Origin of the sequence: Fictibacillus sp. 5RED26 (genome assembly GCF_015903895.1) — a bacterium.
Taxonomy (GTDB): Bacteria; Bacillota; Bacilli; order Bacillales; family Fictibacillaceae; genus Fictibacillus; species Fictibacillus phosphorivorans.
Genome location: NZ_JACZDU010000001.1, coordinates 574113 through 631027 on the forward strand (window position 1 = coordinate 574113; position 56915 = coordinate 631027).

Consider the following 56915-nt stretch of genomic DNA (forward strand, 5'->3'; position numbering starts at 1 on the left):
ACCTATCTGAACGGCTATTCGCTGTTGACTGGCGTCATAGCGTAAAAATTCTAATATGTCTGCGATGCAGTCACTTTTTGATGAGAAATAGTTATAGAACGTACCTTTAGATATATTTGCTTTATCAATGATTTCCTGTATAGAAGTCTGCTGAATACCTTTTTCTATAAAAAGCTTTAAAGCGGTGTCAGCAACTTTTCTTTTCCTGTTATTCATTTGTTCCTCCTAAGTCCAACCCTTATAGCTAGTATAAATTTCTTGAGATGGAAACACAACGCTTTTAGACTAACGGTATAAAAGTGTTGATATTTTTATACTGAGGGTATAAACTTAATAAAGTTAAGTAATTATTTTAATACAGAGGAGAAATGACATGGGGAATACAGATTCCACTTTACAACATAAAAAACCGCCCTATTTGATGCTTGCGATCTTGTTCGTTGGAGCGTTCGTAGCTTTCTTAAACAATTCATTGCTGAACGTAGCATTGCCTACCATCATGGTGGATTTAAATGTTAAAGACTATTCGACCGTTCAATGGTTGGTAACCGGATTCATGCTAGTGAGCGGTGTTTTGATACCGGCTTCGGCATTTTTAATAACTCGATTCTCAAATAGAATGTTATTTATTACAGCGATGTCCATCTTTACAATCGGTACAGCGCTATCGGCTTTTGCTCCTAACTTTGGTTTGTTATTAACTGGACGAATGGTGCAAGCTGTAGGTTCATCTGTGATGGGACCAATCCTAATGAACGTTATGCTCGTTAGTTTTCCACGCGAAAAACGAGGCATTGCGATGGGGATCTTTGGTTTGGTTATGATCACAGCTCCTGCAATCGGTCCAACTTTGTCGGGGTATATTGTAGAATACTACGACTGGCGTCTGCTTTTTGAAATGATTCTGCCTTTAGCTATCCTGAGTTTACTATTTGCAGTGTGGAAGCTTGAAAACGTGATGAAGCAAAACAAAAATGTTTCACTAGATTATCTTTCACTCGTGTTGTCTAGCATCGGTTTTGGTGGCATTCTTTACGGATGTAGCACAGCGAGTTCGGACGGATGGACAGATACGGTTGTTCTATCAACACTAATCATTGGTGGTATAGCGTTAATTATTTTCATCCTACGACAACTTAAGTTAGATGAACCATTGTTGAACATTCGAGTGTATAAGTATCCAATGTTTGCTCTTGCATCCGTTATTGCGATTGTTAATGCAGTTGCCATGTTTTCAGGCATGATTTTAACACCAGCTTACGTCCAAAGCGTGCGAGGCATATCGCCGTTAGATTCAGGGTTGATGATGCTTCCTGGAGCAATCATTATGGGTATCATGTCTCCGATTACTGGTAAACTTTTTGATAAATTTGGACCGCGTGCTTTAGCGGTTGTCGGACTTTCAATCACTGCGGTTTCAACTTATATGCTCGCTCACTTACAAGCTGATTCGGCTTATTCTTACATCATACTGATCTATTCCATGCGCATGTTTGGATTATCAATGGTCATGATGCCGATTATGACGAATGGTCTTAATCAGCTTCCAACGAGCTTAAATCCGCACGGTACAGCCGTTAATAATACAGCACAGCAAGTTTCAGGTTCAATCGGTACAGCAATCCTTGTTACGATTATGAACACTGTTACGAAAACTGAAGCAGAAAGCTTAATGAGCGGAGTAGATCCAGCGACGATTACCGAAGCCTCAACCGCTGCTTTAACACAACAGGCTCTTCTGTCAGGTATTCAATACTCATTCTTTGTAGCATTCGGAATTAACATTGTTGCTTTAATGCTAGCCTTTTTCGTCAAACGGGTCGATACAAGTGCTGAAGCAGTAAATAAGATTGAAAAAGGTAACAAAACATCAACAAAGTCAGTTACAGCTTAAAATATTTTTATAAAACCGACACTTTGGGTATGATTAATACCCCATTTAGTGTCGGTTTTTTCTTTTTCTTTAAGGATTAGGTTCAGAATGTAGTAGCTGAGTACGCCTGCAACATTAAACAGTATATGTTCAGGTGAAGGTGCCTTGATCTCAGGTGAATAGGTTAACATTATGAGTGAAAGTTAAGTGTTTACCGGTGCTCAAAATAATTCTTAGGTGATTACACTCCTTTTATCGGTGAACATGTAACAAATATAAAAGCACGTACCGTTAAACACTTTAGATCAACTAATTATGTGTAGTATCTATATGTATTTGGGTAAAGTAATAAGCAGATTGATTTACATCGTCTGAAAATAGGAGTAAGGTCTTAACTAATCTTTTGTAAGTAAAAGGAGTGGAAATGAAGATGAATAAAATGAACACCGATTTTTCAAATATATATATTAACGGCGAATGGAGAAAAGGAAGCAGTGATAGCTTCATGAAAAACACGAATCCGTTCACAGAAGAAGAGCTTGTTACGATTCAAGCTGCCACGAAAGAAGACTTGGACGAAGCTTATGAAGCGGCGAGAATTGCTCAAGCTGAATGGGCAAACGAACTTCCACAAAACAAGCGTGCTGTTTTAGAAAAAGTAGCTGACGTTATGCAAGAGAATGAGGAGCTTATTATTGATTGGATCATCAAAGAATCAGGCTCAACGTATATGAAAGCTATCTCAGAATTTCGGGCATCTATCAATATTTTAAAAGAATCAACAACATATCCTTATCGTATGGAAGGAAAGATTCTTCCATCACAAACAGCAGGGAAGGAAAATAGAGTGTACCGTAATCCATTAGGTGTAATTGGAATTATCAGTCCTTGGAATTTTCCGTTCCATCTGGCTATTCGATCCATCGCACCTGCCATCGCGACTGGAAATGCTGTCGTAATTAAACCAGCTACAGACACGCCAGTTACAGGTGGATTAATCTTTGCGAGTATTTTTGAAGCGGCTGGCCTTCCAAAAGGTCTGATAAACGTTATTGTAGGACGCGGTTCAGAAATTGGGGATGAAATTGTTACACATCCAACTCCACGTCTGATCTCGTTTACAGGTTCAACGGAAGTCGGAAGACACATCGGTGAACTTGCTGGTAAGAACTTAAAGAAATCTGCTCTTGAGTTAGGCGGAAATAACGTATTTATTGCCTTAAAAGAAGCAGATATTGATCAAGCGGTAGATTCAGCGCTGTTTGGAAAGTTCTATCATCAAGGGCAAATCTGTATGGCGATCAATCGTATCTTTGTGCATCAAGACATTTATGAAGAATTTGCAGAAACCTTTGTTCAACGAGCAAACAATCTGAAATTTGGTGATCCGTCCAAAAAAGATACGAACGTAGGTCCATTAATCAATAGAGACCAAGTTGATCGAATCTTAAAAGATATTGAAGACAGTGTTTTACAGGGTGCGAAGATTCGCATTGGTGGAGATGCAAACGGAAATGTTTTAGAACCTACTGTAATAACAGATGTGAATAACGAAATGCCGTTAGCCAAGAATGAAATCTTTGGACCAGTAGCTATACTAATTCCATTTGAAAAAGATGAAGACGTTGTTCAAATGGCAAATGCTTATCCGTACGGTCTAAGCGGTGCCGTTCATTCTAAAAACATTGAACATGCAACAAACATAGCTCATGACATTCATACAGGTATGATTCACATCAACGATCAATCAGTTAACGATGAACCTCACATGCCATTTGGTGGAGAAAAAGATTCAGGACTTGGCCGATTTAATGGTGAGTGGGTGTTAGAAGAATTTACTACTCTAAAATGGGTATCTGTGCAACGTACTCCAAGAAATTATGGTCCATTCATTAGCCAATTAAAGTAAATAAGTACAAAAAGCATCCGGATGACTTCATTCGGATGCTCTCTTCATTAGAATCAAGCTTATGATGTTTTTCGAAATGGGTAAAAACTCAACTTATTCTTGCCTGTGTTCTTTGAAACGTATAATGCCTCATCTGCATATTCAAGTATGGTTTGTGGTGAAACGTCCTGAGCTACCCATTCTGCTGATCCCATGCTGCATCCAATTTTTATAGAATGTTCCTGAATAAGAAATGGTCGGTTAAGAGTGTCTATGAGGAATTGTGAGATCTCGGTTATTTCATTCAGATAATTCTCCTGGATCGGAAGTACAACTACAAATTCATCTCCACCCAAACGTGCTGCAAAATGTTCCTTCTTTATTAATGAATCAATGATACGCTTACCAACTTCTATTAAAAGTAGATCTCCTGCATGATGTCCATGTGAATCATTGATTGATTTAAAACCGTCCAGGTCCAAATAAAGCACCCCATAGCTACCATTAGAACAATCAAAGCGAACTGAATTCATGTACTCTAAAAGAGCTAACCGATTCGGCATACTTGTCAGAAAGTCGGTATGTGCCATGTTCTCCATCTTGTCTAACTGTTTTTCTGTTTGTTTTAATGATGAGATTAAGCTTCTAAAAGAAGAACTTAGAACTTCTATATCTTTGATTCCGCGCAACAAAGGAATCTCTACGATCTCACCATCTTTCAACTTGTCAGCAGAAATAGCCAAGTCAAAAAGAGGACGAGAAACTCTCTTAGTGATAAACCATCCTATTACAGCCATAAGTAGAGAAATCACAATACCACAGACTAAAATGAATGTTTGCAGATATTGGACGGATGCATAAGCCGCTTGTTCTGATTGGCGAATGACAACCGTCCAGCCTAATCCTGGATAATTTTGATATCCGTAGCCAAAAGCATAGCCTGTCACATACTCTTTTCCATCTGGCCAACGTACAAAATTCCACTCGTTTCTCTTTCCTTTATTATCGAGATCACTTATCTTTATTTTTTTACCTAGATCATTTTTATGGCCTAATAATACTGTATCTTCTTTACTGATTATGTACACTTCCACATCTTTTTTCTGCTCTTTAATGGGCTTTAGAATCGCAGCTTCCACTTCTTTAGACCACTCCCAGCTGAGATGGGCGGCTAACACACCTTGGAAAACACCATTTTTATCTGTTAATGGTGTACTGATATCAACTAATTGTAAAGGTGAACCATCCTTGGTTGGAATCAGTTTGGATAACAAAAGGGCATCATGAACATCACCGATAAAAGGCTGTTCAGTTGCTTTTTGAAAAACGGGACGAGCAGATATATCTTGGTTGATGAGAAGTTTCTTTGTTGAAGCTTGAATGACTCCTTGTTGATTCGTTATTCCAACCCAAGAGAAGGAGGGAATTTTATTTTGAAGCTGATCGATCAGAAATTGTGCTTCATTTATTCTTCTTGGGTCTTTCAGAACTTCCTGTTCACTCAAAACTTGTAGTTCCTGGTATCTGGACCACATAAAAGAATCAAGGTTGTGGGATAGTTGAAAAGCTGAAGAAGCTAAAGAATTACCTATTTCTTTTTCTAATAATTCGCTAGATTTATCACTGATAAAGATACTAAGAAATAATGATGTGGCTAATATGATCAATGAGATGCTCACGGACAGATACGTTTGAATTTTGATAGACATAAAACGTGACTCCTATAATAATTAAATTTATTTCATCAAGAACCCTTTGTTATATCGGAACAAGTATTGAAATGATTAGGAATCTATTAGATAAACGATGAGATAAAGTTCTCAAACGAGAATTATGGCAGTTGATTATGCTACACTACGAGGACAAGTCATATACATTAAAGGTGATGAAGAGATGCTAATTAATGATAAGATACGCCAAGATTTGTTTGCAGAAGTGGAAGGAATAAATGACGAAAATCTAAATCAAAAACCTTCGGAAAATGAATGGTCCATTAAGCAAATTTTAGAACATCTATATTTAATGGAAGGTGGAATCGCAAAAAATATTAACCATCAACTCCAAAATGGTAAAGTGGTAAACGCAGAAAAGAAGCCGATCGAAGCAACAATTAATAGAGATATTAAAGTAGATGCTCCAGAATTTGCAGTGCCAACTTCAGAATATGCATCTATTGAAGAGCTAAAAATGAAATTGGCTGCGACACATAAAAATTTACTAGATATCGAGAAGACTGCTGATGCAAAAGATTTAGAAGCAAAAGGCTATCCTCATCCTATCTTCGGTGACATAAGTTTAAAACAATGGATTCCATTTGTGGCCTATCATGAACAACGACATATCCTACAAATTAAAGAAGTGAAAGAAAAGTTAAGTCTTTAAAATAGATAACGGTCAGTACATTCTCCAAGAAGGAGGATGTACTTTTTTTATTGAATGAGATGAGGATAAGAAGAATGAAAGTTTCGGTTTAGGTGCAATACTGATTGAAAGAATGAAAAAAGGAGGACTGAAGATGTTGTTGAAAAACAAAATCGCAGTCGTTTATGGTGCTGGTGGTGCAATTGGCGGTGCTGTTGCGCGCGCTTTTGCAAAAGAAGGAGCTTCTGTATTTCTGGCTGGAAGATCTATGGATTCTCTTCAAATTGTAGCAGATGAGATAACAAATGCTGGAGGCAAAGCAAAAGTTACAAAAGTAGATGCACTGAATCAAAATGAAATAGTAGGACATCTGGATCGAATCGTACAACATGTGGGACAAATAGATATTTCCTTTAATGCAATAGGAATACGTGGGGACCTTCAAGGAACTCCACTAATTGAAATGTCAAAGGAAGACTTTATGACTCCTATTCTGACAGGTGTCCAGACTCATTTTCTAACAAGTACTGCAGCGGCAAAGCATATGATCAACCAAAAATCAGGGGTTATCCTAACTCTTTCTGCTTCAACTGCAGCATTGTCAGGTAGAGACCGAACCTATCATTTAACAGGAGGTTTTGCGACCGCATGTTCAGCCATTGAAGGATTTACAAGGAGCTTAGCCGGTGAGCTCGGTTCAAAAGGCATTCGTGTCGTAGCTATAAGATCAGACGCTATTCCAGAAACATGGAAACCAGATAATAATGAGATTCAGGCGTATATGGAGGAAGGAACAGCACTAGGACGTCTTCCAAAATTAAAGGAAGTTGCAGATGCAGCAGTATTTATTGCTTCTGACCGAGCAAGCGCAATAACGGGTGCCGTTATGAATGTAACGTGCGGTTCAATAATGGACTGAGTCATTTATTGGATTTTTATGTTAACATTAACTCTATTGGAATATGAAAGCTAAAGGAGCATATAAGAATGTCACATACAAATTGTGTAACATGGTCTCATGAGTAGACAAAGATGTTTATTCATGAAGGGTTAATGTTTATTTTCACCGATTCTCTATGAATGATGTCTCTGTTTACTCCCTTCTAATGATAAAAAAATAGAATGGAGAGATAGCATGATTCATTTAAACCTACTAACTGAGCAAGAATTTAAGGAATATCAAACATTCATGATTTCAGATTATGCCCTTGAAATCACTAAGAACTTTAACCTATCGTTACAGTCAGCATTAGAAGAATCAGAAATGATGATGAAGGACCTATGGAAAGATGGGTTGTTTACTGAAGGTCAGTATTTATACAAAATTAAAGACTCCAAAACCAATGAAAAAGTAGGAATCCTCTGGTATGGATTGATACCAGAAATCAATCAAGCCTACGTGTATCATATTTTCATAGACGAGCTCTATAGAAGAAAAGGATACGGAAAAGGTACATTAGAAAAGCTTCAAAGTATGTTAAAACAGTCAGGTATAGACTCTATGGGGTTAAGTGTTTTTGGGGAAAATGAAGCCGCTTATCAGTTATATAAGAAATTAGGGTATAAAAATACAAGAATATCAATGGAATTCATCTTATAGAACATTATTAAATATAGGTTTGTGGTAAAGCTTAGGGTCATGGTGACTCTGAGCTTTTTTTCATTCTAATAAATGTGATTTACAGTAACAGGAATTAAATTCCAAAAGGAGAATATAGAAAATTAGAGGTGATTGTATGAAAAAAATACTTGGCTTTTTACTTTTAATCATGTTGGCAGCTTGCAGTGAAAAAGGAGCCGTAGAAAAGCTGAAAATGAATTATCCGAGTGTAAAGAAAGAGATAGAGCAAATGTCGACAGAGGTGCAGAATAAAATGGCAGCACCAGATTTTCTTCCTTTTCAGCCAAAAGATGTCCAATTAACATATGCTGCAGAACCGGCGGGAGATCCAAAAGGGGATATCTTACATACTGAATTTATTTATGGTAATGAAAAAGGTTCTGTCCTTCATGTAACCACGTTTCTAAATAAAAAGGCAACTTTTAATGATGAAGGTGAGAAGAAGACAACAAAATTGAAAGATGGAACTGAGGTTGTTATTGAAGCTGAATCATCTGAAGTTATGGCCATTCGTTGGAGGAAAGACGATGTTTATTACGGGATGATGTTGATGGGTTCTGAATTTAAGATGGAGGATCTTTTGAAATCAGCAAATTCGATGGACTATTAGGAGGTGTTTATTTTGAGTGAAAAATACAGTTATATTTCGTTACTCTTAAGTGCTACTACAGTCGCTTTCTTTCTTTTTATACAAACATATGCCTTTTCTATAGAGTATTTGCGGTTTATCTTGTGGGTAGGAGTACTCTCTGCCATGTATTTTGCATTTCGGTCACCTAAAAAGATCGGTATTCGGGGATTGGCAATTACAGCAGCGCTCATTCTCGCAGTTCCTCTTTTACTTATGGAGTTGGTCGGATTAGCTTGGCGTAATGGTGGATTCGGAAATTAAGTGAGACATTTGTAGAAAAGAGTAATAAGTTATCTCAAGAATTCTCAAACTATGGGGGACTAAATGATATTACATACTGAAGTTATAGGAATGGGAGAACCTGTAATCTTCCTGCATACAGGTTTACAAACAGGTAATACAGATTATGAATACCAAAGTGAATATTTTAAAAACAACTATAAAGTAATTAAACCTGATTTAAGAGGTCATGGAAAGTCATTTACAAATGATTGTTCTAATTTCTTTCAAGACTCTGCCACTGACCTCCTAGAAACAATGGAACATTTACAAATAAAAAAAGCGCACATAGTTGGTTGTTCGCTAGGTGCATTAGTGGGTTTGATTCTTTCACAAAATTATCCCCATAAAGTTCAGTCATTAACAATTTCAGGTGTTTTACCAGAAAAGCCTTCTAACTGGTTAGAACTACATCAAAAAGACGTAGCAAATCAATCGAGTATCTTAGAGAATCAAGAAATAATCGATTATTTTAATAATCTCCATGGTGAAGGATGGAAGCAGTTTATTCTTATGGGTAGAAAAGAAGATTGGTATCCTTTTAAAGAAACTAGTGGATTGAAAGAGATGAGTCTACCTATTTTATTTTTAGTTGGAGAAGGTAGTGTTAATGAAACAAAAGGGGCAATTATCTATCCAAAGTTAAATAAACATGTTCATGTTTCGATTATCCCTTATGCATCTCATTTAGTGCATTCAGAGCAACCAGAAATATATACAAAGATTTTAGAATTATTCTTAAATAAACATGCAATCATTCAGCTTTAGATAACGATTACCGAAACTTTCCATCACCTATAACGTATTAAATAATAAGACAAAAAACTGGGGTGGAGAGTAATGATTGAGGTTAGTGTAAAAAAGATAGATAACAACTTTATTATTCGATGGCAGCTATTAAGGGTAGAGATTCCTGCCGATGAAATTCTTAATGTAGGATTAGACGATACATATGGTGGAGAAAATAAGGAAGCTATCCGTATCGGTTTCCCGTATGGAATGACAGATCGGGTTTTTATTGAGACAAAAAAACAAACCTATATTTTGTTTACTTCTAATCCATCAGCTATTATGAAAAAACTAAGTGCTTAAGGAATGATATCGTTTAGACAGAACTCGGATTAAATTTTTCCGAGTTTTCTTATGATCAATTACTTTCTAATCAGAGTAATATACAGATAACAAACAAGGACAGATCTAATATGTTAAGGTGGAATTAGAAATCAAGGATATAATCATATAAAAGAAGGTGTTCTTCTCATGACGAAAGTAAAAGGCTGGAATTTAGATAACAGTTATGCTGAACTTCCAGATAAATTTTTCTCTATCATATACCCAAATCCAGTTGTTTCACCAAAATTAGTTGTGCTTAATGAATCGGTGGCTATGTCTCTTGGATTGAACGCAGAATTCCTTCGAGATGAAGATGCTGTAAACGTATTTGCAGGCAACGAGCTTCCGGAAGGTGGATCTTCTATAGCGCAAGCCTATGCGGGACATCAGTTTGGTTATTTTAATATGTTAGGTGATGGACGAGCATTAATGGTAGGAGAGCAGATCACTCCTGATGGGAAACGTTTTGACATTCAACTAAAGGGTTCAGGAAGGACTCCCTATTCTAGAGGAGGAGACGGACGGGCAGCTCTTGGTCCGATGCTTCGTGAATATATTGTGAGTGAAGCGATGCACGCATTAGGCATTCCAACGACCCGAAGTCTAGCGGTTGTGACCACTGGTGAATCAATCATGCGTGAAACGGCTCTTTCAGGAGCAATCATGACCAGGGTAGCGTCAAGCCATCTACGAGTGGGTACGTTTGAGTTTGCATCAAAATGGGGAACACTCGATGAATTGAAAGAGTTAGCAGATTATAGTTTGAAGCGCCATTATCCTGAAGTGGAGAGTGACGGCAATCCATATTTGAGCTTACTCAAAAAAGTGATTGAACAGCAGGCGTATTTAATTTCGAAGTGGCAGCTTGTTGGTTTTATCCACGGCGTTATGAACACCGACAATATGACAATCAGCGGAGAAACGATTGATTATGGTCCTTGTGCATTCATGGACAAATATGATCCACTAACTGTTTTCAGTTCAATTGATAGAGAAGGGCGTTATGCTTACGCTAACCAGCCTCGTATTGCAGGTTGGAATCTTGCTCGATTCGCTGAAACATTATTGCCACTCTTACACGATGAACAAGAAAAGGCAGTTGAATTGGCACAAGAAGTTCTATATGGATTCTCTGATCTATATCATGCTAACTATTTTAGAGGTATGCGATCAAAGCTTGGACTATATAATGAAGAGAAAGAAGATCAATCTCTTATAGAAGAACTACTTTCACTCATGACTACCTATAAAGCTGACTATACAAATACATTTCGTTCTTTAACATTAGGTGAAAAAGAGTGTTCTGCACTTTTTGAAGCAGAGGACTTTAAGATATGGGTCCATAAATGGGAAGAAAGAAAAGCAAGGCAGTCAGAGTCGAAAGAAGAATCTATTCAGTTGATGCGAAACAGCAACCCAGCTGTCATTCCAAGAAATCATAGGGTGGAAGAGGCTATTCAAGCAGCTGGAAACGGTGATTACAGTGTGCTGAAAAAACTTCACAATGTTTTATCAGTACCGTACGATTACTCTAAGAAACAAGAAGAATACACTACATTACCACCCGAAACAGAAGGACCTTATCGAACATTTTGTGGTACGTAATAACATAAAAATACATGACGGACATATAGATAAAAAGCTGCTCAAGTAGAGTAGCTTTTTCTGATATCCATAATATCTCATGGAAATAGAGGAAGGTATGTTTCGTTGACTTTTTAGTTAATAAGGTGTACTATCTTTTATATTGTTTTCCGCGAAAGTAATTGATAAAGATCTAAAAATAAACTAGAATGATAGATTGGTTACTGAAACTTCAGAGGTGAGAGAATGATTAACCAAAAACAATTATTAAACAAACATATGGGATTTTTCCTGCTTACAGTTGTTTTAGTTTGGATAAAATCTTATGCCGCTTATAAAACGGAATTTAATTTGGGAGTTGAAGGTGGATTTCAAGAATTCATCTTGTTTATCAATCCAATTGGCTCAGCACTCTTATTTGTAGGCTTTGCCTTATTTGCAAAGGGAAGAAAATCATACGTTTGGATGATTATCATCAATACAGCAATGACTCTAATGTTATTTGCAAATATGCTTTATTATCGCTTTTTCACAGACTTTATCACGCTGCCAACATTAACGCAGACAAAAAATGCAGGAACAATCGGAAATAGTATAGGAGCTCTGTTCAATCCGTATGACGTCCTGTTTTTTCTAGATATCGTTGTATTATTAGTATTAGTCTTAACAAAGAAAATTAATCCAGAACCAATCAGAGTAAAAGGTAAAAGTATCTTAACGGTTGGTCTAGCTGCAGTTATTGCATTATCTGCAAACTTGTTGTTAGCGGAAATGGATCGTCCGCAGTTGTTGACTAGAACGTTTGACCGAAACTATATCGTGAAATATTTAGGAATGTATAACTACACGCTCTATGACGCGGTCCTAAGCTCAAAATCTTCCGCTCAGCGTGCACTTGCTGATACAGATGATGTTACAGAAGTGGAGAACTATGTGAAGGCTAATTATGCTGAACCTAATCCGGAATATTTTGGAAAAGCAAAAGGCATGAACGTCATCTATCTTCACTTAGAGTCTCTGCAAAATTTTGCGATTAATTACAAATTGAACGGACAAGAAGTAACACCTTTCTTAAACTCGTTAACACAAGATAAAAACACGTTGTATTTTAACAATTTTTATCATCAAACATCACAAGGTAAAACAGCTGATGCTGAGTTTATGATTGAGAACTCGTTATATGGATTACCACAAGGAACAGCGTTTACAACAAAAGGCGAAAACACTTATCAAGCGGCACCAGCCATTATGGAACAACAAGGCTATTCGACGGCCGTATTCCATGGTAACTACAAGTCCTTCTGGAATCGCGATGTGATCTATAAGCGCTTTGGTTATCAAAAGTTCTTTGATGCAGAACATTACGATATGAACGAGGAAGATGTAGAGAACTATGGTCTAAAAGATAAACCGTTCTTTGAAGAATCTATGCCGATGCTCAAATCGTTAAAGCAGCCGTTCTATTCTAAATTCATTACTTTATCAAACCATTTCCCTTATCCGATCACAGAAGAGGAAGCAACGATTGAGCCTCATACAACAGGAGATGGAACGGTAGACCGTTATTTCCAAACGGCAAGATATATGGACGAAGCTCTTCAACAGTTCTTTACTGACTTAAAAGAGGCTGGACTATACGATAATACAATGGTCGTTATGTATGGTGACCATTATGGAATCGCTGAGACGCGTAATAAATCAATGGCAAAAGTACTCGGAAAAGAGATCACTCCTTTTGAGAACACACAACTTCAAAAGGTGCCATTATTCATTCATGCACCAGGATTAAAAGGTGGGACTATTGATAAAGTCGGAGGACAGATCGACATTCGTCCAACGCTTATGCACTTGTTAGGAATGGATACAAAAGAATATATTCAATTCGGTACGGATCTGTTATCTAAGAATCATGACCAAGTCCTTCCGTTGCGTAATGGTGATTTTGTTTCACCTACTGTAACCGGAATTGATGGCAAATATTACGACTCTAAATCCGGTGAGTCTGTTAAGGAAACAAAAGAAATTAAAGCGATCGAAAAAGAAGCAGAGACGAAGTTGGATCTATCTGACCGAACCGTTTACGGTGACTTGCTTCGATTCCATAAAGTAAAAGGATTCAAGCCAGTTGATCCTTCTAAATATGATTACAACATCAAAGAAGAAGAAAAACCTAAAAGTGAAACAAACGAGTAACACAAAAAAGCCGTCCAGATTCTGGACGGCTTTTTTGCTTTAAAAAGACAAGAAGCTCAACATGTATAAATGTTAAGCTTCACTCATAAAACAGTCTTAAATTTCTTCTAGTTTTTCACCTAAAAGCTGAATATCGCGTACTAACTTTTGTTTGTGTTTTTCACATTTACAGCATTTATATTCTTCAAACAATAGACCTAATTTTTTTATAATCTTTATTGCTATTTGGTCATCACACATCTTTAAAAACATCCTAATCTAGTTATATTATCCTAAATAAGAGCGTAGCACATGATGACTAGCTAGGAAACCTTCTGCTGTAAACTTTTTATTAGATTTTATAAATATATTCAGAAAAACCTGGATAGCGTTAGAATAAACTTGCACACCCATTTTGTAGAATTAATATTTTATTGATATGCCATTTAATAAAAGGTCCCAAGTATCATTATGTGTAATGGGATCTATTTTTACAGGTACATAAATGACACACACATGCTTCATACCCCAATTTACTTCTGTTAGTTGTCCTACCTTGTCTGTAGGATAAATCATTAGAATGTTAAAATCACCTTTTACACATGTGGATAATACCATCTCTAATTCAGCAGTTTCTTTTTTCAGTTGCTCTTCATCGATATCAATAACCGACCATCTAATAAATAATAAAGAAGAGCTCTTTCTAAACCATTCGTACATTCTCTGCACTCGTTGTTTGATGGTACGTCTAAAGTTTAGATAATTTAAGATCCAATGTTGTTCTGGAATAATAGGGAAATCATGTACAGATATAACGTTGTATTTATGATCCTTAATGAAGTGAGAATGAGAACCTGTAGTAACACCTTGATCATCTAGCACATAACCAGGTTTGTAAGTATGAATCTTTTCCATATTTCTAAACTTCATGTACTTCTTAAATCTGGTCCTTAAAAGCTCATTGATTCCAGCTAAAGAATGCGAGCAAACCCAATCAAAGGGAAAAGCTACTTTTCTTAAGGAATGTCTTCTAAGATGTATACCAGGACCGCATTCACTTCCAAGACTGATTACGGCATCATATGGTTTCTTTATGTCCTGTAATCTCATTTATTCACCTCTCTGTTTCAATAATTCTTGTAAAAAAACAACCTTCGCAAAGAAGGTTGTTTCTATATTGTTAATCGCTTACCGCAACCCCAGAGAAGCTTTCAGGTCCTACTCGGACAACGCCAACTAAACTTACTGAAATATAAGCTGAATATGTTTGTTGAATATCCGCTGGAGGATTAAAATCAAGCGCGTTAAATGCAAAAGTCTGTGGTCCTAAAATATTTAAGTCCATATTTTCACTGGCAGAATAAACTAGAGGAGAGTTTGGGCTTGTACCCCGCACGACTTGAATCGTTATCGTAGTGACGGCAGGAAGTAATGGCAGCTGCAGCGAAACGGCACCTTGTAAGAGCACCCTAATATTAGGGCCAGCTCCAACCGTACCTAAACCGATTCTTCCGAATAATTGGGGAGCACCTGCTACAGTAATCGGTTGGGCAATCGAGTTAGAGTAACTTGCATTTTGACTTGTTCTTAAATCAAGAAATTTAGCCAAGTAATCACCTCCCCTCTGTTTCAATATATGGTTCTTGGTGAAAATGGCTTGTACAACAGTACAAAAAACAAGAAAATTGAGGAAAAAGATTCAGCTGTATCGTCGTTGAAGTTAAATAAGCAAATCTTTTAGTGAAAAAAGGTTGGTGTACGTCCTTAATCGTTGTATACTGATATGAAAAGCTAAAGGCAGGCGTTATCACAGTCATGAAAGTTGCATACTTAGGTCCACAGGGAAGTTTCTCGGAAGAAGCTGCCTTTCGTTATTTTGCAGATCAGAAAAATGAATGGCATAAATGTGATTCTATTGTAGATGTACTTGAAGCCGTAGAAGAGGGTATAGCAGATAAAGGGATCGTACCCATTGAAAACTCAATTGAAGGCACGATTAATATTACGGCAGACGGATTGTTGAGACATGATCTCTTTGTAGAAGCTGAGATCATCTTTCCCGTTTCCTTGCACCTTCTGTCATTAAAAGGAGCTCAATTAGAAGAGATACGTGAAGTATGGTCAATCGTTCCTGCTCTCGCGCAGTGTAGAGATTTTATTAGGGAAGCAAAAGTAAAGAGCAAGCATTATGATAGCACATCTGCAGCGGCACAAGCTGTTACCAATCAAGAAAGAAAAGATGTTGCCGCCATTGCATCCAAATATGCTGCCGAAGTCTTTGATCTAGAGATCATAAAAAGTGGGATTCAAGACAACAGCAATAACCATACGCGCTTTGTTGTGATCAGCAAGGAGAATAAAAAAGTTCACCCCGAGAACACAAAAACGATGTTGTTGATTTCACCAACATCAGATTATTCTGGTGTCCTTTCATCCATATTGAACGTATTTACAGCGCTATCTATCAACTTAACGTGGATTGAATCAAGACCAACGAAAAAGCAGCTTGGGACGTATCATTTTTTTGTAGAAGCTCAAAATGGTTTTCATGAAGAGAAAATGAACAAAGCAATTACGATACTTGAAGCCTTCGGACATGATGTACGAGTATTGGGAAGCTACAGAACTACAAAGCTATAACTGGGAAAGAGCTCCGCGAAGAATGTGGGGGCTCTTTTTATTTGGTCATTTATTTTGTTTTCAGCAATAATACAATGCAGTAAAGCATAGCGATCCCTACGACAAGCCATGTGTAAATCAACGAAAGGCCGAGTCCTAAAGGTGTACTAAGATTATCCCGGGGACTAATAAAACCTGCAATAATAAGGGGGAGTGCTCCGATTAGGTAAAGGAATAGAGTCGTACATACGTTTTTAGTGGTGTGTTTTCTTAGAAAGAGAATAAGTATAAACGAGGTAAATAAAAATAGTTCACTGACAAAAATAACGCTTTCCAATTCATAACCTCCTTAACATGTCAACGGTGCTAATTGATGATGATATACTTAATTGTAAATATATAGTATGAGTGTAAGGGGAGATGTTAGGTGTATCCAACACATCATATTCTTGAAACGTGGAAGAAGTTCGATTCTTTTCCTATGGAAACCTTAACGAAGGCTTGGTACTTCCATAAGGGAACGGCAAAAAAACAAAGAGACGTCTCGTTGATGAAAGAGCATAGGATTCAATACGGCAATACCGGAAACTGCTTTGATCTAGCACTATGGTTATTAGATGAATGTAAACAAGATAGAATCAAAGCCTATCCAATTGGTTCAATGTTTCATTCCGATGAAGCACATGTAGCTGTTGTGGCATTAGACGAGAATGGTAACCGCTATTTGTGTGATCTAGGTGATCAGTGGCTGCAACCCATCCTCGTTGAAACAAATAGTAAAGACTTTTCAAATAAAAAGTTAAAAGGGTTCTTTCCTGCGGCTGAAATCCAAGTCCAGTCTAGAAATCAAAACCAGATTGAAATCCTTTATCATAGACCAAATGGCAAAGTTTCAAATCAAATATTTGATCTGACACCTATTGATACTGATATCTTCTTAAGAGGAGCTGAATATTCGCAGAATCTCATATATCCAAAGCCTCTCTTTGAATGTAGAGTACCTTATAAAGACGAGACTGCACACTGGGAGTTCTTCGATTGGGAAAGCTTTTTAAGTACGAGTGAAGGCTTGATTAAGGGAGATCAAACCGATTCAATTGAACATTGGGTAGAAGTCATTCATCAGAAAAGCGGCTATCGGAAAGACTTTTTAAATGAAGCGTTGTACAGGTATTGATAAGTTGTTTACTAAGGAAGTGAATAAAATAAAATTAAAGGCGGAAATAAACAAATCTGTCCTGCTAGTTCTAATCATTGTTACAGGTTTATATTGTGTAGTGCATATCATATTTGATCTTTCTTTTAATCCCACAATAAAACTTGCTACAAATATCATCGAAGCTTTGTTTTTTCTTTTTTCATTCATTTATGTAAGCGTTGATTTTGAAAAATGATTAAATATGGCCGTCTTATCATCGACCTATCATCACGAAATCATGGGAATAACTTCTAATTGAACCTATGATGAAATAGGGTAATAGAAATCTATTTATTGGAGGTCATAGTGATGATAATGCCAACTCATATTGTGGCAGTGGCAGGATATGTGGAAGATGGTAAAGGGAATGTATTATTAGTAAAAACGATACATAACGGCTGGGTGTTTCCTGGAGGACAAGTAGAAGCAGGAGAAAATTTAATCGACGCATTGGTTCGTGAAATAAAGGAAGAGAGCGGTATTGATACTACCGTTTCATATCTCTCGGGTGTGTACTCGAACACGGCACAATATACTTGGCATGATGGAGTCACGAACGTTCCAACGAAAGTGATGTTTGATTTTGTGTGTAAACCGATTGGCGGGGAACTAGGGGTGTCTGATGAAACGACGGATAGCCGTTGGGTGCCAAAAGAAGATGTATTAGGCATGTTAACGGGAGAAGCCTACCTGACTCGGTATAGTGATTATTTAAACAATGTAGGAAAAGTAATCTATAAGGAATATGTGACAAAACCTAATTTTGAATTGAAGGTCGAGAGAAGCGTATAAATCATTATTTTGGTTCAGATGTAGAAGATTTTAAAATATTAAGTGTATTAGGGGATAAGTTTGATGATAGGAATAAGTATAGCAACAAAGTGGGAATATGATGCGACCTTAGAATATTTTAGCATAAAGAAGGATGAACGCTTCGACTATCCTTATGGCGAGTATTTCATGAGAATAATTAATGATTCCGAACTTGTTTTTTATCGTACAGGTGTAAGGAAAGTAAATGGCGTTGGTGGTAATCAGTATATGATTTCAAAATTCAACTTAACGAAGGTAATCGTAGCTGGAACATGTGCAGGAATAGACGATGCGTTTAGTAATTTGGAAATCTTCGTACCCGATAAAGCCGTTCAATATGATTGTACAGTAAAAGAAGTTGAACCTTTTATTAAGCAATCCTTCATCGTTGATATTGATTTATCGAAATACGGATATGATTTTAACACCGGAATAATTGGCACAGCTGATAAAGCAGTCGTTATGTGGAAGGACTATTTAGAGCTTAAAGAAAATCAAATAACAATCGCCGATACAGAAGCGAGTGCAATTGCTTATATCTGTAAGAAGAATGACGTTGAATGTATTATTATCAAAGGCATATCTGATTTTCCAACAGATGAGAGAAACTCAGATAAATTCGTGTCAAACAAGGAACAGATTAATGTTTATTTAGAAAATACTCCCAAAGTTATGAACAAAATATTCGGTGAATATTTAAAGAGGTTTATATAATTAAGGAATTGTGGCTTTAGTGAAAAAAACGCAGAGGATACTAATCCCTCTGCGTTTTCTAATATGCGATTTGCCATACTAATGCTCTGCTATTTCTTAGGAATTTCACAGCCATCATCGTCGCAGCTCATTCCATCTTCATCGTTTAGTATCGTGATTTTGTTTTCAGCTATGATTTTGTTCAACGCTTGTACAAAAACATCTGTCGGCTGTGCACCAGTAAGCGCATATTTTTTGTCGATGAGATAGAAGGGTACACCTGTTACTCCATAAGCTTTTGCTGTTTCTTCATCAGCTCTAACCTCATCAGACAACTTATCGCTTGAAAGCATCTGTCTGACAGCTTCTCTATTTAAACCAACATCTTCTGCAAGATTTGCTAATGTTTCATGATCTCCAATATGTTTGGATTCTGTAAAAAAGGCATATAAGATGCGTTCTGTCATCTCCTGCATCTTACCTTCTTTTTTAGCAAGCATCGTCAAACGGTGAGCATCAAAGGTATTGGTTAAGATCATCGTATCCATGTGATACTCTAGTCCTGAATCCTTTGCCATTTGTATCACGTTTTGCGTGTTTGCTTTAGCGGCGTCAATACTCATGCCATATTTTTTAGATAATTTTTCATAGATGTTTTCGTTAACGTCACGTTCCATTGTAGGATCCAGTTCGAAGCAGCGATACGTTACTTCAATAGGATGATTTATCTTTTTAATAGCGTCCTCCAGACGCTTTTTGCCAATATAGCAGAATGGTCAAGCAAAGTCTGTCCACATTTCAATGTGCAACATAGGTATCCCCCCAATTTATTGTTTCATCCATAGTATATAAGGATTCGATTATTTTTACACGTTGTTTGATCGGTCAGCTGGATAAGCAAGTCCAACCTGTCTTCTAGCCTCATCCATAATCTTCATTACTGCAAGTGAATTCGCATGTGAGTTCACTTTAGACTCAAGTTCACCACGTTCAACCAGCTCGATAAATTCTTTTGCTTCGTAATACATCTTTGGTTTGTTCTGCTCTACTGTAATGTCCTCTGTACTTCCATCACGGTAACGGATTTCAATCTTTGTCATGTCTTGGATATGATCGATCAAAATACTTCCGTTCTCCCCTTGAATTTCAGAAGGTACGTAAGAGTTTGAGATTTTGGAGTACATCACAACGGCTTCACTCTCGCCATAGTTTAAGAGTATACTCCCTTCACCATCGACGCCAGACTCTAGCAGGTAGGCGTTTGCTTTAACATCTACAGGTTCTCCGAAAAGAACGACCATCGGATACAAACAATAAATTCCAATATCCATCAACGACCCATTTGAAAATTCAGGTTTGAATGCGTTAAGGATCGTGCCTTCTTTATATTTATCGTAACGGGAAGAATACTGACAGGAGTTTGCAAAATAACGGCGAATCTTACCGATCTTATGCAGGTTCTCTTGAATGCTCTTAAAGTTCGGTGTCACTGTCGAACGCATAGCTTCCATCAGCAGTACGTTGTTCTCTTTTGCGACAGCGATCATTTTTTCTACTTCCCGTGCATTCGATGCCATAGGTTTTTCACATATTACATGCTTGCCATGGTTCATGAGCGTGATGGCATACTCTGCATGGAAAGAGTTCGGGCTAGCAATATACACCGCATCAATTACATCACTAGCTGCCATCTTTTCTAAATCTGTAAACGTATGTTCAGCACCATTCTTCTCAGCAAATTCTTTCGCTTTTTCTTCTGTACGTGAATAAACTGCGCTCAATGTAAAACCTTTAACTTCTTTAGCGGCAGCAATAAAGCTCTCTGTAATCCAATTCGTTCCAATAACTCCAAATTTCAATATGACTCATCCTTTCACACGCTGTAGGCAGTACTGTTGCTTATCATAGTATGTATTCTACTCCTATAGTCATGATTTAGACAAATAATGAGGACTGTCGCACTATTTTTGTAGAAAAAGGTTTCTTACTATAACATACGGGGTAAATAGAAGTTAAAACCTGGTAAGGAGGGATGAGTTATGCTTACTATGACCAATCATAACCAGCAAACGATAAAGCCTTTGGATTTGCCAGTATCACGATACGTGCTTAAAGAACAGTCTGTAGTTGAACAAGAAAAGCGCAAGCCAGAATTTGAATTAACGCCTTTGAATCCGAAATAAAAGACGCTATATATGAAATATGAAGAAAGTGAAGACCTTAGGGGATCTTCGCTTTTTTTTGTTTTATTCTTTTGGATTATCCTAAAACAGACAACGAGATTCCGATTCCATTCACAACTCCATGAATGATGATCGCTGGAATAATGGAACCCGTCTTTTCATATACCCAGCAAAAGACCAGACCTGATGCAAAGTTTACTGGCAATGTGTTATACGTAGGTATGTGCACAATCATGAAAATGAACGAACTTAAAATCATCGCCTTTTTAACACCCCATCGTCTGAACCAAGTATACAAAAAACCACGGTAAAAGATTTCTTCATAAATAGGGGAGACAACCGCTGCTGATAAAAAGCCTATCATGAATGTGAAAGGTGTAAGATCAGCCTTTAAACTGTCTGTCTTAGCATTATTTGTTCCTATGGTGAGGACATCCATCACTACGACAATTGCGATACTAATGAGTATAAGAAGTATTGTCCATAGAACAATTGTTTTCCACATTTTTTTTGTGAGTGGTGCAATACCCACTGCACGCCATCCTAACTTGTATGGTTTTAACGCGATCCAATAAACACCTAAAGTAAATACGATTGCCATGCAGAAACCAGTTAATGTTCCCGCGTACAATGTGCTATCCAGCCATTGAAGCAACTGATCATAAAGTACATTCTCCAATAGAATGGGTACGCCAACCAAACAAAGACCTAATAACAAAATGAGTTCGCGATTGTTCCATTTTCTCTCTGTAGTCACTTTCATCTTATTGTTCCTCCTGATTAACTTGTTATAATATGTTAATTGTAAGCGGTGACGTAACGTAACCTGCAAGAGAAAAAGGAGAAATAATAATGAGCTTATTTTCAACAGGAGAGGTTTCAAAGGAATATGGCGTTTCCGTAAGGACTCTCAGATACTATGACCAAATTGGACTGCTTTTACCAAGTATCAAGAGTGATAGCGGTAGAAGAATGTATACGAAAGAAGATCTGCAGCTATTAGAAAAGATTACACTCTTAAAATCTTTGTCTCTACCTTTAACAGAGATAAAAAAAATAATAGGAGAAGTTACGATAAAAGATATTCTTACGGTACAAAAGAAAGATGTTCAGACTCAGCTGGATCAATTTTATTCAGCGTCTGAAAAGATAAATACACTTCTTCATATTCTAGAGATTGAGGGAGAGTTGAATTGGGAACATATCCTATCTCTCGTCCAAACAAATGAAGGTGTTAAGATTTCTGATAAGGATAAAAACTGGGAAAAGTTCTTTTCAGACAACGAGAGAAAAACGCTTCAATCTTCTTTACCGAAGCTTGAGGATGCAAGTACTGCAAAATGGGTGAATATTTTAAAAAGAATAGAAATCTGTTTAAGAAACAATAGTGAACCAACGTCAGAAGAAGGTCTATTAATTGCATCTGATGTTTTACTCTTATCTCATGAAATGTTCCAGGGAGACACCGAATTAGAGGAAAAGTTTTGGAACGCTCGAAAATCCGAAGGTTCATCACACTCACTAAATTTATATCCCATTAGCAATGAAGTCTTAGAATTTTTGGATAGAGCTATAGTCAGTTATCAAACTATTAACGCATGACCAAAGTTTTATAAAAATGTAAAACTTTGGTTTAACACCTTGTGAAATTAGGGTATCAAGAAATAGACTCCAAAATTATTCATGAGGTGAAAAGAAAATATGAAAAAGTTATTGGTGATGGTAGTAGCGCTAAGTGTAATCGTTTTAGGTGGTTGTAACATGTTGATTGAAGATGATTTTAATGCGTATTTGGATGATCGCAATAAACTAATAAAAAAAGATATGGAATTATCTAAACAAGTGGAAGCTAATTTTGAAAAAATGTTACAAGACCCTACTGCGAAAGAAGAACTAGAGACCACAATTGCCGATTATGAAGCATTGGCAAAAGAAGCTGAAGGAATAAGCTTGAATGAATTAGACGATTTAAAAAAATCACAAGATCTTTTTGTGAAAGATATAAAGACTAGAGCAGAAGCGATGAAATTAAGTTTAACTGCAATAGAAGAACAGGATGTAGAATTAGATGAAAAGTCGTATACAATGCTCGAGGAAGCAGAAAAAATGAGCGAAAAAAGTCAGAGTGAATTAGAGAAGTTTGCGGAAGACAACAACTTTACATTAGAAGAAACAGATTTAAAATAATTGGGGTTGAGGAGCTGAACATACTCAGCTCTTTTTTGAATTCTGTAATAAATTTTGGAAATAAAGAGGGTATTACAGGTAGACTAGAGAATGGTTAGGATGGTCTTGGTGGATTGTAAGTATGGAGCTGTAAAATGAACGTTCATATAGTGTTTGGAGAAACTAAGGCTGGCGCAATGAAATGGATGCTAAGTAAGGAAAAACGCCAGGAACATGTAATTGGATTTCCTGATTCTTTTGCGATCGGACCTATTCGTGAACTGGAAACTGAAAAGGGATTAGTTGGACGGATTCAATGGTTCAAAGACAATTTGTCAATTGGTGACATGGCAGAATATTATTCAAACGATTATGAATCTAGTTTTAGGCAAGCACTTCAGGAAATTGGTGATATTCCTAAAGATGCGACAATTATAATCTGGACAGCTGACAATGCGACTGAACAAACGGGTTTGAGATTTGTGATGAAGTTACTCGAAGATCGAGAAAACAAGATTTTTGTGGTTGATACCAATGAATGTTTTAACAAATATTGCAAACCTCTTGATGTCTTCTATACATCACTGCACACGAGTGAAGTTTCTCCAGATCATCTTAAGATCATTTTAGAGAAATCGGATAGTTACGATCCTATCTCATTAGATGCTAAGAAAAAATTTGTAGAAGAATGGAAGACTTTGAGTGTATCAGAAGAAGTGCTTAGACTTTGGGAAGACGGTGCAATAAGAAGCGTTAGTGTTGACCATTTAGATGCGTACATCATTCATTCCGTAAGACGTTTGGAGTGGAAGTATGGAGAAGGATTTAGAGGTTGCTCACGTCTCGTAGGCGATATACTCGGCCATATCGAACAATATGTGGGTGATGCTTTTATTTTTAACCGGATTCATTATTTGATCGAGCAAGGAAAACTTGAATATGAAGGAACATTAGGCAAGATAAGAAAATTAAGAGTGAGGCTTGCCGAGAAGAAACTTACATAAGAAACGGAGAGAAATATGATGAATCAAAGCGTGGAAACAAATGTTAAATTATCAGGAGACAATATTTATATTAGATTATTGACCGTTGAGGATGCAGAGGATATGGTGAATCTTCAATTAGAGAACCGGGAGTTCTTCAGTAAGTTTGCCATGGAACGTAGCGATGATTTTTATTCCCTTGAAAATCAGCAGAAACGAATTCAGATGTTAGTAGAGAATGCAAAGCAAGATTTAGATTACTATTTTGGTATTTTTACAGTAGGAGAAGAGGTACTGATTGGGACGGTCAACCTGTTTGCGGTAATGCGCGGATCCATTCAAAGTGCCTTTGTCGGCTATTTTTTAGATGAAAAGCACAATGGAAAAGGCTATACGACAGAAGCTGTTAGATTAATCGTAAAATACGCATTTGATGAGCTTAAACTTCATCGAGTAGAAGCGGGTGTGATGCCGCACAACGTCGGTTCTATTCGAGTGTTAGAAAAAGCTGGTTTTGAAAAAGAAGGACTAGCTCGTAAGAATGTAAAGATTAATGGAAAGTGGGAAGATCATCAACAAATGGCTATTATCAATCCTGCTGATTGATGAAGGAAGCGATCAAGTGATGAGGGAGTCTAGGTGATAGGTTCGAGTCCTGCGGGATGTTCCAGTGTATGGAAGATTTAGTGAGTTGAGCAGATAGTAAGCTTGCATACTTGTTGATAAATGTAAAAAATCTTTACATTCTTTATTTGTTATATCCATCGAAATGATAAGAGCGTAATCCCTCAGAGCTCCAATATGTGCAGTCTTAGAGGTATGAAAACAGACTGCACACTCCCATTTAGCGTTTATCCGATTCATTTGAGTGTTACATTTTGAGCAAAGCACCCCTGTTATCAACTCACTTTTATCAATTCCATAATAGCTTAGGATATCGGGATTCTATGGTTCGTTTAGCTTCATCAATAATTTTTTGATCTTTTTCCTTTCTTTCATCAAGATCACATCCTTTTTATATTGAGCATTGAATTCTTCATACTTACTAAGTAACATTGGGCTTTTAATTACAAACTTTAATGCATTTCTATATGTCTCTGAACTATCAACAAAAGTTCGTGAGTTAGTAATAACAACTAATGTTTCAATGGGGATCTTAGGGATTTTGTGCTGTTCTAGCACCTGAGTTAAATGGAAAGATTGTCTTTTTACTTGTTGAATAGGGTCTTCGAATATTTCTCTTCCTTTACTTGAAGTCCGAATGAGTTGTCCATATTTATCATCAAAGAACAGATCTCCTGTATAGTTTTTTATCTCTAACAGAATAAGAAATTTAGAAGTAATAATAAGTGTATCGATCTGAAAAAAGAATTCCATGTGCTTAATTCGAATATTATGGATAATATCAGCCTCTTGTTTTGGTAGATACCGATAAAAATACTGTAGGGATTTTTCACCGTTATGACCAGCCATATATTTTGCCAGATTTCCTTCCAATTTTGAACGTTTTTGATGACAGCTTTCTAATCTGTTAATAACTGTGCTGAGTTTTTGTATGACATAGGGAATGTGCGGTTGTTTTTTTATAAAATAGCCTCCTTTAGGGTTATGAACTCATTATAGGCCTCCATAATTTGGCTTTCAAAAAACTAGTTTCTGAATAACTGAACCTTAAAATAGTGTGAATCAAATAATTTCTTAGGGAAATCACATAAAAATTGACACTCTTCACATAAAAAATGGGTATTATCACATAAAAAATGGCCGACATCACATAATTTTATAATCCAGAGCTCCTAGCACTGTCTACGGAACTATCCCCGCCGCCGCTAATGTAGTATAATTCAAATTACTGCTTGAAATAAGCACAAGAACGGTCATGGAGTGATTAAAATGAGTAAAGCAAAAGGCAAGAAAAGCGGCGTAGGGCAAGGAACTGGGAAAAAGGGATGGAACCGTTGGAAATCCAGCAGTAAGAAAAAAGGTCCAAAGCCTTATGTGAGTAAAGGTAAGAATAAACCAGAGAACGAAAGTGGAACAGAAAACAATTAACAAAAATAGAACAGCCCAATGCTGTGAATGAGCCATCTGACTACTAAAGTTAGGTGGTTTTTATTTTGGAATAAATCACTCAAATCTACCATAAGATGAACTATTCAATGGTAAATGGGAGGGACGAGCTTTGACTACACAAAATACGAACTATACCATATCAGAAGACTTGATCATAAAATATAACAAACTTAACGAGAAGAAAAAAGAATTAGAAAAAGAACTAGATGAACTAAAAAAAGTCTTTCATATTTATTTTGATCATTTAGTTGGCCAAAATGAGAAAGGTGAAGTAACAGTAAACAACTACAAATTGCAGCGGCAGATCCGAAAATCAGAGAAGCTTCACGAAGAAAAGACAGTGAATAGACTCACTCAGTTGAATATGACAGATCTCATTCATCATGTACCAAAACCAGATGAGGAAAAGATAAAGTCTGCGATCATGCTCGGCTTGTTAAGTGAAGGAGATTTGGAAGGGTGCTTGATTAAGAGTGCTTCACAAGCGATTGTTGTTAAAACACTTAAAGCATAAACGGTAAAAAGCAGCTCCCTAAAAGGGAACTGCTTTTCTTATTCTGCCTTCTGCAGGACACCGACAGCTTTTGAATTTCTGATTTTCTGCAGAATACCTTGAATGGACGTGTATTCGTCATAGAGGAAAACAAGTGTATCACCTGGCTCTGAGCATTCCCATGCTTGAATCAAGGCCTCAGCTTCTTTAGGATATACAGAAACGGATGTAATGCCCTCCGCTTCTTTTACACCTGTATATAGGTGATGAACCGTTTCTCCAGGAATCCGTCCCCTTAGGTTTACATCTTCTTTGATGATAAAAATATCAGAGTGAGCACCAAAGATTCGGCCCATCTCTTGTATCGTTTGGTCTTGTCTGTCTCCAGCTGCTGATCCAACCGTTATTACTCGACCACTCTTTAGTTGATCTACCGTTTCAAAAAGTGCCTTCAAACCTGCAGGGTTATGGGCATAATCTACTACAATTGTACGATCGTGAATGTTTAGTACATTAAAGCGTCCTCTGTTTTGATTTTCCGATGAAAGAAAAGTGATCACTTTGCTTCTTAATTCAGACAAAGGTCTACCTAATGAATGAGCGGCTGCGAGTGCGCCTAGGACATTTGCGATATTATGTCGGGCAGCGCCATTAATCGTAATCGGAATGTGTGATACAGGAAGGAACCTTTCCGCTTTACCGTTCTCGTTGAATACCACCCAGTCATCTTCTAGATACCAAACTTTTAACCCTTGATTTAACTGATATTGAATAACTGGATTCAATACTGATAGAGAGAAAAAGATTACTTCGCCATTTGTATGATTCGCCATATCCACACATCGTGAATCGTCAGCGTTCAAAACACATGTACCTTCAGGAAGAACAACTTCAGCAACTGTTTGCTTTAATTTCTTCAAGTCTTCTAATGTTTCTACCCCATTTAAGCCAAGATGATCTTCACTAACGTTTGTTACGATTCCAACATCACAATAGCGAAACGCAAGGCCTTCGCGCAGCATTCCACCACGAGCGGTCTCTAAGACGGCAACATCTACAGAAGGATGAGCTAAAACTTTACGAGCACTTCTTGGTCCGCTGCAATCTCCTGCGTCTAGTTGCTGATCACCAATCCAAACTCCATCAGAGCACGTATATCCAACCGTGATGTTTTCCTTTTGTAAAAGATGTGATACAAGACGAGTGGTCGTCGTTTTTCCATTTGTACCTGTTACAGCCACAACGGGAACCGCAGCTTCCTCACGAGAAGCAAACAGATAGTCCACGATGGCTCCACCAGCATCTCTACTTTTTCCTTGTGATGGATGAAGATGCATACGGATACCAGGAGCTGCATTCACTTCAAGAATGGCAGCTTCACCTTCAATAAAGGAAACCGTTACATCGGGCGATAAAATATCGATTCCTGCAATATCAAGACCTACTGCAGCAGCAGCTTCAATGGCCATGTTACGGTAGTCAGGGTGAACGTCTTCTGTCACATCGATTGCAGAACCACCTGTAGACAGGTTTGCGTTACCTAATACTTCTAGAGACTCTCCTTTGTTCAATACGGATTGAAGAGAATAGCCACTCTTCTCAAGATGAACGACCGTACGTTCATCTAAAGGAATCTTGCTCATCGCTTTTTCATGACCATCACCACGTAATGGATTTAAGTTTTCTTCATCAATGAGTTCAGCTATCGTCTTATATCCGTCACCGATCACAAATGGTGGAAGACGAAGACTTGCTGCAACTAACTCATTATTTACGACGAAAAAACGGTAATCATTTCCTGCATAATATCGCTCTAGAATATATGAAGTACCTTCGCTGAACACACAGCGGAAAGCAGCAATTAAATCTGTATCATTTTGAATATTTGTTATGATGTTCTGACCCTGTCTCCCATTAAGCGGTTTAATGACAAGCGGATACCCAATTTTCTCAGCAGATTGCAGCAACTCATATTCATTGGAAACTACATCACCTTTCGGAACTGGGAGCCCAGCACCTCTTACTAATGTTTTGGTCATATCTTTATCACAAGAATTTTCTACTGCTAAATATGACGTTTGAGAGGAGATGGTTGCTTGGACGGATTTTTGCTTTTTACCTGTTCCTATTCTTAAGTAGCTGTTTGTTCCGATACGCTCAACCGAAATCTTGCGTTTTCGTGCAGCTTCATAGATTGCTTCCGTACTCGGACCTAATTTATGTAAATGGTAAAGGTCAGAGGTGTGCGAGATGTACGAGTCAGCGCTGATTTCATCTCCTGCTAAGATAGCGGTTACAATTTCAAGTGCAGCTTCGAAAGCGTATAGACCTGATTTCGGTTCTGCATAGTCATAGGTTACAAAATAAATTCCTTTTCGTTCACTTGTGATCGTTTTTCCTCGTTTCACTGAAATACCAGCAAGGTGCTGAATTTCAAGTGCAATATGCTCTAAGATATGTCCGATCCAAGTTCCTTCATGAAGACGTTCTACAAATCCACCAGCATACCCCCTAGAACATGTATGTGTGTGAAGGGAAGGGATGACTTTTAACAATGTATCTGTAAAACCCGGTAGAGTGTTAGAGGGTTTTTCCTCAAATTCTTCTATATCAAGCTCAATCCATATAGTAGGTTTAAAGCTGTAAAGGTTCGGTCCTGTTAAGTAATTGACGCGGTTGATTTTCATTAAGACGTTCTCTCCTTAAGTGATGATTAATTCTCGTTTGTATAAGTCAAAAACAGCACCTGCTCCTAGTGTATGGAAACGGATATCGGAAATCGTCATATTTCCTTTATTCTCAGCGATGTCTACGTAAGTCGAGGTTTTGCCATCAAATATGCTGACGTTGTACTCACCGATTACCTCAAACTGCTTACCGTCGTTATGAACCCAGATTGCCGTGTTTTCATCAATTCCGATGCCAATGATCTGAGGATTTAACGCGATAGCTCGCATGAGACGACTAAAACGGTCACGCTGAGAAAAGTGCTGATCAATAATTACGTCTTCTAAAAATCCAAAGCCTGAACCTAACTCAAGTATAGAAACATCTTCTTTTTCAAACAGTTTTGATGATATTATCATCAATCTGCTCATTACAGCAGCACCGGCACTCGTTCCACCGATAATCAAACCGTCTTTCCATTCTCGAAAGAGGTGTTTATAAAAAGATGTCCCACCTAAAATGCTTGTTAATCGTAATTGATCGCCGCCTGTCATGAAAAGACCAGACAGGGAAGAAAGCTGTTCGGGTAATTCAGGATCTTCCGCTTTTTCACGGGAATCTAAATGGAAAAGTAGTGGCTTTGTACCATGCAATGTTTGAAACAGTTGATAGTATTCACTGCCTACTTCTTCCGGATAGCCGGATGCAGTTGTCAGGATTCCGATCGGTCCCTGACGATTTTTACATAGTGCAGAGAATCTAGATAAGATTATTTTCTTTTCGCTCTTGTCCTCATTGCCACCAATGATCAGGAGATCACCTTTTGCCATCTTTCATCAGCCTCTTATTCATTAAGTAGTAGGAAAAACAGGTCGAAATAATCGTCCATTTCGCCCTGTTATGTATTCCACGATCCGCTAGTATTCAAACCTATTTGAGGAATTATTTAACTATTTATTTAAATAGTTAAAATTTTTGTAAAATTATATAGATTCTTGTCAAAACAATTAGTATAATTTACCTATTGGGAGTATTTTACTTTCTAATTTTTAAAAGGGGAGGAGTTATGATTCGTTTAACTATTTAAAGGGAGGATGTATAAATGGAAAAAACATTACTTCTTCGATCCTACGAAATTAACACGAGCACGATGGCACTCTTACCGTTTTATAACGAATACGGAGAGGTTCAAACCGAGATATTAGAAAGCGAAAAAAACGAAAGAGTTGCACTCAGTCCAATCAAGATCATTAACGAGAGCTGTTTGTTCTTTGGATCTAGCTATGAAGGCAGGCGTGAAGCAGTGCGTCGTTCAATGGGCTATGTGAGTCTATCTCCTATCATGATTAACCTCGAACTTGGCATTTTCTTTTTTCCTGTAGAATCTCCTAAGAATGAAACGTGCATCTGGTTATCCCAATCACATGTTCAACGGATAGATTCTATAGATTCCGACACATGCAGTGTCCACTTTAAAAACACCGCAAATTTAATCTTACCCCAATCTAAATATGCATTAGAGGCTAAACTTTTCCGAACAGCACAATATAGATATATTCTTAGTGAGCGAGTGAGCGAAAGAATAATAAGATATTAAGAGAAGTAGAATAATAGAATCACGCCCGATGCAATATGCATGGGCGTTTTTTCATTCAATGTTTTTCATTTATCTGGAACTTTCTTCCTTATGATGCGTATAACCAGTTAAGGAGGAGATGTTATGAAACACGTAATAAGCTGCATCATAACCGTAATCTTAATGCTAGTCGTTAATTATGTGGTAGCCAACCTTTTGGGAGTGACGTTTATTGATTTTTCATTATTTGTTGGTTTGATTTTTGCTCTCACTATTCGATTCTTCACTTCAAAGGGCGGAATTTCATCTAACATGGTTCGTATGCAGGCTCAAGCGATGACAGGTATTAAGATTGAAGAAGAAAAAGCTACGTTCAAACCAAGTTATCCTTATTATACAGCTATTATTTATACGCTTGTTTCGTTAGTCTCCATCTTTGTTTATTACAAAGATTATTTTATTTAGTAGATAGTTGATTTTTAATGTGAAAATGGCAACAATGGATATTGAACATCGTTAGAAGAATTTAAACAGGAGTGTGCCATCAATTGAATCTGCGTTTTGGTCGTTTATCATTATGGTTTTGCATAGCGGGAATTGTTCTTGCTGGCTGGCCATTCATCGTTCGAGATGATGTAGCTCAACAGGTTGCTATCTTTCTATTTAGTGGAATCATGCTGTATTTTATCGGTGTGATTTTAAGCATTATAGCTATTGTCAAAAAAGAAGCTGGAAAAGCGAAATTTTTCGGGTTGTTTTTTATATTGTTCATGGCTCTGATCTCCGTATTCGGCCTATTGTTATTATCGTTCGGGATTGGTGGAAAATAAAAGTTTTTTTGCCGCTAGAGAAGTAGATACTGTGGTTGTTTATCGAAGAAATTAAGATAATGTATGATCTGTTGAGTTATAGAAAAAGCCTTCCCAATAGGAAAGGCTTTTTTTCTAGTTTTAAGCTTGTTTTCTTCCTTCTTCTACATCATCAAGTGCTACATCTTCATCGAAAGGTGTGTCGAACTCAGTTGAAATTGGAGCGGTGAATAAGGAAATACCCACTATACTAACCAATCCAGCAGACATACCATAAAGAATGGGATTCGTAGCTGTAAGTCCTTCAATAAACAATCCTGCTAGTACAACAACTGTAGAAATTAAGATTGCGTAGAATCCTGAATTAGGAGTCGCTCGTTTCCAAAAGAATGTCATAACAAGTGGGATGAAGATTGCTCCAGATAGTATTGCATAAGCCACATCAAGTGCAACGAGTACATCTTGAATCCATATGGAAAAGGTAATGGCGATTAAACCGATAATAAGTGTTGTGATCCTTGATGCTCTAATCATTTGTTTGTCAGTAGGAGATTTTAAGAAATACTGTTTTAGGATGTCGTTCGTTATTAAAGTAGAAGACGCAAGTAACGAACCAGATGCGGTTGACATAAGTGCTGAACACACACTTGCAAGTACAAGTCCTAAAATCCCAGTAGGGAGAATGGTAAGAGCCATCTCAGCAAACGTGTTCTGCGGATTATCTAGGGTAGGCAGCACCAAGAAAGCACACATTCCAATGATACTTCCTGCAATCGCGTATGCAAAGCTATAAACACCCGCGAAGATAGAGCCGTTTCTAGCAATCTTACTAGATTTTGCTGTGAATACTCGTTGCCAGATGTCTTGTGAAACGACCATACCAAGTGCAAACAACAAAAAGTATTGGAAGATCTGCTGATAACCGATACCTGTGAAATCTAAGTGAGACTGAGGAAGTTCTGTTAATAGATTTCCTAAACCATCGACTTTTGAAAGACTCATAGGAACCATAATGAAGAAGACACCGACCGTCATTACGATAAATTGAATAATATCCGTAACTGTAACACTCCACATTCCGCCAAGGATTGTGTAGAAGAGAACGATTCCTCCGCCTACTAACATGGAAGTCGTTAAGCTCCAGCCTAAGAGTACATTAATGATCGTTCCCATCCCGATTACTTGGGTAACTGCAATCATCAAAGTATATATGGATGCCACGATGGCACTTAACAGACGTGTTTCGGATTTGTATCGTTTTCCTAATAATTCACTGATTGTTGTAACTTTTAATGAATCGATCTTTTTTATAAATATAGTACCTAAAAGAATAATGCCTAAACCGATCATAGATACAAACCAAATGCCGGAAATTCCAAACTGATATCCTAGCTTTGTCGTTCCAATCGTAGCTGCGCCGCCTAAAATAACGGCAGACAGACATCCAAGATACATAAACATGCCAAGGTTTCGTCCTGCAAGAGTAAAATCTTCAGAAGTCTTTGCTTTAGTAGAGCCAATGATTCCTGCACCGATCAATACGGCAAAATACAAAAGAATAATAACTGTATCAAAAGTTTGCATAATAAAAAACCTCCTTTTTAGTGTAATGCTTTAACCATGCAATTTACGCGTTTTGATAGTTTTCCGAGAGTTGTGCATGCATCTCTTTCAAATATTCTTCAAGTGACTCTTCAAGGACAGCAAGACCTTGATCAATCTGCTCATGATTGATGGTAAGAGGAGGGATCATTCTAATTACTTCACCATGATTTCCACAAAGATAAAAAAGAACGCCTTTCTCTAAACACTTGTCTAGAATTTTCATTAGTGCTTGACCGTCTGGTTTACCTGTAAAAGGATCGATGATTTCAATTCCAATCATAAGTCCGACCGCACGAATGCTGCCGATCAACGGAGTTCGTTCCTGAAGCTTTTTCAATTTTGTACATGCATAATTTCCCATGTTCTTTGAGTTCTCAATGAGCTTTTCTTTTGTTAGGACATCAATAGTAGCGAGCGCGGCTTCGCAAGCGATCGGATTTCCACCAAATGTTGTACCATGACTGCCGAGGGGCCATTGTTGCATCAGTTCTTTAGAAGCAACCGTTGCACTTAGTGGCAGTCCTGAAGCAATCCCTTTTGCGATAGCCATGATGTCTGGCGTAACTCCAAATGTTTGAGCAGCGAACCATTCACCTGTTCTTCCAAAACCGGTCTGAACTTCATCGAAAATCAGCAGAATACCATGTCTGTCACAAACTTCTCTTATCTTCTTCAGCCAGCCACTCGGTGGGACGATATAGCCTCCTTCACCTAGAACGGGTTCCACAATCATACAGGCGACTTCTTCAGGAGTTACTTGATGATTGAAAAGTGTTTCAAAATCTTTCTCAAGCTTCTCGATAACAAACGTTTCTGAATCTACTCCACTCGGTGCGCTCTTTTCATCTGCGTAAGGAACTTGATAGGCAAGACCGTTCGGTTGCAGAAACTTGCGGTATTTGCTTTTGGATGTTGTCACGCTCAACGCACCTAGTGATCGACCATGAAAGCATCCGGTAAAAGAAATAACGTAAGGTCTTTTAGTGACATGCTTTGCGAGTTTCAGCGCTCCTTCAATTGCTTCAGTTCCGCTATTGGCAAAAAAGAAACAATCCAAATCACCGGGTAGAACATGAGCTAGTTCCTTTGAAAGTCTCAGGATTGATTCATACATGATGACCCCAGATGGCCCGTGCATGAGGTGATCTGCTGCATCTTTGATCGCTTGGACCACTTTTGGATGACGATGGCCAGTATTTGCCGTTGCAATACCAGAAGTGAAATCAAGATATTGTTTTCCATCCAATCCATAATAGTAGCAGCCTTCTGCTTTTACGACGGGTAGGTTCGGATGATCTTTTGCCATACTAGGCGCTAAAAGGTTAGGCATTTCGGTTACAAGGTTGCTCCAGTTGTTCATTGACACGTGTATTACCTCCTTGATATTCAATTCTCATGTTGTATAAATAATTTCTATATAGAATATCCATGCAAGGATCATGCCAAAAAACTAAATAATCTGATATTTTTTCATTTTTCTTACGATTGAAGGCTGACTAGTGCCGAGTGCTTCTGCCATCCGTATGGTCGTTTTAAATTTCTTTCTTGCTGTTAATAAAATTTGTTTCTCTGTTTCATCTAACATTTCTTTAAGTGTTTGTTCTGCATGAATAGTTGGCGAGGGTGTAGATGTACCTTTTTTTACATGATCAGGAAGATGTTCATCCGTAATAAGAGTCGTAGGGGAGAGTACGACTAATCGTTCCATGATGTTGATTAGTTCTCGTACATTTCCCCTCCAATCATAGTGCAGAAGATGATGAATGACAGCTTCATCTAATCTTTTCTTCTTGTTGTACTTTTTTTCAAATTGCTCTAAAAGCATATGTATGAGAGGTACGATATCTTCTGTTCTCTTTCTGAGTGGAGGAATCGTGACGGGTACAACATTTAAACGAAAATAGAGATCTTCACGAAAAAGCTTCTCACTTATTGCTTTCTGAAGATCTTTGTTCGTAGCAGATATCAAACGGAAATCTACACGGATGGGTCTCGTTCCTCCTACACGATAAAACTGTTTTTCTTGAATGACTTTTAACACTTTTACTTGGTGCTGTAGGGGAAGTTCACCGATCTCATCTAAGAAGAGTGTGCCTCCGTTCGATAGTTCAATAAGACCGACTTTGCCTTTTTGATGTGCCCCTGTAAAAGCGCCAGGTTCATAACCAAATAATTCCGCTTCAAATAAAGAATCTGGAATAGCGCCACAGTTAACTTCAATGAATGGACCTTTTGACCGGTGACTTTTATTGTGAATGAATTTAGCTAATAATGATTTTCCAACACCAGATTCCCCTAGGATTAATGCATTCACATCAACTTCTGATAACTGAAGTGCTGTTGAAACTGCTTTTTTCATATCTTCACTTTTGGCGATGATTCCAGCATCATGAAGCTGTTTGTTTCTTAATAGTCCAAGCTCCGTTTTTACACGCTGCATTTCTTCTTCCATGGCAAGCAAAAACTCTTTATATTGAGCCAGTTCAGTAATGTCGTGTGAGTAGCTTACAATTCTATATAATTCGCCTTGTTCGTTATAAACAGGGATTCCTGTAACAAGCAGTTTTTTTCCTTTATTCGTTGTTTGAACAAACGTAATCTTTTTATTTTCTTTTACAACCATTGGAGTGAGAATCGGTGTAAATAACCCTTGAGCTTCTAAATCATAAACGGATTTTCCGATTAAACTATCTGATTCTACTCCGTAGATTTTTCCTGTAACTTCACTTACTTTAAGGATTATACCCTCTACATTTGTAACCAAGATGTCGTCTTTTAAAGAATGAAGAATTTGTTCATTTTCGTTCCAATCTTTTGATTGACTCAAGTTCATCAGTCCTTTTATCAGTTAAATAAAATATTCATTTCTGAATAATTATTTATTTATGAATAATTATACGATTGTTCAATGTGGATGGATATAGAAACTGAGAATATTTTTTATATAAAACGAAAGGTAAGAGGTGGATTGAAGGGATAAGGGAGAATACAAATAAAAAAAGGACCAAAACAATGGTCCTTTTTGCCTCTATTATAGAAGTTCAGTTTTTAACTCAACGTCAATGTTGCCGCTTGTTGCTTTAGAATATGGACAAACACCGTGAGCTGTCTTTACTAATTCCTCAGCTTCTTCTTGTGTTACACCGTTAACACCTACGTTTAAAACTACTGCTAGTTTAAAGCCGCCATCTGTATCTTTTCCGATAGAAACTTCAGCAGTAACTTTCGATTCAATTCGTTTTTTGCTTTGACGCGCAACAAGGTTTAGTGCTGAATCAAAGCAAGCGGCATATCCTGCTGCAAATAGTTGCTCAGGGTTTGTTGCGTTTTCACTTCCAGATCCTCCAAGTGCTTTAGGCATAGCTAACTCATGATTTAGAACACCGTTATCACTCTTTACTGTACCTGCTCGTCCACCTTCAGCTGTTGCTTTTGCTGTGTATAATGCTTCCATTCCAAACACTCCTTTTGTGTAAAATTAAATTGTGTACAACTGAATAACTCGTAATCATCATAACGCATACTTTTTGTAGAGTCAAACAATTTAATTGTGTAAAACTAAATTGTGTTATAATGCAAGTACCCTTTATAAAAAGAAAGGAAACATCATGAAAAGTGAAACGTTAAAATTAGAAAATCAGATATGTTTTAAAATCTATACAGCAGAACGTGAGATTACAAAGCTTTATCGAGAGTTGTTAAAAGAACTCAACGTCACATATCCACAATACTTAGTTTTGCTTCTTTTATGGGAAAAACATTCATTGTCTGTAAAAGAATTAGGCCAGCGCTTGTTTTTAGATTCCGGTACTTTAACACCAATGTTAAAACGCATGGAGCTAAATGGTCTTGTTGAAAGAAAACGATCAGAACAAGATGAGCGCAGTGTAATTGTTTCTGTGACTGAAAAAGGAGAAGCACTAAAAGAAAAAGCGGAGTGTATACCGGATCAGCTTGTTGATAATATTCCGATGGGAAAAGATGAACTTACAATATTGAATAAAACATTGACAAGTATGTTAGAACAGTTGCAAGATCATTCAAAATAATAGACGAAAAGACGCTTAGCATTGGTTCTAAGCGTCTTTACAATTTTTATCCTAACTAAATCACAATTCTATTCACATGAATGATGTAACATAGATATTCGATATTCAGAGTCAATGGTTCAATGAAAATGATGACAAGTGATCTACAAAATTAAAATACCTTGGCAATTGTAGCCAAGGTATTTACTATAAATTAGTTATTGTTATTCGCTTCATCATCTCGCATTAACCAGCCCTCAAAATGGCGCTTCACGTAATTTTCAGCGTCTTGATAGCTTGCAAATGTTTCATCTACCGGATGTGTCTTATGTGTGATCAGCCATGTTTGATTATCTTCTGAATAGATCTTAGATACTTCACGATGATTGTTCACATATAAGCTGCCATCAGGATTTTCCTTCACGTTGTGCTCGTTCTTCGGTGCATCGATTCGTCTAGGTTGTTCATGGAATGCAGCAACAACAAACTTTTCAAATGCTTCAGAAGTCATGTTTCCGCCAGAAGCTTTTGGATGCCCGCCGCCGCCATATTGTTTGGCGTAGATCGAACAATCCACCTCTTCATGAATGGTACGAAGACCGATCCGTTTGTTAGCGATATTTAGAATCACAATCAAGTCTAAGTGAGGATTCTCACGATTGATCTCGTTCCCAAGCTCAGAGTGATAACGTTCGGCATGAAGAATACCAACCTTATACGTTTTCTCTTCAGATCCTTCGCCTAAAGACCAAGTATCCCAGATTTCGACCATCTGACGTTGTTTCTTTTTAATATAATCTGCAATATTTTCTTCTTCAAGATCCAGAATCGTTGTTTCTGTTTCTGAAAACTGAAAAGAATCACCTTTTAAACGATCCATGATCTGATCCTCAAATTTATCAGGAGGAAGGATAAAGAATAAGTCGTTAAGACGCTTAGCTTCAACTTTTTGGTCAAACCATTCCCACGTATCATATAAACGCACAAGTTCTACATATTCATCGAGCGCACCTGTTGGTTTAAGCTTACCGTTCTCGATCAAATATTCATAGAAAAGGGAAGTAGCACAAGTTAAACGTTCATCATCATAACGAACTTGAACATGCCCCCAATCAAACCCATTGAAATGAAGCGCTGTTGCATGGTGGTCGATCAGCTTTACTTTTCCACCTGCATTAGATCGTTCATCAAGTCGCATCATTAATTCTTCGTTAACCGCAATATCTGTAATGATAATTTCTGTTTTTCTTTCTCTCGGATTATCAAGCAGCATCTCTACACGGTCATTAATCGTTCCATGTGAACAATACGATATTTTACAGTTGTCTCCAAATGCTAGTTGTGCTAAATAACCGCATGATTTTCCGTCTAAATCGTTGTGTGAAAATAAATGAATCATGTTAGTATCCTCTCTATTATGCTCTCTGTCTAGAGTATCGTCATAAAGCATAAAGTTCAACCTTTATATCGTAGTATTCTTTTCATTTACAAATTCAGCTGATTTTAACACCGAAAACGGAATGAATATGCTAAATCATTCTTATGAAATTTCACAAGAATTTATTTACAATTGATGGCATTAGGTAGAAAATGGTAATGATGCAAATTATGTAAAGTTGGGGGTTATGATGTGAAGGAGTTTCTGAAAGTGTTTCAGAATAAAAACTTCAGCAAGCTGTTTTTTGCTGGTTTTACTTCAATGATGGGAAGTATTATAGGCGTTACAGCTTTTATGTTTTATTTGTTGGATAAGTTCGGTGAACAACCGTTTTATGCCACACTTGCAGAATTGATGTATTCTCTGCCAACACTCGCTGTTTTCTTTATCGTAGGGGTATTAGCCGATCGAATGGATCGTCAAAAAATCGCGCTTTATTGTGATTGGATTTGTGCAGGGCTGTGCCTCTTATTAATGGGTGCTATATGGCTAGACTGGATGCCTTTGATTTTTGCTATCTTATTCTTAAGAAGTGCAGTAGGTAAATTCTTTTTTCCTGCTGATCAAGCGATGGTACAAGGTGTACTCTCGAAAGAGGATTATGCAATTGCAGCTGGATTGAATCAAATGGTAGGTAGTTTATTTATGCTTTTTGGGAACATGATTGCCATTTTTATTTATTGGAGTGTAGGAATACAAGGAGCAATTGCATTTGACCTTGTTACATATGTTATATCAGCATTATTAATTATGAGTATGAGAGTTGATGAAGATGTTCGTCTGCCGAACGGACAACACAGGTTCAAAGATATTCGTGTTAAGATGGTATGGAAGGATTTTGTCGCGGGGTTCAATTACATTAAACAATCTAAGCTTCTACTTTCATTAATCTTTGGTTTTTTCTTGTTTGGTATAGTAAATGGTGGATTGTCAGTTATGCCGGCTTTTATCATGAAATATAAACTCGCTCCAGATAATTACGAGCAAATGATGATGTGGATGGGTGTCGTGTTTGGTGTATCTATCCTTACAGGGAGTGTTATTTGTTCGATGCTCGCTAAAAAGATCAGACTCTCGTATGCGATTGTTCTTGGTCTATTCGTAAGTGGATTGTCACTTGGTTTATGCGCCATCGCGCCAAATGTGTTGACATTCTTTATTTTTACAGGATTGGCTGGGTTTAGCATTCCATTAATCAATATTGGAATCGGTGGCTGGTTACCTAAGATCGTAGACCCTAAAATGATGGGACGTGTTCAAGGATGGATTACACCGATCAATATGCTATCTCACACCATGACACTCGGTTTAATCGCTGTGTTTTTCCCGAAAATTCTAACCGTAGAAATGCTGTTCTGGGTTGTGGGAGGATGTCTGATTCTTGTTGGACTATTCTACATGTTCACTCTACCCAGGTATGATATTGAAGAAAATGATAACAAAAATGAATTTGAATTAGAAAAAGTACCAGTTTAAAGCTGGAGATTATGGCGAAGCCCTTTTATAATGAAAAGCGGAGGGGAAGTCATGGCAACTTTTCAAAACGTACTATTCTGGATTTTTTTAATCTTACCAATTATTCTATTCTTTGTAGCTATAGCGAGAACTTCATGGGTGTTGTTGCTTGTTAACTTTTTTTTAGCTCTACCGATCATTTGGTTTGTGAGCTGGATTACAGAAAGTTATGGAGCTGTCTTTGTAGTGTTTGCGATCCATCTGTTCACAGGCGTATGGCTCTGGACTAAAAGACAGAGATTGGATTTTAGATCGTTTTAACCAAGCTAAGCAAAGTGAAATTTGCTTAGCTTTTTTATTTTTTTAAAAAAATTTAAGTTCAAAACTTGGATTTTTTTAGAATATTACAACTATTATTTTCTTTAAAATGTATCGAAAAATTGAGAAAGTAAAAGAAAAAAGATGATTTGTTTGTTTTTTGTTTCTTAAATAAGTTTATTTAATTCGTTTTTATACGAAATATGAATATTTTAGAGTTTTTAATGGATTTACAACGGCTGAAACCAGGAGTAATATATTGCTTATCGTAAAACTTTAAATTTTTTCCATGACCGCTGAATCCATTATTGGAACGGAGGAACCATCGGCAGTTCAGTTCTTCACTGCCAGGGGTGAAACTTATTTAAGTCGGGCGACTTCTGCCGTCCGAACCCGTCAGCTAACTTCGTAAGCGTGGTAGGAGAGGGAAGGTGAACATTAAAAAAGAGTAATAATAACAATTTTACAAATTATGATTATTATATCATGCGTCTTTATCGCTTAATTCCTAAGTTTAGGAAGCGGGGGAACCAATCGCAGGCCATTGCGTCTGCATGGGGTGAATCTCGAGAGATCGAGTAGGGCTACTCTCAAGCCCGAATCCGTCAGCTAACTCCGTAAGCGTACAGAGAGAGGCAACAAATTTCGTGTATTCACACGCTTATTCAAGTATGTGTAGAAGCCGCGAGAAGAGTTCCTCTTCCGCAGGCTTCTTTTTTGTTGCCTTTTTTTCACTATCCAAAAGTATAACTTGTCGGCACGATGGTTTTCGGCGTATTAACAAGTTTAAGACGATAGTATAAGTGCAACTAAGGCTGACATGAGAGGCTAGAAGTTAGCCTAGTTTTCTTTAAGAGATGGAGGGTGGAACGATGGAGAAATCATCTGGGAACGTGCTCATTATGTTTCCTGATCTAGTTTCAGATGTTTTTATTTCAAAACTAAGATTGTGTGAAGACTATCAATCTCTTGTTCTCTGTGTTCCTAACCGAGAAGAAGCAGAAAGACTCTCACAAGTTGGGTTTCAACATGTATATGTCATGAATTATGTTGACAAGCGTAAAGTTATCGAGATGGTAGGTCCTTTTGTTCAAAAAATCATTGTTGTTGAATCTGGATTTTTAGAATGCTGCCAAACGATTGAACTCATTCGCAGCATTTATAACATACCTGTTTATGTCATCAAATCAGACACACGGTATATTTCCAGAGTTTATAAGGAGTTAGGTGCAGATTACGTAATCTATAACAAAACCGGAAATATTCAATTCTTACTTTCTTCATAAAAAAAGAGCGGAGGAATTCATTTATGAGATTAAGTCCAAACGAAATTGAACAGATTTTGTTAAAAGCGAAAAGAGATCAATTGAATGCTTATTATGCAAGTGTGATTCAACATAGTCTCTCAAAATGGATCATACAAGACACGCTTAGAAGTAAAGGTTAAGCAATTACAGGAGGGAACCCATCAAAGAAAAGATGTTCCCTCTGTAAATCCAAACCAGTGATAGGCAGGGTGAAAACATGGGGACAGAGTCAGTTGTTTTATTGCCAAAAAGGTTGTCGATCGGACAGATCAATGAATTTGTCAATGCTGCTGGTTCTTTCGAAAGTGAGATTCTTTTCTTTTATCAAGGCATACAGATTAATGCGAAAGGCTTACTATCCGTTAATCTATTCTTTTTGTCACACTATTCAAGAAATCAAAACGAACCGATCACACTTAGAATTGAAGGTTGTGATGCTCAAGAGGCTATCAAAAATTTATCTCTAATGCTGAATGGTTACTTAGAACAATGAACTAATAAAAAGAAGGTGTAAAAATGTTAGATGTGATGATGGTTTTATTGATGGTAGGAATGCCTGTCTTAATGATGGGTCTAGCAAAATGGTCATCAAGTGTTGTTGATGAAGGAAGTGTAAATAAATGATGACTGTCATGTTTGGATTAGCCGTTTTAACAACGGTGTATCTTCTTTACGTATTATTGAATCCAGAGAAATTTTAGGAGGTTTTTCCGTTGTTAGTCAGTTTACTCTCTATAGCTATAACTCTACTTATAGCTCTTTTACTTGCAAAACCAGTAGGAATTTATTTAGCGAACTCGTTCAATTATTCGAATAAGAACAAACTCTTTTATCCTTTCGAAAAACTGATTTATTCCATTAGTGGAATGAAAAATAAAAATCAATCTTGGAAAGTTTATGCTTCATCAGTCATTGTGATCAATGCGATTATGATTCTATTAGTTTATTTAATCTTCCGTTTCCAAGGCAGTTTGCCTCTGAATCCGAGTAAGATAGCAAACATGGATCCAAGCCTTGCGTTTAACACAGCAGTAAGTTTTATGACGAATACGAATCTGCAGCATTACAGTGGTGAAAGTGGTTTATCCTATCTTTCACAGATGATTGGCATTCTTTTCATGATGTTTGTTGCACCAGCTACAGCATTAGCAGTAGCAATCGCATTCATTCGTGGGCTATCTGGCAAGTCTTTAGGAAACTTTTTTGTGGATATGGTTAGGGGTATCATTCGTGTGTTACTACCGATCGCTTTTGTAACAGGACTCATTTTCGTTGCACTTGGAGTACCGCAGACATTAGATCCAACGGTTACAGCGACTACAGTTGAAGGTGGAAAACAAAACATTGCAGTTGGCCCAGTTGGTTCGTTTTTATCCATAAAAGAATTAGGAAATAACGGCGGTGGATTTTTCGGAGTTAACTCAGCGCATCCGTTTGAAAACCCGAACGGGCCGAGCAACTTTATTCAAATCTTATTGATGCTCCTATTACCGATGGCATTACCGTTTACGTACGGAAAGATGGTTGGAAATCCAAAGCAGGGACGTATTCTTTTCGTTTCCATGACGATGATGTTTATTATGTTCCTTGGCATCTCCCTAAGTGCCGAATATCAAGGGAACCAAGCAATCAATGCTCTAGGTGTGCAACATGATCAAGGAAGCATGGAAGGAAAGGAAGTACGATTTGGTGTCGCTCAGTCTTCACTTTACTCGGTTGTTACAACGGCTTCAGAAACGGGGGCTGTTAATACGATGCATGATACACTGACTCCGCTAGGCGGATTAGTTACATTATCCAATATGATGTTAAATACCGTTTATGGCGGTGTAGGGGCAGGGTTTGTCAACGTCTTAATGTATGCGATTATTGGTGTTTTCTTATCTGGATTAATGGTGGGACGTACCCCGGAATTTCTAGGTAAAAAGATTGAAGGTAAAGAAATGAAGCTGATTGCAGCGACGTTGTTAATCCACCCGTTCCTTATTTTAGGAGCATCTGCTGTAGCTTTCTTTACACCACTCGGACATGAGGCCATTTCGAACTCAGGTTTTCATGGTATTTCACAAGTAATCTATGAATATACCTCTTCAGCAGCAAATAACGGCTCTGGTTTTGAAGGATTAGGAGATGCGACAAACTTCTGGAATATTTCTACCGGAATCGTTATGTATCTTGGAAGATTCTTTTCCATTGTAACGATGCTTGCAGTTGCAGGATCATTGGCTGTAAAACGAACCGTTCCAGAAACGATCGGAACGTTCAGAACAGATAACGGGCTATTTGCAGGTGTGTTTATTGGGGCTGTATTTATTGTTGGGGCTTTAACATTCTTCCCAGTATTGGTATTAGGCCCGATTGCCGAATATTTAACATTATAGATGCTGTAGAGAGGTGAATGAATAATGGGTGCTCAAGGCTTAAGGACCAAAAAAGAATTATCTCAGTACGTTCCTCCAAATAAAGGTGGGAACGGCCCGATGAAAAAGAATCGTGAGGAAGTACAAATGAATAAAACAATGATGAATAAAGAAATCGTGAATCAGGCGATAAAGGAATCTTTTATTAAACTAGATCCAAGGGTAATGATTAAAAATCCTATCATGTTTGTTGTTGAAATTGGTTTTGTAATTACATTATTATTAACCTTTTTTGGAGACCAAACTCAAGTTGGTTTCAATATTGCTGTAACCTTCATTCTGTTTATAACCCTCCTGTTTGCAAATTTCGCTGAAGCAATAGCTGAAGGAAGAGGGAAAGCACAGGCTGATTCATTAAAGAAAACGAAAAAAGAAGTTTATGCAAACCTTGTGCTTGAAAACGGTAAACACAAAAGAGTTTCATCAGCTGATCTTCGTAAAGGAAACATCGTTATTGTAAAACAAGGTGAAATGATTCCAGGAGACGGTGAAGTCATATCTGGTCTTGCCTCTGTTGATGAGTCGGCGATTACAGGAGAATCAGCTCCTGTAATTAAAGAAGCTGGCGGTGACTTTAACTCCGTAACAGGAGGAACACGTGTAGTAAGTGATGAAATTAAAGTACGAATTACAGCAGATCCAGGAGAATCATTCCTTGATCGCATGATCTCCCTCGTAGAAGGAGCGAAGCGTCAAAAAACACCGAATGAAATTGCGTTAAGTACTGTTTTAACGAGTTTGACACTTGTTTTTATGATTGTAGTTGTAACACTTCCATTCTTTACAAAGTATCTAGGTTTTGACATACCAGTACCGGTCTTAATCGCATTACTCGTTTGTTTGATTCCGACAACAATCGGTGGACTTTTATCCGCGATCGGTATTGCTGGAATGGACCGTGTTACGAGATTTAATGTAATCGCTATGTCTGGTAAAGCGGTTGAAGCTGCAGGTGACATCAATACGATCATCCTAGATAAAACGGGGACGATTACATTCGGAAACCGTATGGCAAGCGAATTTGTACCAGTAGGATTCGATACGAAAAAATCAGTTGGGGAATGGGCTGCCATCAGTTCATTAAAAGATGATACACCAGAAGGTAAATCCGTTTTGGAACTCATGAAAAAAGAACACTTATCGTTTGATCAATACCTTGGTGAAGATGGAGAATTTATTGAGTTTAAAGCCGAAACGCGAATGAGCGGAATCGACTTAAAAGATGGAAGAAAAGTACGAAAAGGAGCGGTAGACGCAATTAAAAACTGGGTACTTGCAACTGGTGGAGAAGTGCCACATGACCTTGAAGAAAAAGGAAACCGAATTGCATCTGAAGGTGGAACGCCGCTGGCAGTAGCTGTGGATCAGCATATATACGGACTGATTTATTTAAAAGATACCGTAAAGCCTGGAATGAAAGAACGTTTTGAACAGTTACGAAAAATGGGAATCAAAACGATCATGTGTACAGGTGACAACCCATTAACAGCTAAAACAATAGCAAGAGAAGCCGGCGTGGATGACTTTATTGCTGAAAGTAAACCAGAAGATAAAATCGCTGTAATTAAGCGTGAACAAGCAGAAGGAAAATTGGTTGCGATGACTGGTGATGGAACGAATGATGCACCAGCACTTGCACAAGCGGATGTTGGCCTTGCCATGAACAGTGGGACGACTGCAGCGAAAGAAGCTGCCAACATGGTAGACTTGGATTCCGATCCGACGAAAATTATTGAAGTGGTTTCCATTGGGAAACAATTGCTAATGACTCGTGGTGCGTTAACAACATTCAGTATCGCGAATGATATTGCGAAGTATTTTGCCATCATCCCAGCGATGTTCATGCTGGCGATTCCTGAGATGGAAGTACTCAATGTCATGAGGCTTGGCTCACCGATGTCGGCCATACTGTCTGCGTTAATCTTTAATGCGATTATTATTCCATTGCTCATTCCTCTGGCTATGAGAGGAGTAGCTTACAAACCGATGAGTTCAAATGCTTTATTGAAACGTAACCTCCTAATCTATGGTTTCGGTGGTGTAATCGTACCTTTTATCGGAATAAAATTGATTGATCTGATTGTTCACTTGTTCGTGTAACCGTTAGAAAAGAAAGGAATTGATTGATATGCAATCACATTCATTAAATCAACATAATGAAAAAGTATTTATCTTTAACAATATCGTTAAGATGCTTCGCCTTTCCCTTGCTTTAATGGTGATATGCGGTCTTGTATATCCTGTTGTTGTCACAGGAATTGCACAAGTCGTTATGCCGAAGCAAGCGGATGGAAGCTTAATCTATAATGAAGATAAAGAAGTAATAGGTTCTGAACTTATTGGTCAAACGTTTACGAAACCCGAATACTTCAGCGGGCGTGTTTCCAGTATCGAGTACGACGCGGCTGGTTCTGGAAGTCCAAACTATGCACCTTCAAATGAAGATATGATGAAACGAATGAAAGAAAGCATAGCTGCATGGGAAAAGGCTAACCCAGCTGTACCTGTTAACGAGCTTCCGATTGATTTAATCACAAACTCCGGATCCGGACTTGATCCGCATATTACTCCTGAGGCTGCAGATGTACAGGTTCCAAGAATTGCAGAAGCAACAGGAATAAATAAAGAAAAACTTAAAAAATTGATTAAAGAAAATACTCAAGGAAGAGAGCTTGGTCTGTTTGGTGAACCTCGCGTGAATGTACTGACACTTAATATTGCTTTAGAGAAATTGTTACAATAGTAGAAGACAAAGCCTTTACTCTACACTTAGGGTAAAGGCTCTTGCTTCTTGGTTTGTAGTCGATGATGATGATAACGAGGTGCGTAAATGTATGATAAATACCCTCAACTTAAAAGGAAAACGCCTGAAGAATTTCTGCAGGAAATCTATCAAGATGAAAAGGGAAAGTTAAAGCTATTCGTTGGAGCAGCACCAGGTGTAGGTAAATCGTATAGAATCCTTTTAGAAGCTCATGATTTAAAAAAACAAGGAGTCGATATCGTAATCGGCTTAATTGAAACCCATGGTAGAAAAGAAACAGCAGAAAGAATTAAAGATCTTGAAATCATACCTAAAAAAATCATTGAATACAAAGATAAAAAACTAGAAGAGTTAAATATAGAAAAGATCATTGAACGCCGACCAGATGTGGTCATAATTGATGAATTGGCCCATACCAATGTTCCAGGTTCAAAAAACAAAAAGCGATACATGGATGTGGAAGAAATACTTGATGCCGGAATTAATGTTGTATCAGCAGTAAACATCCAACATATTGAAAGTGTTCATGATATTGTTCAGCATATTACAGGAGTAGCAGTTCGCGAACGAATACCTGACAGGATTCTGGATATTGCACATGAAGTAATCTTAATTGACGTGACACCAGAAATGCTGAGGCAACGTTTAATAGAAGGTAAAATTTATGCGCAGGAAAAAATAGACCAGGCATTGAACAACTTTTTTACTAAGAACAATTTAGGTGCACTGCGTGAATTATCTCTCCGTGAAATTGCAGATGATGTAGATGAAAAGCTCTTAAAATCCGATATCGTCTTTACCGATAGTGGTCCAACAGGTGTGGCAGAAAAAATTTTAGTCTGTGTACAATATGGTCCAAGTGCAGAAAAGCTGATCCGAAGAGGCTGGCGAATAGCCAATCGTTTAAATGCAGAATTATATGTTTTGAATGTGTTGATCGATCACAGAGGGAACATTTCTCAAGAACAGCGAAAAAGAATCAGAGGCTGGAAAAAACTTGCTGTAGAATTTAACGCTAAATTTATTCTAGAAAGATCCAGACAAAGAAAAATACCACAAGTTATTACAGATGTCGCAAAAGAACATCATATTACTCAGATTATTTTAGGCCAATCTGCAAGAACGAGATGGGAAGAGATTACAAAGGGTTCTATTGTTAACAGTATAATGAGAAATTCAAAAAACATAGACATACACATCGTTTCTGAAGAACAGTCATAATTAATACGAATAAAATTACAATCAAGAGGGGATTTACAAGTTATGAATATTGCATTCTTTCTTCTTCCAAAGAAAGAAGTGATCTGTTTACATGCAGAATCAACCATTCGCCAGGCTATGGAAAAGATGGAGTATCACAGATACACCGCTGTACCTGTAATTGATGAAAAGGGACATTATATAAAAACGATCACAGAGGGTGACCTTTTATGGAAAATTAAAAACACAAAAGGTCTTTCTTTTCAAAATAGTGAGCATCATTATATTAAGGACATAATGGTAAACAGGGACTATCGGCCTGTTCATATTGATGCTGAGATGGAAGACTTAATGTCGCTTGTTGCCGTTCAAAACTTCGTACCAGTTGTGGATGACAACGAAGTGTTTATCGGTATCATACGTAGAATGGACATCATTCATTATTTGAGTAAGGTGTAAGATTTATGAAAAAATGACCGGCTGGGTAGGCCGGTCTCACTGGTGGGGAGGTAGGCTGTTGGATGGCCTAACCTGAAATAATCATAACACGAACGTGCGTTCTTGTAAATGCGTCATACTTATTTTTTCCATTCTATTAAAAAAGTGCTTCCAGTAAGGGAACTTTTTTTAAGAACTAAATCTGCACCTAACGCTTTTGCTAGCATTTTACTAAATGGTAGTCCAAGGCCAAGGCCGCGCACTTTTAACTTTTTCTTTTCACCACGAAAAAACCGTTCGAATATATAAGGCTGTTCATTTTCGGAAATCCCTGACCCTGTGTCTGTCACTTCAATCCTATTTTCGTACAAGACAACGCTGATCACTTTTTTTTCTCCTAAAGCTTGATAAGCATTGTTTAAGAGGTTAATGATGATCTGCTGTAAACGAAGTGGATCAACTTCTCTATATATTAAGCTTTCTGGAACAATAGCCTTACATATAACTTCTTTGTTCTTGGTCATACTCCATTGGTGAACGATATCTTGAACAAGCTCGTTCATGTTGCATGTTTCATTACGCATCGTAAAAGCCCCAGCGGAAAGAGAGTTATAATCTAATAAATCTTCAATCATCCTTTGCAATCTATAAATTTCCTTCATTGTAATCTGCAGAAATTCTTCTTTTTCATCTCCCGAAACAATCCCGTCTTTAACAGCTTGCACGAGACCACTAATAGACGTAACAGGTGTTTTTAAGTCATGTGTAACTCCTGCCAGTAATTCTGCTCGGAGCTTTTCTAAATGCTTCAACTTCGTACTCATCTGTTCAAAGGAAGTTAAAAGATCATAAATTTCTTGTTCTTTAGCATCTGTAGCTAATTGAATGTCGTAATTTCCATCTTTAATCTGAGAAGCAGCATGTGCCACATCTTGGATGGGTTTTAGAATCTTTTTCAATAAAATATAGATGATCAACCATCCGAGAAGACCAAGGCTTATCAATAGGAAGATAGGAAGACGATAACCCTGATCTACATCTGAGAGGTTTGAGGCAGATTGTATGATAATTACCCAACCTGCTTGGACTCCAGCGTATATTAAAGGTTTTTTGACTGCATAGGCAGACTTGCCATTCACTTTAAATGTGTTAGTTGTTTTTTCACTGTCTACTATTTCAACCGGGATAGCATTCAATTTTAATGTAGGTTTATTTGCATCTGGATTCTTTTTTATAGATTTCAGATTAAGAATGTTACCATTCAAATCCGTAATATATAGTTCAGGTGGCTTTTCCATCTGCAATAGTTCTGCGCGATCATCTAGTTTACGATTGAACCGACCTAAATCATTCTTTTTATCTCCGGATTCAATACGATCCGCTGTATCAGCTGCCATGTATTCCATGAGTGTTAAACGATTTTCTAAAGCCGTATGCCGTATCCACCACAAAGAACATAAACCTAAGATTAGAAGACCAATAAAGAGGGTGAGGACATATCGGGTGGTCCAATACTTTAATAAAGTTGTTCTGCCTTTTTTATTCGTATACACAGAATTGATACCCCAGTCCTCTAAGTGTTCGGATTTCTCCTTGTGTGTCTGGCCATGCAGAGAGTGCTTGACGAACACGTTTGATCGATAAGTCTACAGCACGTTCGCTGCCATAATAATCTAAGCCCCATATTTGTTCAATTAAAATCTCTCTTGTGTAGGTGCGGTTTGGATGATTGGCCAAAAAGAGCAATAAGGAGGTGTCTTTTGGTGTTAGAATGATAGGCTCACCATTTATTTTTACAGAATGAGAGTCGAAGTTGATGCTCAGACTTCCGTATTGTTTTGTGTTCTCGGTTTCTAGTACATTCGTAGATCGACGAAGGACTGCATGAACTCTCGCAATTACTTCTTCGCCGATAAAGGGTTTTGCTATGTAGTCATCTGCTCCTTGATTTAATCCTTTCAAGCGATAATCAATGTCTCCTAAGGCTGTGAGCATGATAACAGGGCATGAACTATTTCGACGAATCTCTTGAAGGATTGACCACCCATCATGATCGGGAAGCATTACATCAAGCAATACTAGGTTAAAGGAAGTTTCTTTGAACTGTTGAAGTGCGGTCTTACCGTCAAATGCTTGAACAACATCAAAGTTTTCGTGTTTTAAATAGACACTTAATACTCTTGATATGGTTACTTCATCTTCTACTAGCAATATACTTTTCATGTTCATACCTCCTGTTACTCATACTATACTGTAAAAATCCCCAGTTTTATAGACTGGGGATCATAGGCTTTACATATCGATTCCGAACTCGGACTGCTCATTCATCTGAGGTTGCATCTTATTGTTTGAAGGAGGTGCTTCACCTTCGAAACGCTGTCCTTTTTTATGATGTTTAATTTGGTGACCACCTGGTCCAAAGCCTCCGTAACCTTTACCCATCAGAGGGAAGAAGTCTTCATCTTTTAATGCTTCTAGTTTATTTGCATCTTTCTTTTCAATAGCTTCAATTAGTTCTCTTGTTGATCGGTTTTTTGTTGAAATGCCAAGTTCTTTTGCTAATGTTTCTATCTTTTTCTTTTTGATTTCTGAAGCGATTTCTGGAATGGTTTTTCCATCAATCGTTATATTAAGTTTTTTTGCATCAGCTTTTACTTTTGCACGTGTAACTTCATGAGCAACTTCACGAATATCTTTTCCGTCCACAGTAATACCTAATGATTTAGCTTCTTTTTTTATCGCAGCAGTCAACACTTCCTGTTGAAGCGCTTCTTGGTCTTTGCCATCAGTAGAGATGCCAAGCTCTTTTGCTTTTTTATTTAGAGTGGTTTGTTTGATTTCTTGTCTTAATGTTTGTTCATCTTTTCCATCAGTTGCAATACCTAGTTTTTTTGCTTCCTTCTTAATCTTTGCCATATGAATTTCATCGCGTAGAACTTCGGCATCTTTGTTTGTGGTAGAGATTCCAAGTTCTTTAGCTTTTTCTTTTAGTTTAGCTAGCTTTACTTCTTCAAAGAGTGTATCAATTTCTTTACCAGAAGTCTTAATGCCTAATTCCTTTGCTTCCTTTTTGATTTTTGCGTCACGAATTTCCTTCATGAGCGTTTCAGCATCTTTCCCACTTGTAGCAATTCCAAGTTCTTTGGCTTTTTTAATTAATTCTTCTGAGTTTCCTTTAAGTAAACCTCTGAAATGTTTGTGTCCAAACCTTTTGTCTTTTATCTCCCATTTTTCTGAAACTGAATTCAAACTAGAACGATCATCATCTGCTGCAAGAGAAGTTGTAGCATAACCACCAACTAGTAATGCACCTGCGATTGTAAATCCGATTACTTTCTTTTTCATTGAATGTTCCTCCTACTAAGTTTCTAAAGTGTTGTGTTTCTTTCCTTGTACCAATAATGTAACCATTGAACGTGTCAGCATCATGTCAGGCGTAGTAAAATATAAAAAAATTTATAAAATCTAATTAACATTCAATTGAGCTCATATATTCTTCTAAAATAAGCTGTTTCATATAGTGATCATGAAGGATTAATGTGTCAGTAAGATGTCAAAGGGGAATTATAGGACTAATACCTTGCCGTTTTTTATGTAAAGGGCATAAACTATTTTTAAAAACCATAGTGTTTTGATTTGTTAAGAAGGGATTGTCATCGTGTGGATTATTTATATGAAAGATATATAAAAACAAAGAAACAGCAAGAATGGTTTGATAAGATTGATGCTCTTGCTGGTGGATTTGCTAAGAGAGCGGACACATATGACCAAAAAAGTGAATTTCCATTTGAAAATATAAAAGAGTTAAAAGAAGCGGGGTACCTATCATTAACCATTCCGACTGAGTTTGGTGGAGAAGGATTAAGTTTGTACGAGTTTGTTCTATTACAAGAGAAAATTGCGACTGGTGATGCAGCTACTGCTTTGTGTATCGGATGGCACCTTGGCTGTTTTTTAGAACTTGCAGAAGAGCGAACTTGGGATGATGAAATATTTAAGATGCTTTGTGAAATGGTAGTGAATGATCGAGTTTTAGTGAACCGTGCAGCAACGGAGCCAGCAACAGGAAGTCCTACTCGTGGAGGAATGCCGCAAACAACAGCATTTCAAAATGATGATAAGTGGATTATCAATGGTAGGAAAACCTTCACTTCTATGGCCCCAGCCCTTGATTATGCAATTGTTTCGGCACAGGTAGGAGATACGGGTAAGAAAGGGAATTTCATGATTTCTATGAAATCCGAAGGTGTATCAATTGAAGAAACGTGGGACACTGTAGCGATGCGTGGAACTCGAAGTGATGATCTTATCATGAAGGATGTAAAAGTTGAAAACAATGCTTTAGTCGAACAAGAACGAGGCAAAAGCGAATTGCCAAAAGCGTGGCTGCTTCATATACCAGCGTGTTACATTGGCGTTGCGGTTGCAGCTCGCAATGAAGCCGTTCACTTTGCAAAAACGTACAAACCCAACAGTCTGAGAGGACCAATAGGAGAAGTACCAGAAGTGCAACGAAAGGTGGGGGAGATGGAGCTTGAGCTTTTTCATGCTAGAGAGCTATTATACAGTGTTGCTCGAATATGGGTAAATGAACCTCATCGCAGAATGCAAATGGGTCCAGAATTGATGGCAGTGAAGCACGTTGTAACGAATGCGGCCGCAAAGGTGGTTGATCTCGCTATGAGGATTGTTGGAGCAAGAAGTCTAGCTATGTCAAACCCCCTACAACGACATTACCGGGATGTTAGAGCAGGGCTTCATAATCCTCCGATGGATGATATGGTTATTAGTACGCTAGCCAAAAGAGCGTTAGATAAATGAAAAAAGGCACCTGGAGTTTTAACTCGAGGTGTCTTTTTGCTCGTTTTCTGAAAACATATTACAGTGATTCAATCCGTTCTACAAAACAAAATTCATTACCAAATGGATCACCTACTCTAACCTCTTTAAAGCCATGTGCCTCTTCAAGTCCAGGTCTAGCATACTTATACTTTTTTTCTGCCAAAAATTGATGGTAGGCTTCGATTCCTTCAACATGTATCCTTACTTTTATTCCAGGGCTCGAATCACCATGATGTTCGGATAGGTGTAAAGAGCATTCCCCTAGAGAAACCTGCATATAGATGGGGAAATCTTCTTCGTAACGATGTTCCCAATCTAATGAAAATCCAAGGAAATCAAAGTAGAATTCTCTTGCCTTATCTTCATCAAATATTCGAAGGACAGGGATTGTATTTTTAAATTGATAATGATTCATGAAGTAATCACTCTCCAAGTATTTTGTTATAAGACTATTTCTGCTACGCATGACGAGTTCCCTTGTTTTCTAGGAGGATTTTTCTTTTAATAGAAGAATTTTTTATATTAAATAAATCTATTTTATGAGGAGGAGATATCCTTGAATAAAAAACTAATCCGTGTAGGTACGACCTATGTACCTGTTTTGCATGTTGATCATTCAGCTAAGTGGTACGCTGAAGAGCTTGGTGCAACGATCAACTATTGTGATGAGGAAAAAGCCATACTAGATCTAGCAGACCAAAGTTTTTTTCTAGTGAGGTCATTGAAAGATGAGACTTCAAACTTTACAGACTACAAAGGGGATAAAAGATTTTCATTAACATTTGAAGTAGACGGAAAGGAAGAACTGTATATCTTGCATGCTGAATTTAGAACTCAGGGCATACAAACAGGAGATATTGAAGATCGTGGACATGACGGTGAGAATTTCGTTTTTTTCGATCCAGATGGAAATTGTTTTGATGTTTGGAGTGTCCTGAGTCCAAAGTATAAAACTTTACGGAAAGAAACTGTTTCAGAGATTGAAAGATGAGGTGGTTAATAGGTATCCTTTTTTCTATATTAGGTATCTTATTGTTAACCTATGGACTAAATCTAAGGGAGGTTGCTGAAACCCAGGTCGATGGAGACAGCATTGGTGTGTTCTTTTTAGGAATAGAAATCAATGAGAGGGTTCCAACTGTAGATATACCATCCTATTCAAATGGCTTTATGGGTTCTGGCATTATATTTTTAGTTCTTGCTGTTTGCTTGTTCGTTATTCTATTAAGTGAAAAAAGCACACTAAAACCGATCACACCAAAAAAACAGGCTTGAGACTGTGAGAATATTGGGTAATGTATATTATGAATCTCGAGGATAAATGAAGATTTAAAGTGAAGAGTGGGAGGTGAGTGTATGAAGAAAGTGAATATATTTGTCATCATTTGTTTGCTCATTGCTATTAGTCCCGCTGCTAAGGTAATGTCACCGACAACAACTGATCCTAATGTTCAACTTTCTCACTTTACCCCCGAACCTCAAATACTAGTAGAGTAAAACAGAACCCGTTTCTTTAGAAAGCGGGTTCTGTTTTTACGTTATCGTTTTCCTGTAAGACCATACATAATAAACGCCACGATTTGATCAATTTCTTTTTCATCATCCCATTCTTTATCAGAGAAGAGAAGAAAGCGTGGCAGGATATAGCCTATGATACTTGATGCAGTCATGCGCATAATCGTTTCCGGAGGAAGGGAAACAATCTCCCCTTTTTCTTGGAAGTGCTCGATGATTTTCTTGAATTTTTGATAAACATGTTCAGTGAAAAGCTTTTGAAAAGGCTCGCGTAATTCCTCGTGAAAAGCAATCTCTTGAATAAAAATTTTTAATACAGGAAATTGCTTCCGAACGAATTCAAGCCTGTTTTTAGCAATCACTCTTATAAAATCTTCATAATGTTCATATTCGTTTTCAAATACCTCTTTAGTGAAGGACTTGATGAAGAAGGGAGCTACAAATTTTGCTACTGTTGGTGTAACAATAGCAAGCAACAGCTCTTTTTTCGTATTAAAATGACGAAAAATCGTACCTTCAGCAACTCCAGCTTTTTTGGCAATCTCACTCGTAGAAGAAGCGGCATATCCCTTTTCTGAGAATGTATCGATGGCTGCTTCTAAGATTTTTCGCTGTTTATCGCTCATCGTTGGGACATCGTGATCGTTAATTAGGTCGTTAATCCAGTCTGAATTGGACATTAATGCTACTCCTTTTAAAAACGTACATTTTCTTCATTATAGACACTAAAGTCAGGCAGTACAAACGCTTATCTTATAGTCTGCGGTGTTTTTTCAAAGCGAGTACGTTTAATATCATAAATAAAAGAGAGAACCCAAGGAGCACTAGCACGTTTCCGTAAACATCTCCCCAACCGTCACCTTGAATCATTATATCCCTTATCGCTTCTCCTCCGTATGTTAAAGGCATAATATAGCTCAGGGGCTGAAGCCAATCTGCCATTGTTTCAATGGTAAATAAGCCAGAGAAAAACACTTGCGGTACCACGACGAGCGGGATGAATTGAATCATCTGCAGTTCGTTCGTTGCAAAAGCAGAAAGTAATGTTCCGAGTGAGAGGGCCGTTATAGCAAGCATCAGTGTAATCAAAATTACTAACCAAAGAGACCCAGCCATCATAATATCGAGAACATAGATGGCGAACGAAACAATAATGGCTGATTGTAGAATCGTGAAAATGCCAAAGCCTAAAACATATCCAACTACCATTTCCCATCGACGCATCGGAGTAGCAAGCAGCCGTTCAAGTGTTCCAGTCGTTCTTTCGCGCAGAAATGAAACCCCTGAGATTAAAAAAACGAAAAAGAAAATAAAAAATCCTATTAAGAATGGACCGATATAGTCGAAAGTTTCCATATCAGCTGAACCATGCAAATAATGAATCTCCGGATTTAATTTTGTTTTTTCTGTGTCTTGATCCGGCATTGTTTTCAATGTCTTTTCAATCATCATAATAGAAGCCTTGTTTGCTGTCGGATTGCTTCCTTCTAGAGTAATAGTAGTTGAGGGAAGTTCGACTTCAAGTACGGCATCAAGTTTTTCTTCTGATAAGTCTTGATGAGCTTCTGAACGCTTTTGATAAACTATGAAAGCTTTATCTGATAATTTCAGTTTGTCTACAACCATTTGTTGATCACTGACAACGCCTATCTTTGGTTCATAGTCATTGCTTGAAAAAACGAGGTTCACAAGCGTTAAGATGAGAAGAGGGGCAATGAACATCATCGCGAGTGTACGTTTGTCCCGCACGAATTGCCTGATTATCCGGATCACTAGTGCCTTAATTCGCA

At 37.6% G+C, this 56915-nt stretch carries 65 protein-coding genes and 2 riboswitches (3 of these 67 running past the window's edge); of the genes, 42 read left to right on the forward strand and 23 right to left on the reverse strand.

All coding sequences use genetic code 11. The annotated features are described in order from the left end of the window. Window positions 1-216: the start of a TetR/AcrR family transcriptional regulator gene (locus IHV10_RS03020; protein WP_197127266.1), read on the reverse strand. It extends 660 nt beyond the left edge of the window; the window shows 216 of its 876 coding nt (coding positions 1-216); the start codon lies at window positions 214-216; the stop codon falls past the left edge of the window. A 157-nt stretch (window positions 217-373) separates the two neighbouring features. Here IHV10_RS03020 and IHV10_RS03025 point away from each other — a divergent pair, with 157 nt between their 5' ends. Together IHV10_RS03025 and IHV10_RS03030 are read left to right on the forward strand one after the other, a co-directional pair. Then, a complete protein-coding gene (locus tag IHV10_RS03025) occupies window positions 374-1894 on the forward strand; it encodes an MDR family MFS transporter (RefSeq protein ID WP_197127267.1) in 1521 nt (506 codons plus the stop codon). Between the two features lie 418 nt (window positions 1895-2312). Next, on the forward strand, window positions 2313-3782 hold the full coding sequence (locus tag IHV10_RS03030) for an aldehyde dehydrogenase family protein (RefSeq protein WP_197128175.1): 1470 nt from the start codon (window positions 2313-2315) through the stop codon (window positions 3780-3782). A 59-nt stretch (window positions 3783-3841) separates the two neighbouring features. Here the strand turns inward: IHV10_RS03030 and IHV10_RS03035 are convergent, their stop codons facing one another. Next, window positions 3842-5470 carry a sensor domain-containing diguanylate cyclase gene (locus IHV10_RS03035; protein ID WP_197127268.1) on the reverse strand — a complete coding sequence of 543 codons (1629 nt, stop codon included), beginning with the start codon at window positions 5468-5470 and terminating at the stop codon, window positions 3842-3844. A gap of 184 nt (window positions 5471-5654) precedes the next feature. Between IHV10_RS03035 and IHV10_RS03040 the strand changes: the two genes are divergently transcribed. The 9 genes from IHV10_RS03040 to IHV10_RS03080 all read left to right on the forward strand — a co-directional run bounded on the left by IHV10_RS03040 (window position 5655) and on the right by IHV10_RS03080 (window position 13543). Next, window positions 5655-6143 (forward strand): DinB family protein, encoded by a 489-nt coding sequence (locus IHV10_RS03040; protein ID WP_197127269.1) that lies wholly within the window; start codon window positions 5655-5657, stop codon window positions 6141-6143. 133 nt (window positions 6144-6276) lie between these two features. Continuing rightward, window positions 6277-7041, forward strand: a complete 765-nt coding sequence (locus tag IHV10_RS03045; protein WP_197127270.1) for an SDR family NAD(P)-dependent oxidoreductase — start codon at window positions 6277-6279, stop codon at window positions 7039-7041. 216 nt (window positions 7042-7257) lie between these two features. Further along, window positions 7258-7722, forward strand: coding sequence for a GNAT family N-acetyltransferase (locus IHV10_RS03050; protein WP_197127271.1), 465 nt, complete (start codon window positions 7258-7260; stop codon window positions 7720-7722). A 136-nt stretch (window positions 7723-7858) separates the two neighbouring features. After that, the gene (locus tag IHV10_RS03055) at window positions 7859-8353 is read left to right on the forward strand and encodes a hypothetical protein (protein ID WP_197127272.1); all 495 of its coding nucleotides are present in this window, start codon (window positions 7859-7861) and stop codon (window positions 8351-8353) included. 12 nt (window positions 8354-8365) lie between these two features. Next, window positions 8366-8635: a hypothetical protein gene (locus IHV10_RS03060; protein WP_197127273.1), complete on the forward strand. Its 270-nt coding sequence runs from the start codon at window positions 8366-8368 to the stop codon at window positions 8633-8635. A 63-nt stretch (window positions 8636-8698) separates the two neighbouring features. Next, window positions 8699-9421: an alpha/beta fold hydrolase gene (locus IHV10_RS03065; RefSeq protein ID WP_197127274.1), complete on the forward strand. Its 723-nt coding sequence runs from the start codon at window positions 8699-8701 to the stop codon at window positions 9419-9421. 72 nt (window positions 9422-9493) lie between these two features. After that, window positions 9494-9745, forward strand: a complete 252-nt coding sequence (locus IHV10_RS03070; protein WP_197127275.1) for a hypothetical protein — start codon at window positions 9494-9496, stop codon at window positions 9743-9745. A gap of 168 nt (window positions 9746-9913) precedes the next feature. Beyond that, window positions 9914-11371 (forward strand): protein adenylyltransferase SelO, encoded by a 1458-nt coding sequence (locus IHV10_RS03075; protein WP_197127276.1) that lies wholly within the window; start codon window positions 9914-9916, stop codon window positions 11369-11371. Between the two features lie 225 nt (window positions 11372-11596). Continuing rightward, window positions 11597-13543, forward strand: a complete 1947-nt coding sequence (locus IHV10_RS03080) for an LTA synthase family protein (RefSeq protein WP_197127277.1) — start codon at window positions 11597-11599, stop codon at window positions 13541-13543. A 96-nt stretch (window positions 13544-13639) separates the two neighbouring features. Here IHV10_RS03080 and IHV10_RS03085 read toward each other — a convergent pair whose 3' ends face one another. The 3 genes from IHV10_RS03085 to IHV10_RS03095 form a co-directional block, all read right to left on the reverse strand. Then, window positions 13640-13783 (reverse strand): hypothetical protein, encoded by a 144-nt coding sequence (locus IHV10_RS03085; protein ID WP_197127278.1) that lies wholly within the window; start codon window positions 13781-13783, stop codon window positions 13640-13642. 162 nt (window positions 13784-13945) lie between these two features. After that, window positions 13946-14632, reverse strand: coding sequence for a DUF1796 family putative cysteine peptidase (locus tag IHV10_RS03090; protein ID WP_197127279.1), 687 nt, complete (start codon window positions 14630-14632; stop codon window positions 13946-13948). A 70-nt stretch (window positions 14633-14702) separates the two neighbouring features. Further along, window positions 14703-15131, reverse strand: a complete 429-nt coding sequence (locus IHV10_RS03095) for a hypothetical protein (protein ID WP_137790116.1) — start codon at window positions 15129-15131, stop codon at window positions 14703-14705. Window positions 15132-15337: 206 nt separating this feature from the next. Here IHV10_RS03095 and pheA point away from each other — a divergent pair, with 206 nt between their 5' ends. From pheA to IHV10_RS03115, 4 genes are all read left to right on the forward strand, one after another. Continuing rightward, window positions 15338-16162, forward strand: coding sequence for a prephenate dehydratase (gene pheA, locus IHV10_RS03100; protein ID WP_197127280.1), 825 nt, complete (start codon window positions 15338-15340; stop codon window positions 16160-16162). A 406-nt stretch (window positions 16163-16568) separates the two neighbouring features. Further along, window positions 16569-17318, forward strand: coding sequence for a hypothetical protein (locus IHV10_RS03105; RefSeq protein ID WP_370629638.1), 750 nt, complete (start codon window positions 16569-16571; stop codon window positions 17316-17318). A 330-nt stretch (window positions 17319-17648) separates the two neighbouring features. Continuing rightward, entirely contained in the window at window positions 17649-18131 is a 483-nt protein-coding gene (locus tag IHV10_RS03110; RefSeq protein ID WP_197127281.1) for an NUDIX hydrolase, read from the forward strand. Between the two features lie 63 nt (window positions 18132-18194). Further along, on the forward strand, window positions 18195-18866 hold the full coding sequence (locus IHV10_RS03115) for a permease (RefSeq protein WP_197127282.1): 672 nt from the start codon (window positions 18195-18197) through the stop codon (window positions 18864-18866). An 89-nt stretch (window positions 18867-18955) separates the two neighbouring features. On the opposite strand, the gene IHV10_RS03120 is transcribed toward IHV10_RS03115, so the two are convergent. Together IHV10_RS03120 and IHV10_RS03125 are read right to left on the reverse strand one after the other, a co-directional pair. Further along, window positions 18956-19609 carry a DsbA family oxidoreductase gene (locus IHV10_RS03120; RefSeq protein WP_370629654.1) on the reverse strand — a complete coding sequence of 218 codons (654 nt, stop codon included), beginning with the start codon at window positions 19607-19609 and terminating at the stop codon, window positions 18956-18958. A gap of 102 nt (window positions 19610-19711) precedes the next feature. Beyond that, the gene (locus IHV10_RS03125; protein ID WP_197128177.1) at window positions 19712-20707 is read right to left on the reverse strand and encodes a Gfo/Idh/MocA family protein; all 996 of its coding nucleotides are present in this window, start codon (window positions 20705-20707) and stop codon (window positions 19712-19714) included. Between the two features lie 177 nt (window positions 20708-20884). On the opposite strand from IHV10_RS03125, the gene IHV10_RS03130 reads away from it, so the two are divergent. Next, window positions 20885-21028 carry a hypothetical protein gene (locus IHV10_RS03130; protein WP_197127283.1) on the forward strand — a complete coding sequence of 48 codons (144 nt, stop codon included), beginning with the start codon at window positions 20885-20887 and terminating at the stop codon, window positions 21026-21028. Between the two features lie 76 nt (window positions 21029-21104). On the opposite strand, the gene IHV10_RS03135 is transcribed toward IHV10_RS03130, so the two are convergent. Then, window positions 21105-21791, reverse strand: coding sequence for a CPBP family intramembrane glutamic endopeptidase (locus IHV10_RS03135; protein ID WP_197127284.1), 687 nt, complete (start codon window positions 21789-21791; stop codon window positions 21105-21107). A gap of 89 nt (window positions 21792-21880) precedes the next feature. Between IHV10_RS03135 and IHV10_RS03140 the strand changes: the two genes are divergently transcribed. From IHV10_RS03140 to IHV10_RS03155, 4 genes are all read left to right on the forward strand, one after another. After that, window positions 21881-22630: a MerR family transcriptional regulator gene (locus tag IHV10_RS03140; protein ID WP_197127285.1), complete on the forward strand. Its 750-nt coding sequence runs from the start codon at window positions 21881-21883 to the stop codon at window positions 22628-22630. Between the two features lie 99 nt (window positions 22631-22729). After that, window positions 22730-23215 carry a hypothetical protein gene (locus tag IHV10_RS03145; RefSeq protein ID WP_197127286.1) on the forward strand — a complete coding sequence of 162 codons (486 nt, stop codon included), beginning with the start codon at window positions 22730-22732 and terminating at the stop codon, window positions 23213-23215. 134 nt (window positions 23216-23349) lie between these two features. Further along, entirely contained in the window at window positions 23350-24198 is an 849-nt protein-coding gene (locus IHV10_RS03150; RefSeq protein ID WP_197127287.1) for a DUF1835 domain-containing protein, read from the forward strand. Window positions 24199-24213: 15 nt separating this feature from the next. Next, a complete protein-coding gene (locus tag IHV10_RS03155) occupies window positions 24214-24783 on the forward strand; it encodes a GNAT family N-acetyltransferase (RefSeq protein ID WP_231619405.1) in 570 nt (189 codons plus the stop codon). Between the two features lie 339 nt (window positions 24784-25122). Here IHV10_RS03155 and IHV10_RS03160 read toward each other — a convergent pair whose 3' ends face one another. Then, complete coding sequence (locus IHV10_RS03160) at window positions 25123-25650, reverse strand: nuclease-related domain-containing protein (RefSeq protein WP_197127288.1); 528 nt, start codon at window positions 25648-25650, stop codon at window positions 25123-25125. A 420-nt stretch (window positions 25651-26070) separates the two neighbouring features. On the opposite strand from IHV10_RS03160, the gene IHV10_RS03165 reads away from it, so the two are divergent. Then, window positions 26071-26229: a DUF3934 family protein gene (locus tag IHV10_RS03165; RefSeq protein WP_082861310.1), complete on the forward strand. Its 159-nt coding sequence runs from the start codon at window positions 26071-26073 to the stop codon at window positions 26227-26229. A 130-nt stretch (window positions 26230-26359) separates the two neighbouring features. Beyond that, entirely contained in the window at window positions 26360-26764 is a 405-nt protein-coding gene (locus tag IHV10_RS03170; RefSeq protein ID WP_231619406.1) for a hypothetical protein, read from the forward strand. Window positions 26765-26802: 38 nt separating this feature from the next. On the opposite strand, the gene cphA is transcribed toward IHV10_RS03170, so the two are convergent. Both cphA and IHV10_RS03180 read right to left on the reverse strand, forming a co-directional pair. After that, window positions 26803-29430, reverse strand: coding sequence for a cyanophycin synthetase (gene cphA, locus IHV10_RS03175; protein WP_197127289.1), 2628 nt, complete (start codon window positions 29428-29430; stop codon window positions 26803-26805). A 15-nt stretch (window positions 29431-29445) separates the two neighbouring features. Then, window positions 29446-30240, reverse strand: coding sequence for a cyanophycinase (locus IHV10_RS03180; protein ID WP_197127290.1), 795 nt, complete (start codon window positions 30238-30240; stop codon window positions 29446-29448). Between the two features lie 272 nt (window positions 30241-30512). On the opposite strand from IHV10_RS03180, the gene IHV10_RS03185 reads away from it, so the two are divergent. The 3 genes from IHV10_RS03185 to IHV10_RS03195 all read left to right on the forward strand — a co-directional run bounded on the left by IHV10_RS03185 (window position 30513) and on the right by IHV10_RS03195 (window position 31816). Further along, the gene (locus tag IHV10_RS03185; RefSeq protein WP_197127291.1) at window positions 30513-31007 is read left to right on the forward strand and encodes a competence protein ComK; all 495 of its coding nucleotides are present in this window, start codon (window positions 30513-30515) and stop codon (window positions 31005-31007) included. A 123-nt stretch (window positions 31008-31130) separates the two neighbouring features. Beyond that, window positions 31131-31451, forward strand: coding sequence for a hypothetical protein (locus IHV10_RS03190; RefSeq protein ID WP_197127292.1), 321 nt, complete (start codon window positions 31131-31133; stop codon window positions 31449-31451). Window positions 31452-31534: 83 nt separating this feature from the next. Beyond that, entirely contained in the window at window positions 31535-31816 is a 282-nt protein-coding gene (locus tag IHV10_RS03195; RefSeq protein WP_197127293.1) for a hypothetical protein, read from the forward strand. Between the two features lie 120 nt (window positions 31817-31936). Here IHV10_RS03195 and IHV10_RS03200 read toward each other — a convergent pair whose 3' ends face one another. The 4 genes from IHV10_RS03200 to IHV10_RS03215 all read right to left on the reverse strand — a co-directional run bounded on the left by IHV10_RS03200 (window position 31937) and on the right by IHV10_RS03215 (window position 36854). After that, the gene (locus tag IHV10_RS03200) at window positions 31937-33379 is read right to left on the reverse strand and encodes a sodium:solute symporter (RefSeq protein WP_197127294.1); all 1443 of its coding nucleotides are present in this window, start codon (window positions 33377-33379) and stop codon (window positions 31937-31939) included. A 43-nt stretch (window positions 33380-33422) separates the two neighbouring features. After that, complete coding sequence (locus tag IHV10_RS03205) at window positions 33423-34760, reverse strand: aspartate aminotransferase family protein (protein WP_197128180.1); 1338 nt, start codon at window positions 34758-34760, stop codon at window positions 33423-33425. 90 nt (window positions 34761-34850) lie between these two features. Further along, on the reverse strand, window positions 34851-36233 hold the full coding sequence (locus IHV10_RS03210) for a sigma-54 interaction domain-containing protein (protein WP_197127295.1): 1383 nt from the start codon (window positions 36231-36233) through the stop codon (window positions 34851-34853). Between the two features lie 198 nt (window positions 36234-36431). Further along, window positions 36432-36854 carry an organic hydroperoxide resistance protein gene (locus IHV10_RS03215; RefSeq protein WP_066392468.1) on the reverse strand — a complete coding sequence of 141 codons (423 nt, stop codon included), beginning with the start codon at window positions 36852-36854 and terminating at the stop codon, window positions 36432-36434. 154 nt (window positions 36855-37008) lie between these two features. On the opposite strand from IHV10_RS03215, the gene IHV10_RS03220 reads away from it, so the two are divergent. Continuing rightward, window positions 37009-37449: a MarR family winged helix-turn-helix transcriptional regulator gene (locus IHV10_RS03220; protein WP_197127296.1), complete on the forward strand. Its 441-nt coding sequence runs from the start codon at window positions 37009-37011 to the stop codon at window positions 37447-37449. A gap of 193 nt (window positions 37450-37642) precedes the next feature. Here the strand turns inward: IHV10_RS03220 and IHV10_RS03225 are convergent, their stop codons facing one another. After that, window positions 37643-38827: a DHH family phosphoesterase gene (locus IHV10_RS03225; RefSeq protein WP_197127297.1), complete on the reverse strand. Its 1185-nt coding sequence runs from the start codon at window positions 38825-38827 to the stop codon at window positions 37643-37645. Between the two features lie 231 nt (window positions 38828-39058). On the opposite strand from IHV10_RS03225, the gene IHV10_RS03230 reads away from it, so the two are divergent. From IHV10_RS03230 to IHV10_RS03285, 12 genes are all read left to right on the forward strand, one after another. Then, window positions 39059-40342, forward strand: coding sequence for an MFS transporter (locus IHV10_RS03230; protein WP_197127298.1), 1284 nt, complete (start codon window positions 39059-39061; stop codon window positions 40340-40342). A gap of 51 nt (window positions 40343-40393) precedes the next feature. Next, on the forward strand, window positions 40394-40642 hold the full coding sequence (locus tag IHV10_RS03235; RefSeq protein ID WP_197127299.1) for a hypothetical protein: 249 nt from the start codon (window positions 40394-40396) through the stop codon (window positions 40640-40642). Window positions 40643-40923: 281 nt separating this feature from the next. Then, window positions 40924-41070, forward strand: a riboswitch (cyclic di-AMP (ydaO/yuaA leader). 57 nt (window positions 41071-41127) lie between these two features. Beyond that, window positions 41128-41279: riboswitch (cyclic di-AMP (ydaO/yuaA leader) on the forward strand. A gap of 232 nt (window positions 41280-41511) precedes the next feature. Continuing rightward, a complete protein-coding gene (locus IHV10_RS03240) occupies window positions 41512-41925 on the forward strand; it encodes a hypothetical protein (protein WP_197127300.1) in 414 nt (137 codons plus the stop codon). 23 nt (window positions 41926-41948) lie between these two features. Then, window positions 41949-42086 (forward strand): hypothetical protein, encoded by a 138-nt coding sequence (locus tag IHV10_RS03245; RefSeq protein ID WP_197127301.1) that lies wholly within the window; start codon window positions 41949-41951, stop codon window positions 42084-42086. Window positions 42087-42163: 77 nt separating this feature from the next. Next, a complete protein-coding gene (locus tag IHV10_RS03250; RefSeq protein WP_066392488.1) occupies window positions 42164-42439 on the forward strand; it encodes an HPr family phosphocarrier protein in 276 nt (91 codons plus the stop codon). A gap of 23 nt (window positions 42440-42462) precedes the next feature. After that, window positions 42463-42570, forward strand: coding sequence for a hypothetical protein (locus tag IHV10_RS03255; protein WP_156499132.1), 108 nt, complete (start codon window positions 42463-42465; stop codon window positions 42568-42570). Window positions 42571-42578: 8 nt separating this feature from the next. Further along, window positions 42579-42647 (forward strand): potassium-transporting ATPase subunit F, encoded by a 69-nt coding sequence (locus IHV10_RS23065; protein WP_370568951.1) that lies wholly within the window; start codon window positions 42579-42581, stop codon window positions 42645-42647. Window positions 42648-42659: 12 nt separating this feature from the next. Beyond that, window positions 42660-44327 carry a potassium-transporting ATPase subunit KdpA gene (gene kdpA, locus IHV10_RS03265; RefSeq protein WP_197127302.1) on the forward strand — a complete coding sequence of 556 codons (1668 nt, stop codon included), beginning with the start codon at window positions 42660-42662 and terminating at the stop codon, window positions 44325-44327. Between the two features lie 126 nt (window positions 44328-44453). Beyond that, a complete protein-coding gene (gene kdpB, locus IHV10_RS03270) occupies window positions 44454-46466 on the forward strand; it encodes a potassium-transporting ATPase subunit KdpB (protein ID WP_197128182.1) in 2013 nt (670 codons plus the stop codon). 91 nt (window positions 46467-46557) lie between these two features. Next, window positions 46558-47109, forward strand: a complete 552-nt coding sequence (kdpC, locus tag IHV10_RS03275; protein WP_231619448.1) for a potassium-transporting ATPase subunit KdpC — start codon at window positions 46558-46560, stop codon at window positions 47107-47109. An 87-nt stretch (window positions 47110-47196) separates the two neighbouring features. Next, window positions 47197-48351 carry a KdpD-like non-kinase potassium sensor gene (gene kdpDN / locus IHV10_RS03280; protein ID WP_197127304.1) on the forward strand — a complete coding sequence of 385 codons (1155 nt, stop codon included), beginning with the start codon at window positions 47197-47199 and terminating at the stop codon, window positions 48349-48351. 42 nt (window positions 48352-48393) lie between these two features. Further along, window positions 48394-48789: a CBS domain-containing protein gene (locus IHV10_RS03285; protein ID WP_197127305.1), complete on the forward strand. Its 396-nt coding sequence runs from the start codon at window positions 48394-48396 to the stop codon at window positions 48787-48789. A 119-nt stretch (window positions 48790-48908) separates the two neighbouring features. On the opposite strand, the gene IHV10_RS03290 is transcribed toward IHV10_RS03285, so the two are convergent. From IHV10_RS03290 to IHV10_RS03300, 3 genes are all read right to left on the reverse strand, one after another. Further along, the gene (locus IHV10_RS03290; RefSeq protein WP_197127306.1) at window positions 48909-50321 is read right to left on the reverse strand and encodes a sensor histidine kinase; all 1413 of its coding nucleotides are present in this window, start codon (window positions 50319-50321) and stop codon (window positions 48909-48911) included. Beyond that, complete coding sequence (locus IHV10_RS03295) at window positions 50308-50991, reverse strand: response regulator transcription factor (RefSeq protein ID WP_197127307.1); 684 nt, start codon at window positions 50989-50991, stop codon at window positions 50308-50310. The genes IHV10_RS03290 and IHV10_RS03295 overlap by 14 nt, the downstream gene beginning before the upstream one ends. Before the next feature lie 69 nt (window positions 50992-51060). Further along, window positions 51061-52113 (reverse strand): hypothetical protein, encoded by a 1053-nt coding sequence (locus tag IHV10_RS03300; protein ID WP_197127308.1) that lies wholly within the window; start codon window positions 52111-52113, stop codon window positions 51061-51063. Between the two features lie 315 nt (window positions 52114-52428). On the opposite strand from IHV10_RS03300, the gene IHV10_RS03305 reads away from it, so the two are divergent. Then, window positions 52429-53589, forward strand: a complete 1161-nt coding sequence (locus tag IHV10_RS03305; RefSeq protein WP_197127309.1) for an acyl-CoA dehydrogenase family protein — start codon at window positions 52429-52431, stop codon at window positions 53587-53589. A 58-nt stretch (window positions 53590-53647) separates the two neighbouring features. Here the strand turns inward: IHV10_RS03305 and IHV10_RS03310 are convergent, their stop codons facing one another. Further along, on the reverse strand, window positions 53648-54025 hold the full coding sequence (locus IHV10_RS03310; protein ID WP_197128183.1) for a glyoxalase superfamily protein: 378 nt from the start codon (window positions 54023-54025) through the stop codon (window positions 53648-53650). 141 nt (window positions 54026-54166) lie between these two features. On the opposite strand from IHV10_RS03310, the gene IHV10_RS03315 reads away from it, so the two are divergent. From IHV10_RS03315 to IHV10_RS03325, 3 genes are all read left to right on the forward strand, one after another. Then, the gene (locus IHV10_RS03315; RefSeq protein WP_197127310.1) at window positions 54167-54601 is read left to right on the forward strand and encodes a VOC family protein; all 435 of its coding nucleotides are present in this window, start codon (window positions 54167-54169) and stop codon (window positions 54599-54601) included. Continuing rightward, window positions 54598-54885: a hypothetical protein gene (locus IHV10_RS03320; RefSeq protein WP_197127311.1), complete on the forward strand. Its 288-nt coding sequence runs from the start codon at window positions 54598-54600 to the stop codon at window positions 54883-54885. The genes IHV10_RS03315 and IHV10_RS03320 overlap by 4 nt, the downstream gene beginning before the upstream one ends. Window positions 54886-54966: 81 nt before the next feature. Next, window positions 54967-55107 carry a hypothetical protein gene (locus tag IHV10_RS03325; RefSeq protein ID WP_197127312.1) on the forward strand — a complete coding sequence of 47 codons (141 nt, stop codon included), beginning with the start codon at window positions 54967-54969 and terminating at the stop codon, window positions 55105-55107. A 41-nt stretch (window positions 55108-55148) separates the two neighbouring features. Here the strand turns inward: IHV10_RS03325 and IHV10_RS03330 are convergent, their stop codons facing one another. Continuing rightward, window positions 55149-55805 (reverse strand): TetR/AcrR family transcriptional regulator, encoded by a 657-nt coding sequence (locus tag IHV10_RS03330; protein WP_197127313.1) that lies wholly within the window; start codon window positions 55803-55805, stop codon window positions 55149-55151. A 73-nt stretch (window positions 55806-55878) separates the two neighbouring features. Next, on the reverse strand, window positions 55879-56915 hold the 3' portion of the coding sequence (locus IHV10_RS03335; protein WP_197127314.1) for an ABC transporter permease. It continues 1 nt past the right edge of the window; only the last 1037 of its 1038 coding nucleotides appear in the window; the start codon is cut by the window's right edge — 2 of its three bases fall inside, at window positions 56914-56915; its stop codon occupies window positions 55879-55881. After that, window positions 56906-56915, reverse strand: the 3' end of a protein-coding gene (locus tag IHV10_RS03340; RefSeq protein WP_197127315.1) for an ABC transporter ATP-binding protein. Its footprint extends 719 nt past the window's final position; only the last 10 of its 729 coding nucleotides appear in the window; its start codon lies off the right edge, out of view; its stop codon occupies window positions 56906-56908. The genes IHV10_RS03335 and IHV10_RS03340 overlap by 11 nt, the downstream gene beginning before the upstream one ends.

Excerpts from the sequence above, each read along its gene's own strand:
- IHV10_RS03215 (WP_066392468.1), bottom strand. The coding sequence starts at position 36,854 with ATGGAAGCATTATACACAGCAAAAGCAACAGCTGAAGGTGGACGAGCA.
- IHV10_RS03080 (WP_197127277.1), top strand. The coding sequence starts at position 11,597 with ATGATTAACCAAAAACAATTATTAAACAAACATATGGGATTTTTCCTG.
- IHV10_RS03070 (WP_197127275.1), top strand. The coding sequence starts at position 9,494 with ATGATTGAGGTTAGTGTAAAAAAGATAGATAACAACTTTATTATTCGA.
- IHV10_RS03320 (WP_197127311.1), top strand. The coding sequence starts at position 54,598 with ATGAGGTGGTTAATAGGTATCCTTTTTTCTATATTAGGTATCTTATTG.
- IHV10_RS03285 (WP_197127305.1), top strand. The coding sequence starts at position 48,394 with ATGAATATTGCATTCTTTCTTCTTCCAAAGAAAGAAGTGATCTGTTTA.
- IHV10_RS03040 (WP_197127269.1), top strand. The coding sequence starts at position 5,655 with ATGCTAATTAATGATAAGATACGCCAAGATTTGTTTGCAGAAGTGGAA.
- IHV10_RS03045 (WP_197127270.1), top strand. The coding sequence starts at position 6,277 with ATGTTGTTGAAAAACAAAATCGCAGTCGTTTATGGTGCTGGTGGTGCA.
- IHV10_RS03055 (WP_197127272.1), top strand. The coding sequence starts at position 7,859 with ATGAAAAAAATACTTGGCTTTTTACTTTTAATCATGTTGGCAGCTTGC.
- IHV10_RS03225 (WP_197127297.1), bottom strand. The coding sequence starts at position 38,827 with ATGATTCATTTATTTTCACACAACGATTTAGACGGAAAATCATGCGGT.
- IHV10_RS03145 (WP_197127286.1), top strand. The coding sequence starts at position 22,730 with ATGAAAAAGTTATTGGTGATGGTAGTAGCGCTAAGTGTAATCGTTTTA.
- IHV10_RS03155 (WP_231619405.1), top strand. The coding sequence starts at position 24,214 with ATGATGAATCAAAGCGTGGAAACAAATGTTAAATTATCAGGAGACAAT.
- IHV10_RS03210 (WP_197127295.1), bottom strand. The coding sequence starts at position 36,233 with ATGAACTTGAGTCAATCAAAAGATTGGAACGAAAATGAACAAATTCTT.
- IHV10_RS03160 (WP_197127288.1), bottom strand. The coding sequence starts at position 25,650 with ATGGCTGGTCATAACGGTGAAAAATCCCTACAGTATTTTTATCGGTAT.
- IHV10_RS03150 (WP_197127287.1), top strand. The coding sequence starts at position 23,350 with ATGAACGTTCATATAGTGTTTGGAGAAACTAAGGCTGGCGCAATGAAA.
- IHV10_RS03030 (WP_197128175.1), top strand. The coding sequence starts at position 2,313 with ATGAACACCGATTTTTCAAATATATATATTAACGGCGAATGGAGAAAA.
- IHV10_RS03165 (WP_082861310.1), top strand. The coding sequence starts at position 26,071 with ATGAGTAAAGCAAAAGGCAAGAAAAGCGGCGTAGGGCAAGGAACTGGG.
- IHV10_RS03200 (WP_197127294.1), bottom strand. The coding sequence starts at position 33,379 with ATGCAAACTTTTGATACAGTTATTATTCTTTTGTATTTTGCCGTATTG.
- IHV10_RS03220 (WP_197127296.1), top strand. The coding sequence starts at position 37,009 with ATGAAAAGTGAAACGTTAAAATTAGAAAATCAGATATGTTTTAAAATC.
- pheA (WP_197127280.1), top strand. The coding sequence starts at position 15,338 with ATGAAAGTTGCATACTTAGGTCCACAGGGAAGTTTCTCGGAAGAAGCT.
- IHV10_RS03190 (WP_197127292.1), top strand. The coding sequence starts at position 31,131 with ATGAAACACGTAATAAGCTGCATCATAACCGTAATCTTAATGCTAGTC.
- IHV10_RS03325 (WP_197127312.1), top strand. The coding sequence starts at position 54,967 with ATGAAGAAAGTGAATATATTTGTCATCATTTGTTTGCTCATTGCTATT.
- kdpB (WP_197128182.1), top strand. The coding sequence starts at position 44,454 with ATGAATAAAACAATGATGAATAAAGAAATCGTGAATCAGGCGATAAAG.
- IHV10_RS03025 (WP_197127267.1), top strand. The coding sequence starts at position 374 with ATGGGGAATACAGATTCCACTTTACAACATAAAAAACCGCCCTATTTG.
- IHV10_RS03140 (WP_197127285.1), top strand. The coding sequence starts at position 21,881 with ATGAGCTTATTTTCAACAGGAGAGGTTTCAAAGGAATATGGCGTTTCC.
- IHV10_RS03115 (WP_197127282.1), top strand. The coding sequence starts at position 18,195 with ATGATAGGAATAAGTATAGCAACAAAGTGGGAATATGATGCGACCTTA.
- IHV10_RS03245 (WP_197127301.1), top strand. The coding sequence starts at position 41,949 with ATGAGATTAAGTCCAAACGAAATTGAACAGATTTTGTTAAAAGCGAAA.
- IHV10_RS03135 (WP_197127284.1), bottom strand. The coding sequence starts at position 21,791 with ATGAAAGTGACTACAGAGAGAAAATGGAACAATCGCGAACTCATTTTG.
- IHV10_RS03185 (WP_197127291.1), top strand. The coding sequence starts at position 30,513 with ATGGAAAAAACATTACTTCTTCGATCCTACGAAATTAACACGAGCACG.
- IHV10_RS03050 (WP_197127271.1), top strand. The coding sequence starts at position 7,258 with ATGATTCATTTAAACCTACTAACTGAGCAAGAATTTAAGGAATATCAA.
- IHV10_RS03035 (WP_197127268.1), bottom strand. The coding sequence starts at position 5,470 with ATGTCTATCAAAATTCAAACGTATCTGTCCGTGAGCATCTCATTGATC.
- IHV10_RS03090 (WP_197127279.1), bottom strand. The coding sequence starts at position 14,632 with ATGAGATTACAGGACATAAAGAAACCATATGATGCCGTAATCAGTCTT.
- IHV10_RS03085 (WP_197127278.1), bottom strand. The coding sequence starts at position 13,783 with ATGTGTGATGACCAAATAGCAATAAAGATTATAAAAAAATTAGGTCTA.
- IHV10_RS03205 (WP_197128180.1), bottom strand. The coding sequence starts at position 34,760 with ATGAACAACTGGAGCAACCTTGTAACCGAAATGCCTAACCTTTTAGCG.
- IHV10_RS03330 (WP_197127313.1), bottom strand. The coding sequence starts at position 55,805 with ATGTCCAATTCAGACTGGATTAACGACCTAATTAACGATCACGATGTC.
- IHV10_RS03180 (WP_197127290.1), bottom strand. The coding sequence starts at position 30,240 with ATGGCAAAAGGTGATCTCCTGATCATTGGTGGCAATGAGGACAAGAGC.
- IHV10_RS03310 (WP_197128183.1), bottom strand. The coding sequence starts at position 54,025 with ATGAATCATTATCAATTTAAAAATACAATCCCTGTCCTTCGAATATTT.
- cphA (WP_197127289.1), bottom strand. The coding sequence starts at position 29,430 with ATGAAAATCAACCGCGTCAATTACTTAACAGGACCGAACCTTTACAGC.
- kdpDN (WP_197127304.1), top strand. The coding sequence starts at position 47,197 with ATGTATGATAAATACCCTCAACTTAAAAGGAAAACGCCTGAAGAATTT.
- kdpC (WP_231619448.1), top strand. The coding sequence starts at position 46,558 with ATGCTTCGCCTTTCCCTTGCTTTAATGGTGATATGCGGTCTTGTATAT.
- IHV10_RS03075 (WP_197127276.1), top strand. The coding sequence starts at position 9,914 with ATGACGAAAGTAAAAGGCTGGAATTTAGATAACAGTTATGCTGAACTT.
- IHV10_RS03255 (WP_156499132.1), top strand. The coding sequence starts at position 42,463 with ATGTTAGATGTGATGATGGTTTTATTGATGGTAGGAATGCCTGTCTTA.
- IHV10_RS03250 (WP_066392488.1), top strand. The coding sequence starts at position 42,164 with ATGGGGACAGAGTCAGTTGTTTTATTGCCAAAAAGGTTGTCGATCGGA.
- IHV10_RS03295 (WP_197127307.1), bottom strand. The coding sequence starts at position 50,991 with ATGAAAAGTATATTGCTAGTAGAAGATGAAGTAACCATATCAAGAGTA.
- IHV10_RS03065 (WP_197127274.1), top strand. The coding sequence starts at position 8,699 with ATGATATTACATACTGAAGTTATAGGAATGGGAGAACCTGTAATCTTC.
- IHV10_RS03235 (WP_197127299.1), top strand. The coding sequence starts at position 40,394 with ATGGCAACTTTTCAAAACGTACTATTCTGGATTTTTTTAATCTTACCA.
- IHV10_RS03300 (WP_197127308.1), bottom strand. The coding sequence starts at position 52,113 with ATGAAAAAGAAAGTAATCGGATTTACAATCGCAGGTGCATTACTAGTT.
- IHV10_RS03130 (WP_197127283.1), top strand. The coding sequence starts at position 20,885 with ATGCTTACTATGACCAATCATAACCAGCAAACGATAAAGCCTTTGGAT.
- IHV10_RS03110 (WP_197127281.1), top strand. The coding sequence starts at position 17,649 with ATGATAATGCCAACTCATATTGTGGCAGTGGCAGGATATGTGGAAGAT.
- IHV10_RS03240 (WP_197127300.1), top strand. The coding sequence starts at position 41,512 with ATGGAGAAATCATCTGGGAACGTGCTCATTATGTTTCCTGATCTAGTT.